Annotated in this window: 58 protein-coding genes, 1 tRNA gene and 1 pseudogene (1 of these 60 only partly in view); 38 read left to right on the forward strand and 22 right to left on the reverse strand. The window is 63.9% G+C overall.

The window, feature by feature from the left end:
- Window positions 1-470 precede the first annotated feature (470 nt).
- From AC0L23_RS00160 to AC0L23_RS00170, 3 genes are all read left to right on the forward strand, one after another.
- Entirely contained in the window at window positions 471-1,418 is a 948-nt protein-coding gene (locus AC0L23_RS00160) for a hypothetical protein (RefSeq protein WP_085384083.1), read from the forward strand.
- A 155-nt stretch (window positions 1,419-1,573) separates the two neighbouring features.
- Window positions 1,574-2,005: a MerR family transcriptional regulator gene (locus AC0L23_RS00165; protein WP_085353092.1), complete on the forward strand. Its 432-nt coding sequence runs from the start codon at window positions 1,574-1,576 to the stop codon at window positions 2,003-2,005.
- Window positions 1,938-2,357, forward strand: coding sequence for a carboxymuconolactone decarboxylase family protein (locus AC0L23_RS00170; RefSeq protein ID WP_026233462.1), 420 nt, complete (start codon window positions 1,938-1,940; stop codon window positions 2,355-2,357). The genes AC0L23_RS00165 and AC0L23_RS00170 overlap by 68 nt, the downstream gene beginning before the upstream one ends.
- 90 nt (window positions 2,358-2,447) lie before the next feature.
- On the opposite strand, the gene rimO is transcribed toward AC0L23_RS00170, so the two are convergent.
- Complete coding sequence (gene rimO, locus AC0L23_RS00175) at window positions 2,448-3,773, reverse strand: 30S ribosomal protein S12 methylthiotransferase RimO (protein ID WP_018457917.1); 1,326 nt, start codon at window positions 3,771-3,773, stop codon at window positions 2,448-2,450.
- 111 nt (window positions 3,774-3,884) lie between these two features.
- Between rimO and AC0L23_RS00180 the strand changes: the two genes are divergently transcribed.
- The 5 genes from AC0L23_RS00180 to AC0L23_RS00200 all read left to right on the forward strand — a co-directional run bounded on the left by AC0L23_RS00180 (window position 3,885) and on the right by AC0L23_RS00200 (window position 9,705).
- Window positions 3,885-4,475, forward strand: a complete 591-nt coding sequence (locus tag AC0L23_RS00180; protein ID WP_007590901.1) for an ANTAR domain-containing response regulator — start codon at window positions 3,885-3,887, stop codon at window positions 4,473-4,475.
- Window positions 4,472-5,635, forward strand: coding sequence for a CmpA/NrtA family ABC transporter substrate-binding protein (locus AC0L23_RS00185; protein WP_085384084.1), 1,164 nt, complete (start codon window positions 4,472-4,474; stop codon window positions 5,633-5,635). The genes AC0L23_RS00180 and AC0L23_RS00185 overlap by 4 nt, the downstream gene beginning before the upstream one ends.
- Window positions 5,636-5,966: 331 nt before the next feature.
- Window positions 5,967-7,748 (forward strand): NirA family protein, encoded by a 1,782-nt coding sequence (locus AC0L23_RS00190; RefSeq protein WP_018457915.1) that lies wholly within the window; start codon window positions 5,967-5,969, stop codon window positions 7,746-7,748.
- Window positions 7,745-9,352 carry a sulfite reductase subunit alpha gene (locus AC0L23_RS00195; protein ID WP_018457914.1) on the forward strand — a complete coding sequence of 536 codons (1,608 nt, stop codon included), beginning with the start codon at window positions 7,745-7,747 and terminating at the stop codon, window positions 9,350-9,352. The genes AC0L23_RS00190 and AC0L23_RS00195 overlap by 4 nt, the downstream gene beginning before the upstream one ends.
- A 200-nt stretch (window positions 9,353-9,552) precedes the next feature.
- Complete coding sequence (locus AC0L23_RS00200) at window positions 9,553-9,705, forward strand: hypothetical protein (protein WP_007590908.1); 153 nt, start codon at window positions 9,553-9,555, stop codon at window positions 9,703-9,705.
- Here the strand turns inward: AC0L23_RS00200 and AC0L23_RS00205 are convergent, their stop codons facing one another.
- From AC0L23_RS00205 to pxpB, 3 genes are read right to left on the reverse strand one after another with little or no spacing between them, the layout of a single operon-like run.
- A complete protein-coding gene (locus AC0L23_RS00205; protein ID WP_018457913.1) occupies window positions 9,706-10,476 on the reverse strand; it encodes a LamB/YcsF family protein in 771 nt (256 codons plus the stop codon).
- Window positions 10,477-10,508: 32 nt separating this feature from the next.
- Window positions 10,509-11,546, reverse strand: coding sequence for a 5-oxoprolinase subunit C family protein (locus AC0L23_RS00210; protein WP_018457912.1), 1,038 nt, complete (start codon window positions 11,544-11,546; stop codon window positions 10,509-10,511).
- Window positions 11,543-12,274, reverse strand: a complete 732-nt coding sequence (pxpB, locus tag AC0L23_RS00215; RefSeq protein WP_085353084.1) for a 5-oxoprolinase subunit PxpB — start codon at window positions 12,272-12,274, stop codon at window positions 11,543-11,545. The genes AC0L23_RS00210 and pxpB overlap by 4 nt, the downstream gene beginning before the upstream one ends.
- Before the next feature lie 247 nt (window positions 12,275-12,521).
- On the opposite strand from pxpB, the gene AC0L23_RS00220 reads away from it, so the two are divergent.
- Window positions 12,522-13,220 (forward strand): ribonuclease activity regulator RraA, encoded by a 699-nt coding sequence (locus tag AC0L23_RS00220; RefSeq protein WP_018457910.1) that lies wholly within the window; start codon window positions 12,522-12,524, stop codon window positions 13,218-13,220.
- 25 nt (window positions 13,221-13,245) lie between these two features.
- The gene (locus AC0L23_RS00225) at window positions 13,246-13,650 is read left to right on the forward strand and encodes a (R)-mandelonitrile lyase (RefSeq protein WP_018457909.1); all 405 of its coding nucleotides are present in this window, start codon (window positions 13,246-13,248) and stop codon (window positions 13,648-13,650) included.
- 143 nt (window positions 13,651-13,793) lie between these two features.
- Here AC0L23_RS00225 and AC0L23_RS00230 read toward each other — a convergent pair whose 3' ends face one another.
- The 3 genes from AC0L23_RS00230 to AC0L23_RS00240 form a co-directional block, all read right to left on the reverse strand.
- A complete protein-coding gene (locus tag AC0L23_RS00230) occupies window positions 13,794-14,144 on the reverse strand; it encodes a hypothetical protein (protein ID WP_007590916.1) in 351 nt (116 codons plus the stop codon).
- A 177-nt stretch (window positions 14,145-14,321) separates the two neighbouring features.
- On the reverse strand, window positions 14,322-15,230 hold the full coding sequence (locus tag AC0L23_RS00235; RefSeq protein WP_473356746.1) for a DUF2147 domain-containing protein: 909 nt from the start codon (window positions 15,228-15,230) through the stop codon (window positions 14,322-14,324).
- Window positions 15,231-15,402: 172 nt separating this feature from the next.
- Window positions 15,403-16,185 (reverse strand): transporter substrate-binding domain-containing protein, encoded by a 783-nt coding sequence (locus AC0L23_RS00240; RefSeq protein ID WP_018457907.1) that lies wholly within the window; start codon window positions 16,183-16,185, stop codon window positions 15,403-15,405.
- Window positions 16,186-16,323: 138 nt separating this feature from the next.
- Here AC0L23_RS00240 and AC0L23_RS00245 point away from each other — a divergent pair, with 138 nt between their 5' ends.
- Complete coding sequence (locus AC0L23_RS00245) at window positions 16,324-16,821, forward strand: DUF1993 domain-containing protein (RefSeq protein WP_018457906.1); 498 nt, start codon at window positions 16,324-16,326, stop codon at window positions 16,819-16,821.
- Between the two features lie 33 nt (window positions 16,822-16,854).
- Here the strand turns inward: AC0L23_RS00245 and AC0L23_RS00250 are convergent, their stop codons facing one another.
- From AC0L23_RS00250 to AC0L23_RS00275, 6 genes are all read right to left on the reverse strand, one after another.
- Window positions 16,855-17,352 (reverse strand): hypothetical protein, encoded by a 498-nt coding sequence (locus AC0L23_RS00250; RefSeq protein WP_085385225.1) that lies wholly within the window; start codon window positions 17,350-17,352, stop codon window positions 16,855-16,857.
- A gap of 187 nt (window positions 17,353-17,539) precedes the next feature.
- The gene (locus tag AC0L23_RS00255; RefSeq protein WP_085353081.1) at window positions 17,540-18,529 is read right to left on the reverse strand and encodes a hydroxyacid dehydrogenase; all 990 of its coding nucleotides are present in this window, start codon (window positions 18,527-18,529) and stop codon (window positions 17,540-17,542) included.
- Window positions 18,530-18,562: 33 nt separating this feature from the next.
- Window positions 18,563-19,663 carry an ABC transporter ATP-binding protein gene (locus tag AC0L23_RS00260; RefSeq protein WP_018457903.1) on the reverse strand — a complete coding sequence of 367 codons (1,101 nt, stop codon included), beginning with the start codon at window positions 19,661-19,663 and terminating at the stop codon, window positions 18,563-18,565.
- 6 nt (window positions 19,664-19,669) lie between these two features.
- Complete coding sequence (locus tag AC0L23_RS00265) at window positions 19,670-20,581, reverse strand: carbohydrate ABC transporter permease (RefSeq protein WP_018457902.1); 912 nt, start codon at window positions 20,579-20,581, stop codon at window positions 19,670-19,672.
- Window positions 20,581-21,519, reverse strand: a complete 939-nt coding sequence (locus AC0L23_RS00270) for a carbohydrate ABC transporter permease (protein ID WP_085385226.1) — start codon at window positions 21,517-21,519, stop codon at window positions 20,581-20,583. Before AC0L23_RS00270 ends, AC0L23_RS00265 begins: the two co-directional genes overlap by 1 nt.
- Before the next feature lie 147 nt (window positions 21,520-21,666).
- Window positions 21,667-23,007 carry an ABC transporter substrate-binding protein gene (locus AC0L23_RS00275; protein WP_026233460.1) on the reverse strand — a complete coding sequence of 447 codons (1,341 nt, stop codon included), beginning with the start codon at window positions 23,005-23,007 and terminating at the stop codon, window positions 21,667-21,669.
- 483 nt (window positions 23,008-23,490) lie between these two features.
- Between AC0L23_RS00275 and AC0L23_RS00280 the strand changes: the two genes are divergently transcribed.
- Window positions 23,491-24,282 (forward strand): Spy/CpxP family protein refolding chaperone, encoded by a 792-nt coding sequence (locus AC0L23_RS00280; RefSeq protein WP_018457899.1) that lies wholly within the window; start codon window positions 23,491-23,493, stop codon window positions 24,280-24,282.
- 111 nt (window positions 24,283-24,393) lie between these two features.
- A complete protein-coding gene (locus tag AC0L23_RS00285) occupies window positions 24,394-24,771 on the forward strand; it encodes a response regulator (protein WP_026233459.1) in 378 nt (125 codons plus the stop codon).
- Window positions 24,772-24,833: 62 nt separating this feature from the next.
- Here the strand turns inward: AC0L23_RS00285 and AC0L23_RS00290 are convergent, their stop codons facing one another.
- The 3 genes from AC0L23_RS00290 to glk all read right to left on the reverse strand — a co-directional run bounded on the left by AC0L23_RS00290 (window position 24,834) and on the right by glk (window position 26,459).
- A complete protein-coding gene (locus AC0L23_RS00290) occupies window positions 24,834-24,998 on the reverse strand; it encodes a hypothetical protein (protein ID WP_162847220.1) in 165 nt (54 codons plus the stop codon).
- Between the two features lie 142 nt (window positions 24,999-25,140).
- Entirely contained in the window at window positions 25,141-25,344 is a 204-nt protein-coding gene (locus AC0L23_RS00295) for a hypothetical protein (RefSeq protein WP_018457896.1), read from the reverse strand.
- A gap of 143 nt (window positions 25,345-25,487) precedes the next feature.
- Window positions 25,488-26,459: a glucokinase gene (gene glk, locus AC0L23_RS00300; RefSeq protein WP_018457895.1), complete on the reverse strand. Its 972-nt coding sequence runs from the start codon at window positions 26,457-26,459 to the stop codon at window positions 25,488-25,490.
- Between the two features lie 254 nt (window positions 26,460-26,713).
- On the opposite strand from glk, the gene pncA reads away from it, so the two are divergent.
- The 9 genes and pseudogenes from pncA (at window position 26,714) to AC0L23_RS00345 (ending at window position 35,878) form a co-directional block, all read left to right on the forward strand.
- Entirely contained in the window at window positions 26,714-27,352 is a 639-nt protein-coding gene (pncA, locus tag AC0L23_RS00305; RefSeq protein WP_085353076.1) for a bifunctional nicotinamidase/pyrazinamidase, read from the forward strand.
- A gap of 16 nt (window positions 27,353-27,368) precedes the next feature.
- A complete protein-coding gene (locus tag AC0L23_RS00310; protein ID WP_473356747.1) occupies window positions 27,369-28,532 on the forward strand; it encodes an alpha/beta fold hydrolase in 1,164 nt (387 codons plus the stop codon).
- Window positions 28,533-28,619: 87 nt separating this feature from the next.
- Window positions 28,620-30,653, forward strand: a complete 2,034-nt coding sequence (locus AC0L23_RS00315; protein ID WP_085353075.1) for an NAD(+) synthase — start codon at window positions 28,620-28,622, stop codon at window positions 30,651-30,653.
- 14 nt (window positions 30,654-30,667) lie between these two features.
- Complete coding sequence (locus AC0L23_RS00320) at window positions 30,668-31,054, forward strand: GrlR family regulatory protein (protein WP_018457891.1); 387 nt, start codon at window positions 30,668-30,670, stop codon at window positions 31,052-31,054.
- A 92-nt stretch (window positions 31,055-31,146) separates the two neighbouring features.
- Window positions 31,147-32,400 carry a DUF1236 domain-containing protein gene (locus AC0L23_RS00325; protein ID WP_018457890.1) on the forward strand — a complete coding sequence of 418 codons (1,254 nt, stop codon included), beginning with the start codon at window positions 31,147-31,149 and terminating at the stop codon, window positions 32,398-32,400.
- 362 nt (window positions 32,401-32,762) lie between these two features.
- Window positions 32,763-32,849, forward strand: a pseudogene (locus tag AC0L23_RS00330) (ABC transporter permease); the annotation flags it as partial.
- 244 nt (window positions 32,850-33,093) lie between these two features.
- Entirely contained in the window at window positions 33,094-34,944 is a 1,851-nt protein-coding gene (gene ilvD, locus AC0L23_RS00335; protein ID WP_085385227.1) for a dihydroxy-acid dehydratase, read from the forward strand.
- A gap of 238 nt (window positions 34,945-35,182) precedes the next feature.
- A complete protein-coding gene (locus AC0L23_RS00340) occupies window positions 35,183-35,506 on the forward strand; it encodes a hypothetical protein (protein ID WP_085385228.1) in 324 nt (107 codons plus the stop codon).
- Between the two features lie 282 nt (window positions 35,507-35,788).
- A tRNA-Ser gene (locus AC0L23_RS00345) sits at window positions 35,789-35,878 on the forward strand.
- 740 nt (window positions 35,879-36,618) lie between these two features.
- Here AC0L23_RS00345 and AC0L23_RS00350 read toward each other — a convergent pair.
- Window positions 36,619-37,155, reverse strand: coding sequence for a hypothetical protein (locus tag AC0L23_RS00350; RefSeq protein ID WP_085358631.1), 537 nt, complete (start codon window positions 37,153-37,155; stop codon window positions 36,619-36,621).
- A gap of 629 nt (window positions 37,156-37,784) precedes the next feature.
- Here AC0L23_RS00350 and AC0L23_RS00355 point away from each other — a divergent pair.
- Both AC0L23_RS00355 and AC0L23_RS00360 read left to right on the forward strand, forming a co-directional pair.
- Window positions 37,785-38,120 carry a hypothetical protein gene (locus tag AC0L23_RS00355; RefSeq protein ID WP_018457874.1) on the forward strand — a complete coding sequence of 112 codons (336 nt, stop codon included), beginning with the start codon at window positions 37,785-37,787 and terminating at the stop codon, window positions 38,118-38,120.
- Window positions 38,121-38,450: 330 nt separating this feature from the next.
- The gene (locus AC0L23_RS00360) at window positions 38,451-38,615 is read left to right on the forward strand and encodes a hypothetical protein (RefSeq protein ID WP_198957648.1); all 165 of its coding nucleotides are present in this window, start codon (window positions 38,451-38,453) and stop codon (window positions 38,613-38,615) included.
- Between the two features lie 201 nt (window positions 38,616-38,816).
- On the opposite strand, the gene AC0L23_RS00365 is transcribed toward AC0L23_RS00360, so the two are convergent.
- Window positions 38,817-39,065 (reverse strand): hypothetical protein, encoded by a 249-nt coding sequence (locus AC0L23_RS00365; RefSeq protein WP_018457872.1) that lies wholly within the window; start codon window positions 39,063-39,065, stop codon window positions 38,817-38,819.
- Between the two features lie 14 nt (window positions 39,066-39,079).
- On the reverse strand, window positions 39,080-39,259 hold the full coding sequence (locus AC0L23_RS00370; RefSeq protein ID WP_085385231.1) for a hypothetical protein: 180 nt from the start codon (window positions 39,257-39,259) through the stop codon (window positions 39,080-39,082).
- 517 nt (window positions 39,260-39,776) lie between these two features.
- Here AC0L23_RS00370 and AC0L23_RS00375 point away from each other — a divergent pair.
- Window positions 39,777-40,520, forward strand: coding sequence for a DUF7168 domain-containing protein (locus AC0L23_RS00375; RefSeq protein WP_473356748.1), 744 nt, complete (start codon window positions 39,777-39,779; stop codon window positions 40,518-40,520).
- A 40-nt stretch (window positions 40,521-40,560) separates the two neighbouring features.
- On the opposite strand, the gene AC0L23_RS00380 is transcribed toward AC0L23_RS00375, so the two are convergent.
- Complete coding sequence (locus tag AC0L23_RS00380; RefSeq protein WP_007591053.1) at window positions 40,561-40,767, reverse strand: hypothetical protein; 207 nt, start codon at window positions 40,765-40,767, stop codon at window positions 40,561-40,563.
- 307 nt (window positions 40,768-41,074) lie between these two features.
- Here AC0L23_RS00380 and AC0L23_RS00385 point away from each other — a divergent pair, with 307 nt between their 5' ends.
- The 4 genes from AC0L23_RS00385 to AC0L23_RS00400 all read left to right on the forward strand — a co-directional run bounded on the left by AC0L23_RS00385 (window position 41,075) and on the right by AC0L23_RS00400 (window position 44,601).
- Window positions 41,075-41,371, forward strand: a complete 297-nt coding sequence (locus AC0L23_RS00385; protein WP_018457868.1) for a hypothetical protein — start codon at window positions 41,075-41,077, stop codon at window positions 41,369-41,371.
- A gap of 187 nt (window positions 41,372-41,558) precedes the next feature.
- Window positions 41,559-43,586, forward strand: coding sequence for a VTT domain-containing protein (locus AC0L23_RS00390; protein ID WP_085385285.1), 2,028 nt, complete (start codon window positions 41,559-41,561; stop codon window positions 43,584-43,586).
- On the forward strand, window positions 43,586-44,281 hold the full coding sequence (locus AC0L23_RS00395) for an endonuclease/exonuclease/phosphatase family protein (protein ID WP_039800285.1): 696 nt from the start codon (window positions 43,586-43,588) through the stop codon (window positions 44,279-44,281). The genes AC0L23_RS00390 and AC0L23_RS00395 overlap by 1 nt, the downstream gene beginning before the upstream one ends.
- Before the next feature lie 128 nt (window positions 44,282-44,409).
- Window positions 44,410-44,601: a hypothetical protein gene (locus tag AC0L23_RS00400; RefSeq protein WP_018457865.1), complete on the forward strand. Its 192-nt coding sequence runs from the start codon at window positions 44,410-44,412 to the stop codon at window positions 44,599-44,601.
- A gap of 49 nt (window positions 44,602-44,650) precedes the next feature.
- Here the strand turns inward: AC0L23_RS00400 and AC0L23_RS00405 are convergent, their stop codons facing one another.
- A complete protein-coding gene (locus AC0L23_RS00405; protein ID WP_018457864.1) occupies window positions 44,651-44,875 on the reverse strand; it encodes a hypothetical protein in 225 nt (74 codons plus the stop codon).
- Window positions 44,876-45,110: 235 nt separating this feature from the next.
- Here AC0L23_RS00405 and AC0L23_RS00410 point away from each other — a divergent pair, with 235 nt between their 5' ends.
- The 3 genes from AC0L23_RS00410 to AC0L23_RS00420 all read left to right on the forward strand — a co-directional run bounded on the left by AC0L23_RS00410 (window position 45,111) and on the right by AC0L23_RS00420 (window position 47,392).
- Window positions 45,111-45,428: a DUF1476 domain-containing protein gene (locus tag AC0L23_RS00410; RefSeq protein WP_198957647.1), complete on the forward strand. Its 318-nt coding sequence runs from the start codon at window positions 45,111-45,113 to the stop codon at window positions 45,426-45,428.
- A gap of 41 nt (window positions 45,429-45,469) precedes the next feature.
- Window positions 45,470-45,784 carry a hypothetical protein gene (locus AC0L23_RS00415; protein WP_085349855.1) on the forward strand — a complete coding sequence of 105 codons (315 nt, stop codon included), beginning with the start codon at window positions 45,470-45,472 and terminating at the stop codon, window positions 45,782-45,784.
- A gap of 672 nt (window positions 45,785-46,456) precedes the next feature.
- The gene (locus tag AC0L23_RS00420; protein ID WP_083926497.1) at window positions 46,457-47,392 is read left to right on the forward strand and encodes a septal ring lytic transglycosylase RlpA family protein; all 936 of its coding nucleotides are present in this window, start codon (window positions 46,457-46,459) and stop codon (window positions 47,390-47,392) included.
- Here the strand turns inward: AC0L23_RS00420 and AC0L23_RS00425 are convergent.
- Complete coding sequence (locus AC0L23_RS00425) at window positions 47,386-48,342, reverse strand: alpha/beta fold hydrolase (protein WP_085349804.1); 957 nt, start codon at window positions 48,340-48,342, stop codon at window positions 47,386-47,388. The genes AC0L23_RS00420 and AC0L23_RS00425 overlap by 7 nt on opposite strands.
- A gap of 151 nt (window positions 48,343-48,493) precedes the next feature.
- On the opposite strand from AC0L23_RS00425, the gene AC0L23_RS00430 reads away from it, so the two are divergent.
- The 6 genes from AC0L23_RS00430 to AC0L23_RS00455 form a co-directional block, all read left to right on the forward strand.
- On the forward strand, window positions 48,494-49,756 hold the full coding sequence (locus tag AC0L23_RS00430) for a D-alanyl-D-alanine carboxypeptidase family protein (RefSeq protein ID WP_085385234.1): 1,263 nt from the start codon (window positions 48,494-48,496) through the stop codon (window positions 49,754-49,756).
- A gap of 2 nt (window positions 49,757-49,758) precedes the next feature.
- Entirely contained in the window at window positions 49,759-50,445 is a 687-nt protein-coding gene (tmk, locus tag AC0L23_RS00435; RefSeq protein WP_018457857.1) for a dTMP kinase, read from the forward strand.
- On the forward strand, window positions 50,442-51,488 hold the full coding sequence (locus AC0L23_RS00440) for a DNA polymerase III subunit delta' (RefSeq protein WP_085385235.1): 1,047 nt from the start codon (window positions 50,442-50,444) through the stop codon (window positions 51,486-51,488). The genes tmk and AC0L23_RS00440 overlap by 4 nt, the downstream gene beginning before the upstream one ends.
- 109 nt (window positions 51,489-51,597) lie before the next feature.
- A complete protein-coding gene (gene metG, locus AC0L23_RS00445; RefSeq protein ID WP_018457855.1) occupies window positions 51,598-53,619 on the forward strand; it encodes a methionine--tRNA ligase in 2,022 nt (673 codons plus the stop codon).
- Window positions 53,620-53,632: 13 nt separating this feature from the next.
- The gene (locus AC0L23_RS00450) at window positions 53,633-54,409 is read left to right on the forward strand and encodes a TatD family hydrolase (RefSeq protein WP_018457854.1); all 777 of its coding nucleotides are present in this window, start codon (window positions 53,633-53,635) and stop codon (window positions 54,407-54,409) included.
- Between the two features lie 13 nt (window positions 54,410-54,422).
- Window positions 54,423-54,669, forward strand: partial view of an MBL fold metallo-hydrolase gene (locus AC0L23_RS00455; RefSeq protein WP_018457853.1) — the 5' portion only. 551 nt of this gene lie beyond the right edge of the window; only the first 247 of its 798 coding nucleotides appear in the window; its start codon is at window positions 54,423-54,425; its stop codon lies beyond the right edge, outside the window.

Consider the following 54,669-nt stretch of genomic DNA (forward strand, 5'->3'; position numbering starts at 1 on the left):
CCCCCCGGGGGGGGGGGGGTGGTTTTATGACCATAACGGTTTATTTGGGGGGGGGGGGTGTTTTCTTTTCTACCTCTTGGGGGGGGGGTTTTAATGGGGGCCCAAAAAACAATCCCGCCCCCCCTTGGGGGGGGCGCCCTTCTCGAAAACCTACGCTGAATTCAGTGCTTCAGCGGCGTCGTCGGACATGGCGCACCCTCTCATCGTCGCGGAAGCGACGGCGGAGCATTTCGGTGCGCTGATGGGTCCGAGCGTTGATCATGGGGCGCGGCAATACATGCGAATGGCCGGGCTTGTCAAGCGCCGCCTTGCAGACCACACGCCCAGCGTGCATGGGGCAGGAGAGAGATGCGCGCCGGGAAACCATTACGTTTCTAGCGCGTTTGTGATCAGCGAACGCGAATTGGCTCGAACCGAACGCCTGACGGTTCGGACCAAGAGGGGCGGGACCAACCAGATAGTTTTAAGCCTTGTCCGACACGCCTTATTCGATCGACCTCGACAGCATTCGCGGCGCGTTTCCGCCAGGCATGGAGGCGCCGCCGCTGTTACTGGATTTTGCCGGCTGGCTGAAGGGACGGCCCTGGGGCAGTGTCGGGTGTTTCTCGCTGCAGGGCCAGTTTTCGGATCAGGCGCCTATTGTTGACGGCAGTCCCTTGCGCGACAGGTTTTCGCTGTTCATGCGGCTGCCGGATGGCTCGGCTGTTGGCGGCTGGTACGGCGCGGGTCTTGACCGCGACAATCCGCCGATCGTGGGGCTTGGCTCCGAGGGCGATTACGAGCTGCTGGCGCCGAGCCTCGATGGCCTGCTCGCGAAACTGACGTCGCAACAATTCGACAACGCTTGGAGCGATCTGAAGCCGCACGACGAAGTCGAATGTCAGACGGTCGAGCTCGCGCAATGGCTCACCGGACGGCTGGGCAGGGATATGGCGGCGTCCGATGACGATCCGTCGGAGCTGCCCGACTTTCGCGGCTTCATGGAAAGATGGAGCCGGGGTCGCGAAGACTATTGGGCCAATCATCGCCTGATGGCCGAGCTCGGCTGGCGCCTGGCCGCGCATCTCCCCAAGGGCAAGAACGCCTGGGACAAGACGCATTTCGAGGTCGCGATCGTCGGCAAGCAGTACGAGGCGCGCGTCCTCTCGCGCGGGCCGCAGCCGTTCGAGGAAGCCGCCTCGATCGAATCCCTGCTGCGCGATCTGCGTGAGGAGATGCGCCGCGCACAGCCCGAGCTCGGGCTGTGGTACGCCATGAAATTCGATCTCTATGCCGACGGCCGCGTCATGCCGAACTTCGAATATGATGTGCGCCCGACCATCGAGGGCGAGCCCGCGAAGCTGTCGGAGGCGCAAGCCGATCTTGCCCGCGCCCCGCGCCCGGAGCGCTGGGTGCCGAAATGGCTGGCGGAATCTTGAAGCTGGGCATCCAGCGATGCCGCCGCCCAGCCGGCGCCGAAATCTTCCGCTGTCGCGTCATCATGACCTCGCCGGAACGGCACCTTCGATCCCCCTTGACTTAGAGCGCGCTCGAAGGGGTATCTGTACGTGCGTCAGTACGAGAACGGGCACACATGAAGATCGGCGACCTCGCAAAACGGACCGGCCTGTCGACACACACGCTGCGCTACTATGAGCGCATCGGGCTGCTGCCATACGCCGACCGGGATCGCTCCGGCCAGCGCGACTTTGACGCATCGATCCTCACATGGATCGAATTTCTCGGTCGGCTCAAGACCACGGGAATGCCGATCCGGGGCATGTTGCGTTATGCGGCGCTTCGGGATGAAGGCGAAGCCACCGGGCCAGCCCGGCGGCAGATGCTGGAAGTCCACCGGGAACAGGTGCGCACGCAAATTGCCGAACTCCAGGAATGCCTGCTCGTCCTTGATACCAAGATCGCCGGCTATGCCAGCGACGAACAGAGGACGAAGGAAAATGACGCACGCCCAAACACAAGACGAAAGCCGCTTCGATCGCGGCCAGCGGGCCCTGTCGCGCATTGACGGCAGTGCCGGCGAAAAGGTCGTCGCCTCACTCGCCGACATAGCTCCGGATTTCGCACGATACGTGATCGAGTTTCCGTTCGGCGACATTTACTGCCGCCCGGACCTCGGCCTGCGCGATCGAGAGATCGCCACGATCGCCGCGCTGACGGCGCTCGGAAATGCCGCGCCTCAGCTCAAAGTGCATCTCGAGGCGGGTCTGAACGTCGGCCTGTCTCGCGACGAGATCGTGGAGATCATGATGCAGATGGCCGTCTATGCGGGCTTCCCGGCGGCGCTGAACGGGCTGTTCGCAGCCAAGGAAGTGTTCGCCGCACGCGACGAACAGCAGGCGTCGGGAGAAGCGACATGACCTCGTAGTTCGGGCACGCCCAGCCTGAACGCCGGCTGGTGGAAAATGCCTAAGGCGCGCCGGTCTTGCCGGCGTGCCGCGACCGGAATCTCAGAATCCCGCGACGCTGCCGTGGAGGTCGTACTGGTCCGCGCGCTCGATCTTGGCGGTGACGATCTCGCCGACGCGCAAGGGGCGGCGGCTCGACAGGTAGACGGCGCCGTCGATCTCGGGCGCATCGGCCTTGGAGCGGCCCCTTGCGACGGTCGGGCCGACCTCGTCGATGATGATCTGCTGGCGCGTGCCGACCTTGCGCTTCAGCCTGCGCGCAGAGATTTTCTGCTGGCGCGCCATCAGTGCATTGTAGCGCTCCTGCTTGATCTCTTCCGGCACGGGGTTCTCGATCGCATTCGCCGTGGCGCCGGCGACCGGCTCGTACTTGAAGCAGCCGAGCCGATCGATCTCGGCTTCGTCCAGCCAGTCGAGGAGATAGGCAAAGTCCGCATCGGTCTCGCCGGGGAAGCCGACGATGAAGGTCGAGCGCAAAGCGAGATCAGGACATTGCTCGCGCCAGCGCTTGATGCGCGCCAGCGTCTTGTCCTGCGCCGCCGGGCGCTTCATGGCCTTCAGTACTTCGGGGCTCGCATGCTGGAACGGGATGTCGAGATAGGGCAGCACCTTGCCCTCGTTCATCAGCGCGATGACCTCGTCGACATGCGGGTAGGGGTAGACATATTGCAGCCGGACCCAGGCGCCGAGCTCGCCGAGCTCGCGCGCGAGGTCGATGAATTTGGCGCGGACCTGGCGATCCTTCCACGGGCTCTCGGCGTATTTCAGATCGACGCCATAGGCCGAAGTGTCCTGCGAGATCACCAGCAGCTCTTTCACGCCGGCGTCGACCAGGCGCTCGGCCTCGCGCAGCACGTCGTTGGCCGGTCGCGAGACCAGGTCGCCGCGCAGCTTCGGGATGATGCAGAAGGTGCAGCGGTTGTTGCAGCCCTCGGAGATTTTCAGATAGGCGTAGTGCCGCGGCGTCAGCTTGATGCCTTGCGGCGGCACCAGATCGAGATGCGGATTGTGGGCGGGCGGCAGCGCGCGATGCACGGCGTCCAGCACGCTCTCATATTGCTGCGGGCCGGTGATGGAGAGCACGCCGGGATAGGCCTGCTCGATCTGCTCGGGTTCCGCCCCCATGCAACCGGTCACGATCACCTTGCCGTTCTCGGCCATGGCCTCGCCGATCGCCGAGAGCGATTCCTGCTTGGCGCTGTCGAGGAAGCCGCAGGTGTTGACGATGACGATGTCGGCCCCGTCATGCTTGCGGGCGAGCTCGTAGCCCTCGGCGCGCAGACGCGTGATGATGCGCTCGGAATCCACCAAAGCCTTGGGGCACCCGAGCGACACGAAGCTGACCTTCGGCGCAGCCGTCTGATCCATATCCAAATCTGCCTGATTGACAGGGTTGAGCTAGTCCCAATTGCCCATAATTACAACCCTTTGCATGGCTCGCGGGCATGCTATGGATGAATCACTGGTGGTGAGTGAGCAATGAGCGCCGAACAGTCGCCCAAAATCGTGATCGTCGACGAAAGCCCGATCCGGGCTGCGATCCTCGAAGAAGGGTTGCGGGAGGCCGGATTTACGCAGATCGTCCATATCCGCGAGATGCAGAGCCTGCTCGCCCGTATTTATGCGGTCGATCCCGACATCATCCTGATCGATCTGGAAAACCCCAGCCGCGACGTGCTGGAAGCGATGTTCCAGGTCAGCCGCGCCGTGAAGCGGCCGATCGCGATGTTCGTCGACCAGAGCGATTCATCCTCGATCCAGGCCTCGGTCGAGGCGGGGGTCTCCGCCTATATCGTCGACGGGCTGAGGAAGGAGCGCATCAAGCCGATCCTCGACCTCTGCGTGTCGCGCTTCAATGCCTTCGCAAAACTCCAGGAGGAACTGGAGCGTACCAAGTCGCAGCTCGAGGATCGCAAGGTCATCGAGAAGGCCAAGGGCATCCTGATGAAGGTGAAAGGCCTCACCGAGGACGAGGCCTATGTGCTGCTGCGCTCCACTGCGATGCGCGAGAAGAAGAAAATCGGCGAGATCGCCCAGTCGATCATCACCGCGTCGGAGATGCTGAAATGACCGCTCCCCTCCGCATCGGGTTCATTCCGCTGGTCGATGCCGCAGCGCTGATCGTTGCCGTCGACAAGGGATTTGCCGCGGCTGAAGGGCTCCAGGTCGAACTGGTCCGCGAGGTCTCCTGGTCCAACGTCCGCGACAAGCTCAATATCGGCTTGTTCGACGCCGCGCATCTGCTCGCTCCCGTCGCGATTGCGTCCTCGCTCGGGCTCGGCCACGTCAAGGTGCCGATCGCGGCGCCCTTCAATCTCGGCATCAACGGCAACGCGATCACGGTCTCGCCGGCGCTTCATACCGCGCTGATGGAGGAGATCGACGGCGACCGCTTCGATCCGCTCGCCACGGCAAAAGCGTTGGCGCGCGTGGTCACCAAGCGGCGCAAGGCTGGGGCCGATCCGTTGACCTTCGGCATGACCTTCCCGTTCTCGACCCACAATTATCAATTGCGGTTCTGGATGGCGGCGGCCGGCGTCGATCCCGACGAGGACGTGCGGCTGGTCGTGCTGCCGCCGCCCTATATGGTCGACAGTCTTGCCAATGGGCATGTCGATGCGTTCTGCGTCGGTGCGCCCTGGAATTCGATCGCGGTCGATCTCGGGATCGGCTACATCCTGCATTTCGTCTCCGACATCCTGGCCCATGCGGCGGAGAAGGTGCTGGCGCTCCGCCAGGTCTGGGCCGACAAGAATCCCGACGTGGTAGCCAGCCTGGTGCGCGCGGCGGTGAAAGCCGCCGAGTTCATCGAGCATCCCGAAAACCGGACCGAAGCGGCGCAGATCCTGGCGCAGCCGGAGCGGATCGGCGTCGATGCCGAAGTCATCCAGCGCACCCTCACGGGGCGCCTCAAGATTTCGCCGGAGGGCACCTTTCGCGAGAGCGGCAGCTACCTCCTGGTGGGACGCGAGGAAGCAGGGCGCCCCGATCCGGTCCAGGCCGCCTGGCTCTATGCGCAGATGGTGCGCTGGGGGCAGACGACGCTGACGCCCGACGGCGTCAAGACGGCGATGGCCGTGTTCAGGCCCGATCTCTACGACGGCGCCCTCGGGCGCCGGCCGCCCGCCCAAGCCCCCGCGGCATTCGGCGCATTCGCCGGCCCCGCCTTCGATCCCGCCAATATTCGGGGGCATCTCGAGGCCTTCGAGGTGGGCCGCTGGAAGGTGTGATTCGGGTCTGCATCGTTTTTGAGCGCTGGAGATCCGAGTCTAAATTTTAGGCCGACTGCTCGAATTTCATAAGAGTTCCGGAGCCCAGAGTTCCCCGGCGCGCTCTTAATTACCTGATACCTCACACATTTTCATTTCATCGAAGCTGGCACGCAACTTGAATGTTGCAGTGCGGCCAGCCTGTCACAGATGCCTGCTGCGCCAGTCCCCAGCAACGAAGCTGTTCGGACCGCTGGGTGCGCAGCCGGCTCTCGAGCCAGCCGAGCTCCTCGCGGGTCGTGCACTTTCCGTCGATACCACCCAGGTGGCCGCAGGAGCTTCGTTACTGACCATGAAACTCGACACCGTCTCAGTCGACTTTACCGACGACCAGAAACGCTACCTTGAAGGCTTCACGACCGGTCTGCAGATCAGTCGCGTCGGTCGCGGTCTCGGCGGCGGCGCCGGCAAGGCGAACGCCGAGCCGACCGGTCCCGATGCCGTGCACATCAAGGCGCAGGACAAGGTGATCGCCGCGGGCAAGAAGCTCGCCGACCAGGAGAAGGTCAAGCGCGACGAGCATCCCTTCGATGCCTATCCGCGTCTCCGCCAGCAGGCGCTCGATAATACGCCGCCAAGCCCGGCGGACAATTTCCGCTGGCGCTATTACGGCATCTTCTACGTCGCGCCGACGCAGGACTCCTACATGTGCCGTCTGCGCATTCCGAACGGCATCATGAAGCACTGGCAACTGTCCGGCCTTGCCGACCTCGCCGATGAAACCTGCGGGCCCTACAGCCACGTCACGACGCGTGCCAATCTCCAGCTTCGCGAGATCCCGCCGAAGAACGCCGTGAAGCTGATCGAGGGCATACAGGATCTCGGCCTGTGCTCGCGCGGCTCCGGCGCCGACAACATCCGCAACGTGACGGGAACGCCGACGGCGGGCATCGATCCGCAGGAGCTGATCGACACGCGGCCTTATGCGCGCGAGTGGCACTACCACATCCTGAACGATCGCTCGTTGTATGGCTTGCCGCGCAAGTTCAACGTCGCCTTCGACGGGGCCGGCAAGATCGCGGTGCTCGAGGAGACCAACGACATCGCCTTCACGGCGTATGAGGTGAAGGATGGGTTCGGCGTCGAACCCGGGATCTGGTTCCGCCTCGGCCTCGGCGGCATCACCGGCCACAAGGACTTTGCGAAATATTCCGGCATCGTCGTCAAGCCTGAAGACGCTACCGCCGTTGCCGACGCCATCGTGCGCGTCTTCATCGAGCACGGCGACCGCACCAACCGCAACAAGGCGCGGTTGAAATACGTGCTCGACGCCATGGGCCATGACGGCTTTCTCAAGCTGGTCGAAGAGCGGCTGAAGACGCCGTTCACGCGCGTGACGGAAGAGGCGTTTGCGCCGCGGCCGGCCGCGGACCGCATGGCGCATATCGGCGTGCACAAGCAGAAGCAGGACGGCTTGAACTGGATCGGCGTGTCGCTGACGCTCGGCAAGATCAGCTGCGATCAGATGCGGGGTCTCGCCAAGGTGGCGCTGGACCTCGGTGACGGCGAGATCCGTCTGACCGTCTGGCAGAACCTGCTGATATCAGGGGTGCGTGACGAGAATGTCGAGCTTGCCGTTGCGGCGATCAAGCAGATCGGGCTCGCGGCCGAGGCCTCGCACATCCGCGCCGGCCTGATCGCCTGCACCGGCAATGCCGGTTGCCGCTTTGCCGCCTCCAACACCAAGCGTCACGCCGCCGAGATCGGCGAATGGTGCGAGCCGCGCGTCGAGATGGACAAGCCGGTCAACATCCACGTCACCGGCTGCCACCATTCCTGTGCCCAGCACTACATCAGCGACATCGGTCTGATCGGGGCGCGCGTGCCTGTCAACGAGGAGGACACGGTGGAGGGCTATCATCTCTTCACCGGCGGCGGGTTCGGTCCTGACGCCGACGTCGGTCAGGAGGTCTATCACGACCTCAAGGCCGAGGACGCGCCGAAGACGGTCGAAGGGCTGCTCAAGGCCTATATCGCCCATCGCTCGTCTCCTGACGAAACCTTCCTGTCCTTTGCGCGCCGCCACGACGGCGAGACGCTGCGCAAGCTTGCCGATGCCGAGGTGTCCTCATGAACCAGATCAGCCCTCCACCCAAACTCGACATTATTCCCACGAGCGCCCCGTTCTCCGACGCGCAACGCTCCTGGCTGAACGGCTTCTTTGCCGGGCTGCTGTCGCCTGAGGCGGCCACGCCGCTGTCGGCGGAGCAGGGCGCCGCGGTCATGCAGGCTGGTGACGGTGATGACGGTGAAGCGCCGTGGCACGACCAGACCATGCCGATCGCCGATCGGATGAAGCTCGCCGAAGGCCGTCCCGTGCGGCGCAAGATGATGGCGGCGATGGCGCAGCAGGATTGCGGGCAGTGCGGCTACAATTGCCACGACTATTCGGAGGCGATCGCGAGCCGCAGTGAAGCGCGCCTCAACCTCTGCGTCCCCGGTGGCAAGGAAACCGCACGGATGCTGAAGTCGTTGCACGAAGAGCTGGACAAGGCGCCGGCGGCAAAGCCGGCTGACAAGCAAGACGCGGTGGCGGCCCCCGCCGTGACCGTGACGATCGCCGAGCCCGGCCGCTCGCGGGACAACCCCGTTGCGGCGACCTTCCTGTCGCGCCGTCTTCTCAACAAGGGAAAGTCCGAGAAGGAAACCTATCACGTCGAGTTCGATCTCTCCGAGAGCAAACTCGACTACGTCGTCGGTGACAGTTTTGGCGTGTTCGCGCGGAACGAGCTCGGCCTCGTCGACCAGGTCATCGCGTTGCTCGGTGCCTCCCACACCACGAAGGTCAACGGCAAGACGCTGCGCGAGGTGCTGATCGACGACGTCTCGTTGTCGCCGGCGCCCGACACGCTATTCGAGCTGCTCTCCTTCATCACCGGCGGCGCGCAGCGCGAGAAGGCGCGGGCGCTGGCACAGGGCGAGGATCCCGATGGCGATGCCGCAACGCTCGACGTCATGGCGGCGCTGCAGAAGTTCTCGGGCACGCGGCCGCATCCCGAAGCCTTCGTGGAGGCGCTCGAGCCGCTGCAGCCGCGGCTCTATTCGATCTCGTCCTCGCACAATGCGACACCTGGAAAGCTGTCGCTGACGGTCGATTCCGTGCGCTACGTGATCGGCAAACGCAAGCGCATCGGCGTTGCCTCGACCTTCCTCGGCGAGCGCATCGCTGAGGGCGAGAAGCTCAAGGTCTATGTGCAGAAGGCGCACAATTTCGGCCTGCCGCAGGATCCGAAGACGCCGATCATCATGATCGGCCCCGGCACCGGCATTGCGCCGTTCCGCGCCTTCCTGTTCGACCGCAAGGCGACCGGTGCGCCTGGCAAGAACTGGCTGTTCTTCGGCCATCAGCGCAGCGATTGCGACTTCTTCTACCAGGAGGAGCTCAACGCGATGAAGACCTCGGGCCTGCTCACGCGTATGTCGCTGGCCTGGTCGCGCGACGGCGAGAAGAAGTTCTATGTGCAGGACCGCATGCGCGAGGTCGGCCGCGAGGTGTGGACGTGGCTCGCCGAGGGGGCGCATTTCTACATCTGCGGCGATGCCAAACGCATGGCCAAGGACGTCGAGCGTGCACTGGTCGATATCGTCGCCCAATTCGGGGCGCGTTCGACCGACGAAGCCGTCAGTTTTGTCGCAGAACTCAAGAAGACGGGCCGCTTCCAGGCTGACGTCTACTAGATGTCATCCTACGGTCATCCGAGCCGGTTCCAACTGGCTCGGATTTGAGCGAATAAGATTCTCGGAAGTGGCGGGCGAGGAGAATTTGCTCCTGCGATGCGGGGTTTTCAGAGAACCCGCATCGCTATTTCCGCCGGTCTCTTGCCCGCCACCCCGGTTGATCCTTCATAATCGTCCGAATGGGGCGTTGGAGATCGACCATGCGCGAACTATCGGCGGAAGCCAGGCTGCACTTCTACGCGCGCTCGCTCTCGCGGCGGACCGGTGCGAGCGTGCATCATGCCGCAATGTACAGCGCCTTCGCCGTCATCGCCGCGATCGTGTTCGGCACGCTGTCGGTACACCCGTTCTGATCACGCTCCGCGCTTGAACGGCGCGACCTCGATCCCTGCATCCTTCAAAGCCTGCCGCAGACCGCGCGCGATGTCGACGGCGCCCGGCGTATCGCCGTGGATGCAGACCGTGTCGGTGCGCATCTTGATGACCTTGCCGGTGACCGAGACCACCGCGCCGTCCTGCACCATGCGCACCACGCGGTCGGCGATGGCCTTGGCGTCATGCAGCACTGCGCCGGGCTTCTTGCGCGAGACGAGATTGCCGTCGTCCTCATAGGCGCGGTCGGCGAACACCTCGTGCACCATCGGCAGATTGGCGGCTTCGCCGGCCTTCACCAGCTTGGAATTGGCGAGCACGACGAAAATCAGGCTCGGGTCGACCGCCTTGATGCCGGCGGCGATCGCCTTCGCCGTCATGTCGTCCTCGCAGGCGACGTTGGAGAGCGCGCCATGCGCCTTCACATGCGTTACCTTGTGGCCGGCCGCGGTCGCGATCGCCTGCAGCGCGCCGATCTGGTAGGCGACGAGGTTCTCGATCTCGGAGGCCTTCAGGCCCGCGATCGGATGGCGGCCGAAGCCGTGCAGGTCGCGATAGCCAGGATGCGCGCCGACCGAGACGCCGCGCGCCTTCGCCAGCTCGACCGTTCGGCGCATGATGTCGGGGTCGCCCGCGTGGAAGCCGCAGGCGACGTTGACCGAGCTCGCCAGCTCGATCATGGCGGCATCATTGCCCATCTCCCAAGCGCCAAAACCTTCGCCGAGATCGCAATTCAGATCGATCGTCTTCATGGGTTGCTCTCCGTCTCTGGTCGTCTTGTCGTTTACGGCTCGGCCGCGACCTGCCAGGTCCCGGCGTCGACGGCACTGACAGCATAGCCCGCGACGTTGGCATCGCTGAGCGCTTCGATGTTGAGCGCCACGGTGTCGGCAGAACGCAGGCGATCGGGCAGGTTGCGGATCAGCTGCGCAAATTTCTTCGCCTCGTCCTGCGCCTCGGCCATGCTGACCGCCTTGAAGCGGAACGCCGTTCCCGCTGAGGTCTGCGCGAGACGGCCGACGTCGGCCGTGATCACGGTCGCGATCTTCGGGTAGCCGCCGGAGGTGCCGCGATCCATCATCAGCGCGATCGGCGCGCCGTTGCCGGGCACCTGGATGCTGCCGTTGACCGTGCCGTCGGAGACGATGTTGTGGCCGTGCAGATGCTTGATCGCGGGACCTTCCAGCCGGTAGCCCATGCGATCGGAGGTCGCCGAGATCTTCCACTCGCTGTCGAGGAACAGCGCCTTGTTGGCGTCGTCGAACTCGTCGTCCTGCGGACCCAGCAGGACGCGGATCGGACCGCTCGACGGCTTCGGCAGTTCGATGCGCTGTTCCGGTGCACCGCTTGCGGCATCGACGCTGAATTCGTCGTCGGCCTGCAGCGGGCGCGGGTAGGGGCTGCCGAGACCGGCACGGGCGTTGACTGCGAGACTGCCGAACACCGGCTCGCCCTTGATCCCGCCTTCGATCGCCAGATAGGTGAACGCACCGCCGCGAGCAAAACCCAGCGTCAGCGTCTCGCCGTCTTTCAGCGTCACCGATGTGTCCGTGGCGACCGGACTGCCGGCGATGTCCGCATTGCGCGGCGCGCCTGAGATCGCGACGCGCACGGCACCGTCGCGCGCGGTGAACGCGGCGCCGAACGGGCCGACCTCGACAGCGGCTGCGAACGGTTCGTTGCCGACAAGCGTGTTCGCCGCCGCGAGCGACAGGCGGTCCATCGCTCCGCTGACCGTCAGGCCATAGCGTTGCGCGCCATGGCGTCCGCCGTCCTGGACCGAGCTTGCGGGCCCGATGCTGGCGATCACGAGCCGGCTCATGCCACCACCTGCTCGGCAATGATCTCGCCGGCCTCGGCAGCGCGGTCCTGTTCCTCGAATGTCTTGTGGTCGATCGCGAAAAACGTCACGCGATCGCCGGGTTCGGTGAGGAAGGTCGGATTGCGGTGGAGCTGATAGGTCCGCACCGGCGTGCGGCCGAGCAGGTGCCAGCCGCTCGGGGCCGCCAGGCACTGGATTCCGGCCTGGATGCCGCCGATCGAGATCGTGCCGGCAGGCGTCAGCAGCCGTGGATTCTGCCGCCGCGACATCTGCAGGGATTTGTCGAGGCCGCTGAGATAGGACCAGCCCGGCGTGAAGCCGATCATGGCAACCTTGTAGTCGCCGGCGACGTGGCGCGCGACGATGTCGTCGGGTGTGGTGTTCAGCGCCTTCGCGACGTCCTCGAGGTCGATGCCGTGCTCGCCGCCATAGGCGACGGGAATTCGCCATCGGCGGGCCTTGGTGGCCGGCGGCAGCGGCTGGCTGGCGAGCGCGAGCAGCTTTTCGCCAAGTTCATCAAAGCCGATCTTGCCGGGATCGTAATGCACCAGCAGCGAGCGATAGGTCGGCACGGACTCGGTGATGCCATCGATCGGACTCGCTGCGAGCGCCTTGTCGAGCGCCAGCACGCGCTGGTTGGCGTCGTCGTCGATGGTACGGCTGAACTCGACCGTGACGGCGCTGTCGCCACTGGGCAGCAGGCGGGGCGGGGGAAGCGTCGCGGACATGGGCTGTCGAAATCGGGCTTCTGGAGATACGCGGGCTCGGCCTTGAGCTCCGCTTGTCCCTGCTTCGCGTAAATGCGCCCGCAAGTCCAATAAATTAATGCAGGGGGAGGCGATAAACCCTTGTTATCGCGACGCATAACTGCGCTGCGGCCCTGCATGATTGGTATCCTATTGGCCCTTGACGCAAGGCCCGCACCCCGCAAGATGCGCGCGTTCTTTCCCGCCCATCCGGAGCTCGTCTGTTTCCATGTCGCTGTCCCCCGAAGCCCGCAAGACCCTCGCCGGCATCACCACTGCCACCATCACCACGGTCCTGCTGAAGAAGGGCCTGCGCAACATCTGGATGCGCGGCGCGCGTCCGCTGCGTCCGGGTCTGCCGCGCCTGGTGGGACCGGCCTTCACGCTGCGCTTCGTGCCGGCGCGGGAGGATCTGGCGACGCCGGAGTCATGGTCGTCGCCGATCTCGACCCGCACCGCGATCGAGGCAATGCCGGAGGGCTGCATCGCCGTGGTCGACGCCATGGGCATCACCGACGCCGGCATCTTTGGCGACATCCTATGCGCGCGCATGATGAAGCGCGGCGTCACCGCACTCGTCACCGACGGTGTCGTGCGTGACGTCGAGGGCGTGCTCGGCACCAACCTGCCGGTCTGGTGCGACGGCTATGCCGCGCCGCCGTCAGTCGCCGGTCTGACCTTCGTCGGCTGGGGCGAGCCGATCGGCTGCGGCGGCGTTGCGGTGTTCCCGAACGACATCGTTGTTGCCGACCAGGACGGCTGCGTGCTGATCCCGCAGGCGATGCTCGAACAAGTGCTCAACGAGGGTGTCGAGCAGGAGCGGATGGAAGCCTGGATCGTCAACGAGGTGAACAATGGCGCGGTGCTCCCGGGCCTCTATCCCATGAACGCCGAGACCAAGGCGCGCTACGCAGCAAGCAAGAAGTAATCGGGAAAGAAGCGAGGTAATCCCAATGGAGATCACTGTTGCAGGCACGCGGCTGACCCGCCGCGCGCCCAAGGAAAATTTCACCGGCACCGTCTGGCAGGACCCGGTGATCATGGCGCCCGCGCCGGCACGGCTGAACTGCTCGCGTGTCTCGTTCGAGCCTGGCGCACGCACCAACTGGCATCATCATCCGCTCGGGCAGACCCTCTACGTCATCTCCGGTGTCGGCCGCGTTCAGACCAAAGGCGGGCCCGTCAGGGAGATCCGTCCCGGCGACACCGTCTGGATTCCGCCGGGTGAGGTGCACTGGCACGGCGGATCGCCGACCAACGGCATGTGCCATATCGCCATGCAAGAAGCGCTCGACGGCGTCTACTCGACGTGGCTGGAGCCGGTGAGCGACGCGGAGTATGGGGCCGCGTTGGGCTAGCTCTCGTGCCCCGGACAAGACGCATCGCCCCGCGGCGATGCGTCGCCGATCCGGGGCCCAAAACTTTTGACGGCATCAGGACTGCTGAGTCCCGGCTCTGCGCAGCAACGCTTCTCGTCGCTGCTTGTCCGGGGCACGACACCTTACATCCGCTCGGCGGTCCACGTTCCCGTGCACATGCTGCCGCGCCACGTGCCGGAGCCGGAGGTGCCGCTGAGGCGGCCGAAGCCGACGGCGCGCTTGATGCCGGTGCTCAAGGTGACATTGATGCTGCCGGCATCCGCGACGCGGCCCGACGCCGTCACCATTGCGCTGCTCGAGGCGATCTGACCGTTGTTGATGCCGATGGCGACGGTCGAGCCGTTGCCGCAGGTCTCGCTCGATGACGAGATGCGGACATTCCATGCGCCGTCGAATGTGCTGGCGCTGGCCTGCGCGGCCGGCAACGCGATGACTATGATTGTGGCGAAGAGAGCCTTGCGAAATCCGTTCATGACACGCCCCTAGGGTTGATCATGCGGGGATCGTGTCACGGACGCGGAACCGGCGATGTGAGGGCTGTCACGCGCGCGACGGGCTCTGTGATGTCGCGCACATCCCGGAAAGCGAGGGGCAAAAGCAAAAGGGCCCGCATTGCGGGCCCTTTGTCTCGGTCAGAGTGTCGCGGGAAGTCAGTTCACCCGCGTCCAGGTCTGGCCGCCGCAGAACATGCCGCCGAAGGCGCAGCCCTGCACGCGCAGGCGATCGGTGCCCTTCAGCGCGATGGTTGAATCGTAGGTCGAGCCGGAGTTCGGATCGAGGATCCGGCCGGACCATTTTGGGTCCTTGTTCTGGTCCTTGCCGGGCTTCATGTTGATCAGAACCTGCTCGCCGTTCTGGTTCGATTTCGAATCGACCGAGTAGCCGCAGAGATTGCTGCCGCATTGCTCGATGCGGACCTTGCCTTCCTTCTCCTCGGTGAGCCAGACGCCGAGCGGTGAATTGAGGTCGCGCGTGGCCGCGGTTGCGGGAGCCGGCGGCGCGACGGCGGCCGACTGAACGGGAGCAGGCGCCGGGACGGGAGGCGGAGATGGCGCCGGCGGCGCGACTGCGACCATCGGGGCGGGCCGTGGAGGGGGGGCGGGCGGTACTGCGGCCACCGTCGGGGCAGCACTTGGGGCCGGCTGAGGCGGCGGCACAAGCGCCTCTTCGGCCGGAGCCTTGTTAGCCGTGGTGGCCGGAGGCGCTGGCGGGGCAGGAGGCGCCACGGCCACGGGGGCTTGGACGGGAGCTTGGACAGGGGCCTGCTCGGCCGCCGGCGGCGCCGTGACAGGTGTTGGGGCCGGCGCCGGATTGGCAGGCGGCTGCGGATCAGCCTTGGCCTGTTGCGGTGCCTGCGGGTCCGCTTTGGGAGCCCCCTTGGCATCGTTCTTGGCTTTCTTCGCCTTGCCCTGGCCGGTGTTGTCGTAGACGCCGGGGATTTGCACCGTGCCGCGGTCGGGATCAATGCGGATGGTGCGCCCGCCATAGTCGAAGGTGTACTGCGCCTGCGCAGCGGTGCTCGCCAAAAGGAATGCGGCCGTGGCCAACAGCTTCCTCATTTCGCATCTCCTGAAACAGGTGGTCCCCGCACCGACGCTTACGCCCCGGTTCGATCGCAAAAAGTGATCTAGATCACTGTCACCGTATGAGTCGTGGCTTCTGCGTTTCGGGTTCAATAACACCGGAGCCGGTCCAAAGTTTGGCCGGCACAAGCGACAGGAGGACGCGGCCCTAATCGAACCAGGCGGCGTAGATCTTCTTGTAGCTGCCGTCCTGCATCGAAATATGCAGCCATTGATCGACGAAGGCCTTCAGCGCCATGTCGCGCTGGAGCCAATAGGCCTTCTCGGAAAAATCGAACGGCTTGTCGGGATGCACCGCGCAGAGCACGCCTTGATGCTGCTTCTGCTGGTAGCGCGTCTCCGAGGCGTCGGTCATCATCAGGTCGGCATTGCCCTTGGCGATCTCGTCGAAGATCACGGTATTGTCCGGGAAGACGGTGATGTCGGCGTCCTTGATGTTGGCACGCGCGAAGCGCTCGTTGGTGCCGCCGGGATTGACGATCACGCGGGTGCCCTTCTTGTCGATGTCGGTGATGCTCTGGTATTTGCCGACATCGGCACAGCGCGCGATCGGCGTCTTGCCCTCGCGCATGATCGGCGTGGAGAAGAAGCCCTTCTTCTGCCGGTCGAGCGTGACCGAGACGCCGCCCATGGCGATGTCGAACTGATCGGCCTCGAAATCCTTCATCAGCTTCGGCCAGGCCGTCGGCACGAATTCGACCTTGACGCCGAGCGCCTTGCCGAGTGCCTCCGCCATGTCGACATCGAAGCCACTGAATTGCTGCGTCGTCTTGTCGAGATAGGTGAAGGGCTTGTAGTCGCCGGTCATGCCGACGCGCAAAGTGCCGCGCTTGACTATCTCGTCGAGGCGGGACGGCGCCGTCTGCTGTGCGTGGGCCGAAAGGTTTGCCAGCAGGACCACGGCCAAAGTCGCCAGAATTCGAATGGTCATTCGAACGATCATCTCTTTTCCACCCATGTCCAAGCTGTCATTGTGCAGCTCTCGAGGCCTGTCTTGAGGCCTGGATTTAGACCAGATGCCCGTCTCTGGCGAGGCGGAATTGAAGGGAATTTTGAAGTGACGATCTCAATGTATGACGCCTCGGTCGGACTCTTCGTGCCGTATCTGCGCAACCTCTCCGCATTGCTCGACAAGGGCGTTGCCTATGCCGAGGCCCGGAAGTTCAACCCGGCCGTCCTGCTCGGCATGCGCATGGCGCCCGACATGTACGATCTGGCGCAACAGATCGGCGAGGCCTGTCGCCACGCCACGGTCGCCGCGGCCTTGCTCGCCGACCGCGAGCCGGTGGCGCTGCCGGTGCTGGAGCACGACATGGCCGGGCTCCAGGCCCGCATCGCGACGTCAATCGAGTTCATCGAAAGCCTGCCGCGCGCAGAGATCAATGCTGCGGCGGAGCGGAATGTCTTCTTCAGGCTGAAGAACGGGACCGAGTTGCCCTTCACCGGGCGGACGCTGCTGCTGACCTTCAGCGTTCCGCAGTTCTTCTTTCACGTCACGACCGCCTACGACCTGTTGCGGCACGCAGGCGTCGAGCTCGTGAAGAAGGATTATCTCGGACGACGATAAGCCGAACCGGCATCCACTTCGCGCGAGAGCGCGCTAGGCTTCGCCCTTGCGCTCGTAATCGGCGAGCGAGCTGCGGCCGGCGATCTCGCTGCGCAGCTCTTCGAAGCGCCGATGCGCCTCGTCCTCATGCGCGTCGACGAAATGCACCGCGGCTTCGCCGGTCATCGGGCCGCTGACCACGGGCACGGACTGCTCGCCGATGGTCTCGTGGACGTAGAACTGGCCGTCATCGCCGCGATGGACCGTCCATTTCAGACGGATCGCCACCATCGGCCCGGGGCCGACCTTGCTGTAGCCGTCGGCGTCGGCGTGCTCCGGCACCAGCGGCTGCTCCTCGACCACCGGATGCTCGTCGACCATCGGGTGCTCGTCCGCGACCCCATGCTCACCAGCAACCACCATTTCAGTCACGGTGACAGTCTCGGTCTCGCGCACAGTCTCGGTCTCGCGCACGACGAGGACGGGTTCAGGATGCTCCAGGATGCTGGCGATGGTCGCCAACGCGTGGTCGGTCGGGTCGATCTCTGACAAGGGTCCATCCTCCAGCTCGACGCGGCCGGCAAGTCTGTCCCACTGCCGCCGCGGCCGGACCTATTACGCGGGTTTGATTAAGGCTGAGTGAGGGCTCGATCTGCACCAAAATGGGACTCATTCTGGCGTTCCGAAGGCGGCGGGTTGATCGCCCCGCCCAAGAGAACCGCCTAGCCCGGAGATGCGCTCAGCCCAGGACATCCTGATTGATGATGTTCTGCCGGATAGGATCGCCGTCCAGCACACTCAGGATGTTGCGCGCGGTCTGCTCGCTCATCCGGCTCACCGCCTCGACCGTCACGCCGGCGACGTGCGGCGCCATGATGACGTTGGGCAGCGCGAACAGCGCGTTGCTGACCGGTGGCGGCTCCGCCTCGAACACGTCGATGCCGGCACCGGCGAGCTTGCCCGAGACCAGCGCGTCGTACAGCGCCGCCTCCTTCACGATGCCGCCGCGTGCGGTGTTGATGAGGTAGGATTTCGGCTTCATCCGGCCGATCCGCGCCGCGTCGAACAGACCGACGGTCTCCGGCGTCTTCGGGCAGTGGATGGTGACGAAATCGGCGTGAGGCAGCGCGGCATCGAGGTCGGCGACCGGCTCGCAGCCTGCTGCCTTGATCTCTGCGGCTGCCTTGTAGGGATCATAGACCTGCACATTCATGTCCATCGCCAGGCAGCGCTTGGCGGTGCGGGTGCCGATGCGGCCGAAGCCGATGATGAGGACGGTCTTGCCGTAGAGATCGAACGGCAGCATGCCGAGACGGTCCGCCCATTTGCCGTCTTTCACGCAGGCGTGCATCTCCTGCGCGCGTTTTGCCAGTGTCAGCATCATGAACAGCGCCTGTTCGGCGACCGAGGGCGAGTTCGCGCTGCCGGCGACCATCAGCGGCACCTTGCGGCGGGAGAGGGCGGGGACGTCGACGGCGTCGTAACCGACGCCGATCCGGGTCACCACCTTCATGTCCTTCGAGGCTTCGAGCTCGGTCTCGCCGAAAGCGGTGGCGCCGAGCGCCACGCCATGGACCGGCGCGTGGCTCTTCAGCAAGGCCTCGAAATCCCTGGCGGAGATCAGGTTCGGAAACTCGATGAGCTCGATATCATCTCGCTGGGTGAGGAGGGCGCGCGCCCCTTGCGACAAAGTTTGCGTGACAAAGATTTTCTTCTTGTTGGTCGACATCGTCCCTACCTGCGCGAGTTTCTTGGCCGGCCGTCACAAGACGGCGCCGGTCGCCTCGTTTAGCAGGTGCATATTGTTGAGGTCCATCGCCAAACGTATGGGTGCTCCGTCCTTGGCGCCCGCATTGGGATCGACACGGCCGCAGACGGGCGTGCCTTCCAGTCCGAAATAGACCAGCGTCTCCATTCCCATCGGCTCGGTGACATCAAGCACGGTGTCGAAGGTCTCGACACCCGGCTCGAGATGCGCATGCGATTCCGTGAGATGTTCGGGACGGATGCCGAGCAACAGGTTTTCAGATCGGGGCAGCGCGCTGTAACGGGCGGCGCGGGCCGGCGGCAACGGGAATGAGATGCGATCCGTCAGGCGGACGTTGAGCTTGCCGCCGACGTCCTCGAGACGGCACGGAATGAAGTTCATCGCCGGCGAGCCAATGAAGCCCGCGACGAAGCGCGTCGCCGGCTTGTGGTAGAGCTCGTTCGGGGTGCCGATCTGCTCGATCCGACCCTTGTTCATCACCACGACGCGATCAGCCAGCGTCATCGCCTCGACCTGGTCGTGGGTGACGTAGACCGTCGTGGTGCGCACTTTCTGGTGCACCTTCTTGATCTCGATCCGCATCTGCACGCGCAGCTTGGCGTCGAGATTGGACAGCGGTTCGTCGAACAGGAAGACCTTTGGGTTGCGCACGATGGCCCGCCCCATGGCGACGCGCTGGCGCTGGCCGCCGGAGAGCTGCTTCGGCTTGCGGTCGATCAGGTCGGTGATGTCGAGGAGGCGGGCGGCTTCCGTCACCCGCGCCTTGATCTCGGCCTTGGGATAGTGCTTGAGCCGCAGCCCGAACGACATGTTCTCCGCGACCGTCATGTGCGGGTAGAGCGCGTAGTTCTGAAACACCATCGCGATGTCGCGGTCCTTCGGCGGCACGTCGTTGACGACGTCCCCGCCGATCATGATGTCGCCGTCGGTGATGTCCTCGAGTCCCGCGATCATCCGCAAGGTCGTCGACTTGCCGCAGCCGGAGGGGCCGACGAGCACGATGAACTCATGGTCAGAGATGTCGAGATCGATGCCGCGCACCGCCTCGACGTCGTCGTAACGCTTGACCACCTTCCGCAACGCAACCTCAGCCATAAGACATCAACCCTTTGTGGCGCCGGCGGTCAGGCCGGCAATGTAATAGTCCATCAGGAAGGCGTAGATGACCAGCGGCGGGGCAGCGCCAAGCAGCGCGCCGGTCATGATCTGCCCCCAGTTGAAGACGTCGCCCTTGATCAGCGTGGTGGTGATGCCGACCGGCAGCACGAGCTGGTCGATGGATGTCGTGAACACCAGCGGATAGAGGAACTGCGCCCAGGACACGGTGAAGGCGAAGATGGTCGCTGCGATCAGGCCAGGGAGGGCAACCGGAATGAAAATCCGCGTCAGGGTCTGGAGCCAGGAGGCGCCGTCGATGAGAGCCGCCTCGTCCAGCTCCTTCGGGATCGAGGCGAAATAACCGATCATGATCCAGGTGCAGAACGGCACGGTCAGCGTCGGATAGATGAACACCAGCACGTACCAGCGGTTGAGAAGGGTGATGCCGGTGACGTCCTGGACCACCGCGAGCATCTTGAACAAGGGAATGAACAGGAGGCTGTCCGGGATCAGATAGGTGAGAAAGACCCCGGTCGCGAGCGTCGCCGAGCCCCAGAACTTCATCCGCGCCAATGCAAACGCCGCCGGAATGCTGATCAGCATCGTCACGATCACGACCACGATCGAGATCATCGACGAATTCCAGAAGAATCGCAGGAACTGGTTCGAGGTCAATAGCTCCACATAGTTCGACAGCGTCGGATGAAATACCCACCACGGATTGGTGGCGGCCGAGATCTCCGCGCTGCTCTTGAGCGAGGTGATCAGCATGTAGATCGGCGGGATCAGGAAGAAGATCGCAAACAGCACCAGGAAAAAGTAGGACCAGCGCAGCGCCCAGGTGCGGTCGCGGCTCATGCTTCGAAGCTTGACCTTGCGTGTCGGTCCGGCCTTGTCGATTGCGAGCGTGCTCATCAGGCTTCGTTCCCACGTTTGTTGACATCGCGCAGGATGAAGACCGCTGCGACGGCGAGGATCGGCACCATGAACAGCGAGACGCAGGCGCCGAGCGGAATGTCGCTGCTCTGGATGCCGACCTGGAACGCCCAGGTGGCGAACAAATGCGTCCGGTCCAGCGGACCGCCGGAGGTGAGGATGCGCACGATGTCGAAATTGGCGAAAGTGACGATCAGCGAGAACAGCGTGGTGATGGCGATGATGTTGCGCATCATCGGCAGGGTGATGTGCCAGATCTTCTGCCACCAATTGGCGCCGTCGATCGCTGCGGCTTCGTAGAGCTGGTCGGGTACGGATTTCAAGGCGGCCAGGTACATGATCAGGAAGAACGGCGCGCCGTACCAGACGTTGACGAGGATGACGGAGAAACGCGCCCAGAAGGTGTCACCGAGCCACGGGATCGGACCGATGACGAAGAACGACAGCGTATAGTTGAAGGCGCTGTAGGAGGGATCGAACAGCCACAGCCATGCCAGCGTGCTCATCGCCGGTGGGATCACCCAAGGCACCAGCAGCATGCCGCGCCATTTACGTTGCTTCTTGCCGGGAATGTTGTGGACGAAATGCGCGACGATGAAGCCGATCAGCGCCTTGAAGACCACGGCGGTAATCGCAAAAATGCAGGACTGTCTCACCACCATCCAGAACGTTTCGCGCTTGAACAGGAAGGTGAAGTTGCTGAGACCGACGAACTTCGTCATCGCCTTGTTCAGCGTCGCCAGGTAGACCGAATAGAAGGCGGGATAGAGCACGAGCAGGGCGATCAGGAGGATCAGCGGCAGCGTCAGGAAGAACGCGACGGTCGATTTCCGTCCCATTGCATTGCGCAGGCTCGCCCGTTTGCGCGGGCTCGCAGTTCGAGCGGGACGGCCTTGCTCAACGACGACATCGGCCATGACGTTAGCCTCTTTTGCAGGACACGTAGCAGGACATGTAGGACGGCGAAGCCGGCGCAGCCGTCGGCTTCATTCGGCAAGCGGATCGAGCGAGTGTGCCTCGGCGGCTCACGCGCGAAGCGTGAACCGCCATGGCACATACCCGGCTCAGGTTCGCATGAAGCCTTCGCACTCGCCTTCGGCCCAGGCGAGCGCGGTTTCCAACTTCTCTCCTTGCGCAAAGCGCAGCGCCATCTTGGTCAGCGTCGCCTGGAAGTAGATCTGCTGGGCGATCTTCGGCGGCGCCGGAGACGCGGCGATCGACATCGTCTGCTGCTTGTAGGGATCCGGATAGTGGAAGAGCGTGCCCTTCGGCGGCCCTTCCTCGGCCCAGGTCTTGAACTTCGTCATGTTCGCGTAGGCCGGCAGATCGTACCCGCCGCTCGCCGCGACGAACTTCTCGATCGCCGCCGGCGAGGACAGGTGAACAAGCAAGCTCTTGGCCGCTTCCTTGTTTTTGCCAAAGGCCCAGACGCCCCAGAAGTACGGCAGGAAGGGCGCAAAACGTCCCTTCGGACCGGACGGGAAGCCGTGCGTCCAGCACTGTTCGGCGACTTGCGGTGCGTCGCGCTTGGCGACCGCCCAGGCACTCGGCGGATTCAGGATCATCGCCCCGCGGCCCGAGATCAGCCATTTGTTGTTGGAGGCATCGTCCCAGGACGGCGCGTCGGTGGGCAGGACGGCGATCAGCTTCTTGTAGAATTCGAGCGCCTGCCGCACTGCATCGGTCTTGACGGTGATATCGCCCTTGGCGTTGACGAGCTCGGCGCCGAACGACTGGAAGATCGCGCCGGCGGTGTCGACGCTGTCGGTGGTCTCGCCGAGACCGATGCCGAAGGGGAAGCCGGCCTTGTGGCAGGCCTCGGCCGCCTTCAGGAACGTCTCCATGGTCCAGTTGTCTGCTTTCGGCGGAGCGCCGACTGGATACATCTCCTGCACGTCGATGCCGGCGTGTTTCTTCATGAGATCTATGCGGGAGCAGGGGCCCTTGATCTGGCTTCCCGGCGTCGCGGGCACTGCGAGCCATTTGCCGCCCGACCGCCCGAGATATTTGACGGTGTCGTTCACCTCGCCGTTCTGCTTGATGAGCGGCTCCATGACGTCGTTGAGCGGTTCGAGATTCTCGGAATAGGCGTGCGGCCACCAGCTCGGCATCTGGAGAATGTCGTGACCGGACTTGGCCTGGGCTTCGGCCGCTGCCGTCAGCTCGATCTTCTTGTTGTTGCTGGTGATGTAGTCGATCGAGACTTCGACCTTCTCCTTCTCGCCCCATTCCTTGACGAGCGCGGTGGAGGCATCGTTGGCGCCGGGCACCCAGTGGTCCCAGAAGCCGATCGAGAGCTTGCCGGCGGCGTAAGCGCCTCGGACATAGGGCGCCGTGATCAGCGCCGCGGAGGACATTGCAGTGGCAGCCACAAATTGACGTCGCGTCAGTGTCTTGCGTGACATCTCGTTTCCTCGCTTGGGTGTTTTATTGTTCTGGCGTTCCTCTGAACTCTTCCGAGTTCTGCTTTTGATTTTCTTTTCGAAAGTTTCTTGTTCGACGTTTCTTGTTGATGCCGTCGGCTTCGAAGGCAAATTGGTAGCGCGATCAGATCATGATTGATTGCGTCTGTCGAGAAAACCGAACGGCTTGCGCCTAGAACTAACGTTGTGTCCGGGAACGCGGCAGCGCCCTCGACCTCATGCGCGGACCATGAACCACGGCCGGTTGTTTTGCGACGCACACTTGGCGCTGGCGCGCCCGACCGACATGTGCGCAATTACGCCGCAGTTTCCAAGGAGCCTGCATAAGCACCTCGCGGCAAACACTTTTCGGGCGTGGATAGCATTTGTCGGCGCCTAGACCTCGAAGCGGTGAAAACGATAGAGTTGCAGCTGGCGGGTGGTTCTCATCCCCAAGAGCCTAATCAGATCGAGATGGAGACCAGAATGATCAACCCGGCGCCGCCCGCGCGGCTTTACCTGCGACGATGGTTCGCGCTGGGGTCCGTTTTCGTGTTGCTGCTCGGCGCAGCCGCGGTGGCGAACGCTCAAGGCCTGGTCAAAGGGGTTCAGGAAGGAGCGGCGGCCGGGAACAAGGCGGCGGGTCCGGTCGGCGGCGTGCTTGGCGGCGCGATCGGCGGCGTGGTCGGTGTTTTCACCGGCGTGCTCGGCGTTGGCAATAATGGCAATCAGGCGCCTGCCGCCAGAGATCCGAGCAAGGATGCAAGCAAGGATGCGGCCAAGGACGCCAAGCAGGGCGCCGGCAAGGACAAAGATGCCAAGAGCGCCAAGGCGGGCAAGGGCGCCAAGGCGAGCAAGGAGGCGAAGAACGCGCCGCAGGACAAGGATGTCACGGTCCTCACCCAGACCGGCGCGCCGCAATTGACCGCCGACCAGATCGTCACCAACAGCGACTCCTATATCGAGCGGATCAAGACCGAGCTGAACCTCACGCCCGAGCAGGAGAAGCACTGGTACGGTTTCTCGAGCGCCATGCACTACCTCGGGCATAACGGTGCCGAGCGGCTCAACCTGCGGGTTGCGCGCGCCAAGCGGGATCCTCCCGACGACATCGTCGAGCAGATGCGCAACGAGGCCCAATTCCTGATCGACCGCGCTGCCGACCAGCGCAATGTCGCCGACGCCGCCGAGCCCCTCTATTCGAGCCTCGATGACAAACAAAAGCAGGTGTTCGTGCAGGAGATGGTGCGGCTCAGCCACGAACGAGGATTGGATTGATCAAGTGGAATCGGATCGGGCGGGTCGAATTAACGGACCCCGCCACGAATTCGTGAATCCTCTTCGCGATTCGGTTATGATTAGCTTGGGAAGCTGATGGGCGGGGTTGATATGGCGGACGGACTCTCCGTTTTCCTGGTCGAAGACGAGACGTTGATCCGGATGATGATGACGGACATGGTGGAGGAACTCGGCCACCACGTCATCGCGGAAGCGGATAATGTTCGGGACGCCAGCGCTTTCGCCATGACCGCGCAGTACGATCTTGCGATCCTCGACATCAATCTCAAGGGCCTCTACGTCGATCCGGTCGCCGATCTGATCGAGCGTCGCGGGAAGCCGTTTTTGTTCGCCACGGGCTACGGTCCGGAGCTGCTGCCGTCCTTGCTCAGGCGCCGGCCGATCCTGCGCAAGCCGATTTCGATCGATCAGCTCAAGGCGATGATCGATTCGATGTTTCCGGAAGCGGCAGCGAAGACGCCGAACTGAGACCAAAATGAAAATGGCCGCCCATCAGGGGCGGCCATTTCGCGACGGAATTCGTCGCGGCTTCACATCAGGCCGGCGCCGAGATCGATGCCGCGCGCCATCAGGCCGAACGAGGCGACCAGGCCCGTGCAGCAAAACAGCAAGATGGTCTTGAACGAAGAAAACGAAGAATCGGCCAAACGCGTTTCGCTGGTGGCCGGCATCGCGGCGATCGAAATCATGCTCATGTTCATTCCCCCCTTTGTTGCCCCTGAATTGGATCAGGTGGGGAACTCCTAGAGCAAAAAGTTTGACGCGAGCTTTCGAGGGATCGTTAACGAAATCGCAATCGATACCGCATTTTCGGGCACTGGAGTGCGATCACGCGTTTCAGTGGCGCCCGTTCTTCAGCACCGTGGCGATGGTGTGGGCCGTCATGGCGGCGCGGTCCGAAGCGCGCTGGGCTGCGAGACGGTCACGCGCCTTTTCCTCGATCAAGAGCTCGATCAGGGCCAGCCGCTTGCCCTCGTCGTCCGCCTCGAGCAGCAGGCGGTGATAGCGGTGATAGTCGAAACCCAGATCCTGCTTACGCATGTCACGCCCCCGCAACTACGCCACGCACAAGCTAGGATTGTTTCTCATCCGGGACGTGCGCGCAAGCACGATCCCGCGTCGCGCGCGCGTGCCGCGCAATCAGCTGTGCATGACTGGAACCCGCGGACGGAGGCGCGCGCCGTTTAAGGCTGGTTGTGCTCCGCGAACATCGTCAGGCCGAGGAAACTCGCATCAGGTTTCGTGACCAGTCTGGTCGGGATGTCGCGCAGATAGTCCTGGAAGCGTCCCTTGGCTTCGAAGCGCGCCCGGAATGCGGAGGCTGCGAGGAAGTCAGGAAAGCGCGGCACGATTCCGCCGGCGATATAAACGCCGCCGCGTGCGCCGAAGGTCACCGCGAGATTGCCCGCGACCGAGCCGAGGATGGCGCAAAACATCTCCAGCGTCTTGCGGCTGAGCTCGCAACTGCCTTCCAGGGCGGCCTTCGTGATGGCGGCAGCATCGCGATGCGGCACCTGAGCGCCTTCCACCTCGGCCAGCGCCTCGTACAGGCTTTGCAGGCCCGAACCGGACAACGCGCCACGCTCGATGGAGACATGGCCGAGGCGTCGGCGCATGCACGCGATCACGCGTTCCTCGCGCTCGTCCTCCGCCGGCAGGGTCGCGTGGCCTGCCTCGGTGACGACGGCCAGCCGTGAGCCGTGGCGCTCGACCAGGCAGGACACGCCAAAGCCGGTTCCAGGGCCAACCACCAGCAACGGCTCTCCGGGAAGGCCATCCTGTCCGCCGAGCGGGATCAGGTCGGCGGGCTGCAGGGCGGGCAGGGACCAGGCCACCACCTCGAAATCGTTAAGAACATGGACGCTGTCGAAGCCGAGGGCCGGCTGAAGCTCGTTGCCGTCGATGACCCATGGGCTGTTGGTCATGACGCAGCGGTTGTTGGTCACCGGTCCTGCGACGGCCAGCACGGCCCTTGGGGGCGGTTGGCCGTGGCAGCGACGCGCGAGAACATCGGCAATGGCTTCCCGGACGGTCGGGAAGTCTGCCACTTTGACGTAGTCGATCGGTCCGGTCTGATCGCCCTGACTGAGCGCGAAGCGCGCATTGGTGCCGCCGATATCGGCGAGAAGAATCTGTCCTGTCTTGCCGATGGTCATGTGCGTATGGCTGCCGCAGCCTTTCCGGCTGCGGGAACCGCTTCCTCCGCTCTATCCGATCGCAAGACGCGAACGGCTGTCAGAATCCGTCCCCGGGTGGATCTAGTCAACACGCATCAGCCCAAACCGTTGCATCCCGGGACCGACGGGGCGCATTCGCGCAGATCGCCGCACCTTCTCGTTGGTTGCGAAGCAGCCCGGGAAGATCGACACTGCAGACGTGCCTTCGGCGCCGCTCGCGCGGATGGCCTGGAATGGACCTTGCGATGAAGATTTCCGACCGCGACGTGCTGCTGGTCATCGACGTGCAGAACGATTTTTGCACGGGCGGGGCGCTCGCCGTGCCCGGCGGCGAGAAGGTCGTCCCCGCCATCAATCGGATCGCCCAAAAATTCGCCAATGTGGTGCTGACCCAGGACTGGCATCCCCGCGATCATGTCTCCTTTGCGCCGAACCATGCGGGCAAACAGCCGTTCCAGACCATCGTGCTCGACTACGGCGTCCAGGTGCTGTGGCCGAGCCATTGCGTGCAGGGCACCGCAGGCGCCGAATTTCATCGCGATCTCGACGTCACCCGCGCAAATCTGGTGGTGCGGAAGGGATTTCGGCGCGGCATCGATTCCTATTCGGCGCTGTTCGAGAACGACAGGACAACGCCGACCGGCCTGCTCGGATATTTGCGCGAACGCGAGTTGAACACCGTCTTCGTCGCCGGCCTCGCGTTCGACTTCTGCGTTCGCTTCTCGGCGGACGATGCCGGCAAGGCCGGGTTCGAGGTCGCCGTCATCGAGGACGCCTGCCGCGGCATCGATCTCGACGGCTCGGTGGCCGCGACCCATCAGAGTTTTCGCGAGCGCGGTATTTCGCTCGTCAGCTTCGAGGCCTTCCTGTGAGGACCGTGGGATAGCCATGGCGGAGAAGACCGGCAAACAGCTGCGCGCACCGGAGCCGGTCCCGGATGACCCGCTGCTGTGGCCGTTCGCTGCGGCGCGGATTGCCATGGACGCCTGCTTTGGATGGCTCGAGCGCGGCCCGTCGGAGCTGGCCGACAGCAGCCTGCCTTGGACCACGCCCAACTCCGTCGCGCTGGAGCTTGCGACCATGCGCCTGCGTAATTGCGCGCGGACGGGGGCCGGCCAGCCGGCACTGGTCTGCGCGCCCTATGCGCTGCACCGGGCCCTGATCGCCGACTTCGCGCCCGGCCACAGCGTTGTGCAGTCCCTGCAAAATGGCGGCATCGACCGGGTCTATCTCACCGACTGGCGCTCGGCCGCACCCGACATGCGCTATCTCTCGATCGACAGCTATCTCGGTGATCTCAACGTCGCCATCGACGAAATCGGCGCGCCGGTCGATCTCGTCGGCCTGTGCCAGGGTGGCTGGCTCTCGCTGCTCTATGCGGCGCGCTTTCCCGCCAAGGTGCGGCGGCTGGTACTGGCTGGCGCGCCCGTCGACCTCTCCATTGACTCCAGGCTGTCGCAGCTCGCCCGCAACGCGCCGGAGATGGTCTACGACCAGCTCGTCGCCCGCGGCGGCGGCAATGTCAGCGGCGAAGAGATGCTGCGGCTCTGGTCGAAGGCACCGAGCCGCGACGACATCGCGACGGCGCTGCAGAGCGACCTCTCCGGCGAGGACGGTGCGGCGCTGCTGGCACGCTTCGAGCGCTGGAATGCCGAGCCCCTCAATCTGCCCGGCACCTATTATCTCGAGATCGTCAACTGGATTTTCCGGGAGAACCGGATCGCGCGCGGCCAGTTCACGGCACTCGGCCGCGGGATTGATCTGAAGGACGTCAAGGCGCCGGTCTTCCTTTTGGCCGGACTCGATGACGACGTCGTGCCGGCTGCGCAGGCGCTCGCCACCGCCGGCTTGCTCGGCACACCGCCGGCGTTCATTGCGGCGGCCTCCCAGCCCAGCAACCATCTTGGCCTGTTCATGGGCGCGCGGACCCACGCCCATGCCTGGCCCCGGATCGCCGAGTGGCTGCGCGACGATGCTGGCGCGCAGAGCCTGAGACTGCCTCAAGAGCACGGCCGGGCAGCGAAGCTGCAAATCCGTTATGCATGCCGTTGAATGGCCTGCACGGGGCCATGTCGATGGGTTAAATGGAGTCCAGAGCCGGCGGAGGCCGGTCGCGACGAGACAAAGGGACTGTACTCGATGAGTTTCCACTCGATCTATGCCCACGGATTTGCGCGCGTGGCGGCCTGCGTCACCACCTCTCATGTGGCTGATCCCACGGCCAACGCAGCTGCGGTTCTGGCGGCGGCGAAGGACTGCCACGCGCAGTCGGTGGCGGTTGCCGTGTTCCCCGAGCTCTGCCTGTCCGGCTATGCAATCGAAGATCTCGTGAAGCAGGATCCGCTGCTCGATGCGGTCGAGCGCGGGCTTGTGGCCATCGTCGAGGCATCCTCGTCCCTGATGACCGTCCTGATCGTTGGCGCGCCGCTGCGCTTTGGCAATCGGATCTACAATTGCGCGGTCGTCATCCATCGCGGCAAGATCCTCGGCGTGGTGCCCAAGAGCTACCTGCCGACCTATCGCGAATTCTACGAGGGGCGGCATTTCGCCTCCGGCGCCGGCATCGTCGGAGAGATGGTCGCCTTTGGCGGGCTGCATGCCCCGTTCGGCGTCGACCTCCTGTTCGCAGCCGAGGACGTTCCGGGCCTGACCATCGGCGTCGAGATCTGCGAGGACATGTGGATCCCGGTAACGCCGGCCTCCGAGCTCGCGCTTGCGGGCGCGAGCGTGCTGATCAATCTCTCGGGCAGCCCGATCACGATCGGCCGCGCCCGCTCGCGCGCGCTCTTGTGCCAATCGACGTCGGCCCGCTGCCTCGCGGCTTACGTCTATTCCGCGGCCGGGGCAGGGGAATCGACCACGGATTTGGCCTGGGACGGCCAGACCTCGATCTACGAGAACGGCGTGCTGCTGGCCGAGGGCGAGCGGTTCCGCCAGGGCGGCCAGATCACGCTGGCCGACGTCGATCTCGACCTGCTCAGGCAGGAACGCGCGCTGATGGGTACGTTCGACGACAATCGCCGGCAGCGCGAAGCCTTCTTCCGAAAAGTCGGCTTCGCCCTGAAGGCGCCGGCCGCCGATATCGGCTTCCTGCGCAAGGTCGAGCGCTTTCCGTTCGTGCCGAGCGACGAGAGCCTGCTCGAGCAGGACTGCTATGAGGCCTACAACATTCAGGTCGCGGGCCTCGTCCAGCGCATGCGTGCGACCGGTACCAAGCGCGTCGTTATCGGCGTCTCGGGCGGACTCGATTCCACCCATGCTTTGATCGTCGCCGCCAAGGCCGTCGACCTTCTTGGCCTGCCGCGAGAGAACATTCTCGCCTACACCATGCCGGGCTTTGCCACCGGCAGCGACAGCAAGACCAATGCGCTGGCGCTGATGAAGGCGTTGCAGACGAGTTGGCAGGAGCTCGACATTCGCACCACGGCGACGCAGATGTTGAAGGACATCGGCCATCCCTTCGGCAAGGGCGAGAAGGTCTATGACGTCACATTCGAGAATGTGCAGGCGGGTCTGCGCACGGACTATCTGTTCCGGCTCGCCAACCATCATGGCGGCCTCGTGATTGGCACCGGCGATCTCTCCGAACTCGCGCTGGGCTGGTGCACCTATGGCGTCGGCGATCAGATGGCGCACTATAACGTCAACGCCGGGGTGCCGAAGACGCTGATCCAGCATCTGATCCGCTGGGTGATTGCCTCCAAGCAGTTCACCGACGACGTCAACCAAACGCTTGGATCGATCCTGTCGGCCGAAATCTCGCCGGAGCTGGTTCCGGCTGAGCCCGGCGAGAAGCCGCAGAGCACGGAAGCTTCGGTCGGCCCCTACGAGCTCCAGGATTTCAACCTGTTCTACACGCTGCGGTTCGGCATGCGGCCGTCCAAGATCGCCTTTATGGCGCTGCAGGCCTGGAAAGACGTTGCCCAGGGCGAGTGGCCGCCGGCATTTCCGACCGACAAGCGCAAGGCCTACGATCTCAAGGAAATACGCCGCTGGCTGGAGGTGTTCTTGCGCCGCTTCTTCGCTTTCAGCCAGTTCAAGCGCTCGGCGATGCCGAACGGACCCAAGGTTTCGGCCGGCGGCTCGTTGTCGCCGCGCGGCGACTGGCGTGCGCCGTCGGATTCGAGCGCTGCGGCGTGGCTTGAAGATCTCGAGCGGAATGTGCCGGTTTGAACGGGAGATGAGCGATGTCGGCCGGCGATGGGCTCGAGCAGGGCGGCAACCCACAGAAGGTCCTCAACGGCCTCTACATCTTTGAGATCGAGATGCGCGACGGCAAGCGCGGCCAGGCCAAAGGCGTCGTCGTGCTCTGCGATGGCCGCATCATGGGCGGCGACAGCTATTTCTACTACACCGGCAGCTACACCTTCCGGAACGGGAAATGGCGTGGCGACATGACCGTCAATCAGCACACCGAGGCCGTCGGCAAGCCGCTCGCGTTCGGCGGCAGGGAAGTGACCTGCGGCTTTTCCGGCGACTATTCCGCCGACGGCGCCGAAGTCGAAGGCATGGCGCTGGTTGGCAAGACCAGCGTGACATTCACGGCGCGGCTCACGCTGAAGGACCCGATGTGAGACCCGCGTGATCAGCCCTCGTTCCTGATCAGGAACCTTCGCACCCACAGAACGTTCGCGTCTGTTGTTGCGAATTTTCCAGGAGAGGGACCATGCGCAAGCACTTGATGTTATCGACCGCGGCTATCGGACTGATGCTTGCTTCCGGCTTCGCCTACGCCCAGGCGCCCGGTGAGCGAAGGGACGAGCCGAGACGGACCGAGGAGCCGGCGAAAGGTGCCGGGCCGCAACGCGGCGGCGCCCAAGAACGGGTTCAAGAGCGCGCGCAGGGCGCCCAGGAGCGATTGCAGGGTGCGGGCCGCGAGGAGAAGGGCGGCGCTGCCAAGCAGGACGCGAGTGACGACAAGCGCCAGCCGGCCAGTTCTGCCGAGCGCAACCAGCCGAAGTCGAAGGATCAGGCCCAGGAATCTCGTGAGCCTTCGCGCGATCGCAACCGTGAGGCGGAGAGCCCGAAACCGGGACGCGACGGCAAGAACAGCGCCGAGACGAAGCAGGACAAGTCCGCGCCGCAGAAATCAACGGCCGAGTCCGAGAAGTCCAAGTCCGGCACGTCTGGCCAGCAGAACGAGCGCACGGGAGCTGCGGCCAACCAGAACGAGCGCAACCAGACCCAGCCGCCGCGCAACGCGGCCGAGCAGCAGCAGCCGGCGCAACAGAACAACCGACCGGCCACAGCGACCGACACGAACCGGACGGCCCCGACCAACAATGCGCAGACCGCGCCTGCCACTTCAGGCACGCAGACCAATCAAGCCAATCAGACGCCCCAGACCAACACGCAGGCCAATCAGCAGACCCAGGTGACGTCCGAGAAGCAGGTGCGGATCTCCGAAACGGTGAGCCGCGCACGCCTGGCGGAGCCGGAGCGTAATCTGAACATCTCGATCCGGGTCGGTGAAACCATTCCCTCGCGCGTGCGCCTCCACAGGCTTCCGCCCGAGATCGTCGCGATCGAGCCCGAGTATCGGGACTACGAATATTTTTCGACGGGCGACGACGTCGTCATTGTGGAGCCGCGGACGCATCGCATCGTCAGCCAGGTGCCCCGCGATCCCTCACGAGCCCGCGCCCAGATGAGCGGCGGCACCTCATCGAGCATGGCGGCCGCCGGGGGCAGCAATGTGAACTGCCAGATCATGCGGCGTGACGCCTCGGGTAATGTGGCCCAGGCAGAACCCTCGACCGTGGGCTCGACCGCGCGAACGGACTCCCTGAGCGTGACTGTCCAGATGCCCGGCGGCGGCTCGTCCGCGCCGATCGCCCTCGGCGCTCCCGCGGGCAACATCGTGGTCGCGACGCAAGGGCAGGGCGATTGCACGGTGACCATCGAGCCGCAGACGCGCTAGCGCCCGTGTCGGCATAACGACGCCAAAACGACTTCGCGCCGCACGGCTGATCAAGCCGGCGGCGCGAAATCACGTTCAATCTAGAAAGTCCCGAGGTCCGGAGTGCCTAGGAGTCCGGACCTCGTAACCTTGCCCCAGCCTTTGATCCCCCGCCCCATGTGGTCCCCCAACCCCGTGGTGCGCGATCAGAGGGTGATGCCCTTGGAAGGCCGCCGATCGATGTCCCGCGATGTACGCGACATCGGAATAGGATTCCATTCCGGATCACTACGGATTTCATCGCGCTTGAATTTTCGCGGTGCATGCGCCTGCACGCGCGGTTGCCTGAAACCAATGCAAGCGCGCGAGCGCATGTGGCCCTGATCATGCCGGCACCGGCGACCACCATCGTCGTGACCACGCTGCCGGTCTCCGTGATCGGCGACTGGCTCGATCCCGAGCTGCAATAATTCCGTCATGGCCGGGCTTGTCCCGGCCATCCACGACCTTTCCGCATCAAGAACGTGGATGCCCGGGACAAGCCCGGCATGACGGCTGAGACCGCCGGTGCCCACGCGTCGGGAGCAGGGGAGCCCTGTCCGGCCCAAGTTCCCGTTGCGCGCGTTCCCCCCGTGCGCTATCCGGCCGGAAAGGCCTGAGGCGGCTTCGAAAATTTGCCCCGCCCTGCCAGCCAAACCGAGGACGGAAACCGCCATGCCAGCCTATCGCTCCCGCACCACCACCCACGGCCGCAACATGGCGGGCGCCCGCGGCCTCTGGCGCGCGACCGGCATGAAGGACGGCGATTTCGGCAAGCCGATCATCGCGGTCGTCAACTCCTTCACCCAGTTCGTGCCCGGCCACGTCCATCTCAAGGACCTCGGCCAGCTCGTCGCCCGCGAGATCGAGCAGGCCGGCGGCGTGGCGAAGGAGTTCAACACCATCGCGGTCGACGACGGCATCGCCATGGGCCATGACGGCATGCTCTACAGCCTGCCGTCGCGCGAGCTGATCGCCGACAGCGTCGAGTACATGGTCAATGCCCATTGCGCCGACGGCATGGTCTGCATCTCCAACTGCGACAAGATCACCCCCGGCATGCTGATGGCGGCGCTGCGGCTCAACATCCCTGCCGTGTTCGTCTCGGGCGGACCGATGGAGGCCGGCAAGGTCACCCTGCAGGGCAAGACCAAGGCGGTCGACCTGATCGATGCCATGGTCGCAGCCGCCGATTCCAAGGTCAGCGACGAGGACGTCAAGGTGATCGAGCGCTCGGCGTGCCCGACCTGCGGCTCGTGCTCAGGCATGTTCACGGCCAATTCGATGAACTGCCTCACGGAAGCCCTTGGCCTTGCGCTCCCCGGCAACGGCACGGTGGTCGCAACCCACGCCGATCGCAAACGCTTGTTCGTCGAGGCCGGCCACACCATCGTCGATATCGTGCGCCGCCACTACGAGCAGGACGACGCTAGCGTGCTGCCGCGCAATGTCGCGAACTTCAAGGCGTTCGAGAACGCGATGACGCTCGACATCGCGATGGGCGGTTCGACCAACACGGTGCTGCATCTGCTCGCCGCCGCCCATGAAGGCGAGGTCAAGTTCACCATGCAGGATATCGACCGGCTGTCGCGCCGCGTGCCTGTCCTTTGCAAGGTCGCGCCGTCGGTTGCCGACGTGCATGTCGAGGACGTGCATCGTGCCGGCGGCATCATGGGCATCCTGGGCGAGCTCGACCGCGCCGGCCTGATTGACACGTCGGTCTCGACCGTGCACGCGCCGACCATGGGCGACGCGCTGGAGCGCTGGGACATCAAGCGCTCCAGGAGCGAGTCTGTCCGCACCTTCTTCCGGGCGTCGCCCGGCGGCATCCCGACCCAGGTCGCCTTCAGCCAGGAGCGCCGCTACGACGAGCTCGATACCGACCGCGAGAAGGGCGTGGTCCGCAACCTCGAGCACGCCTTCAGCAAGGACGGCGGCCTCGCCGTGCTCTACGGCAATCTCGCGCAGGACGGCTGCATTGTGAAGACCGCCGGCGTCGACGCCTCGATCCTGAAATTCTCCGGCCCCGCCCGCGTATTCGAAAGCCAGGACGCCGCCGTGGAAGGCATTCTGGGCGGCAAGGTCGCTGCCGGCGAGGTCGTGGTCATCATCTATGAAGGCCCGCGCGGCGGCCCCGGCATGCAGGAGATGCTGTATCCGACCAGCTACCTGAAATCGATGGGCCTCGGCAAAGCCTGCGCGCTGGTCACCGACGGACGCTTCTCGGGCGGCTCGTCGGGCCTGTCGATCGGCCATCTGTCGCCGGAAGCGGCCGAAGGCGGCAACATCGGTCTGGTCAGGACCGGCGATCGCATCGCCATCGACATCCCGAACCGCAGCATCACGCTGGAGGTCTCCGACGAGGAGCTGGCCAAGCGCCGCGCCGCGGAAGAGGCGAAGGGCGATGCCGCCTGGCAGGCGATCGGGCGCAAGCGCAACGTCTCGACCGCGCTTCAGGCCTACGCCGCGCTCACCACCAGCGCCGCGCGCGGCGCGGTGCGCGAGGTGAAGCGGCGCCCGAAGTAAGTGCGTCACGTGCGGGTGTGATCGCAAGCATCACGCATCGCGCATGGTCAACAAGTTCTGAACGGCGGGCGCGAGCCGGCCGTTTGCATTAAGGATGCCCCGATGAACTTCGGCAGCTCAGAATTTTGCGGCGTATACTGCCATCGATCTTCGCAAATCCGTTTCGGGCAATTGGGGCACCACAATAATGTCTCGCACTCTCGCTGTCGTTTTCTCAACAGTCGTCGCTGCGATTTCAATGACCGGCGCGGCTTCCGCCGGCTGCTACAATTGCTACACGCCGCCGCCGTGCACGACCTGCTACCAGCAGCAATACGTGCAGCCGCAATACCGCACCGTCGACGAGACCGTGATGGTGTCGCCCGGCTCCGTCGTGGCGCACCGCGCACCGGCGCAGTACCGCACCGTGATGGTGCCGCAGACCGTGATGGTGGCGCCGCCGAGCGTCCAGTACGAGCGCATCCCGCCGCAATACGCCACGCGCCAGCGCGTCGAGATGGTCCAGCCGGGCTATTCCTATTACGCCCCGGTGCAGATGAACTGTGCCTCCTGCGGGTACTGAGCCAAGCCAGCTTACGAAGAATTCAAGCGGCGCTCCCAACGGGGGCGCCGCTTTTCTTTGCAGCCAGCAAACGAGGCCCGGAAACGGAGGCGACTCCAAACCGGGCCTCGCAACCGGCGACGCCCTGGGAGATGTCGCCAGTGTCCGGGATCGCCGAGAGGGCATAGGGTAAGGGAACAGGCTGACGCTCGCCTGACAGATCCGATGTCGGGGAAGGGGCGGGCGCCAACTTCGCGTTGCCATGCGCCGTCGACTGCGTTAAGCGACAGCAATTCCGAACTTGGAAGGGTGGCCGAGTGGTTTAAGGCACCGGTCTTGAAAACCGGCGTGCCCGCAAGGGTACCGTGGGTTCGAATCCCACCCCTTCCGCCAAAACACCAGCAAAATCAGCTACTTAGACTTGTAGATTGGCTCCAGCGCACAATCGAACGTACAATCAGCGCGCGCTATCGCGAGCCCGACATTGAGTCAATCTGCCGCACGTTGGCGGCCCAGACTGACGATCCGGTAGAGCGCGCGGCGCTGCTGGAGATCGCCGGCAACTACAGGAAAGCCCCGCCATGTTGAGGCGGCGCGAAGGGCCGCCAGGTGAGGCAACAGGGGTCCTCTGAAGGGCCGAGAACCTACGGCGAATTGACTATCTATTCTTGCGGAACCGGCGCCTAGTAATTCCATCACCGGCCCATCACGGCATATATCGGTGACTGAGAGCCACGTGCTCCCGCCAAATACGCGGAGCCATCTATGGTCAAGCTCATCCCTTCTCTCACTGAACGCCTAACTCAAATGGCGAGCGCCGCTCGAACCCGGGCCGAAGCAACGCCTCCGGGGCCAAAGCGGGAAGCTCTTTTGAAGGCCGCGCAGCTCAGTGAGAACGCGCTGCATATTCAGCAATGGCTGAGCTCCACGAGCTTGCGAAAGCCAACGTAACGATGGGTTCGCAAAGGCCCGCCAGCGTGAACCGGCGCATACGGCCGCCAACTAAGGCAACGTACTTCTACGTGTTCCGCTTATAAATACACGCGCAAGGAACAAACGAAGATTTATTATTAGCGCAATCTGTTCTCGCCCGGAGAACAACGGGCCCGCCGTGAACCGGCGGGCCTGGAGGCTCAGGCTTCGCCCTTCGTCGGGGCAGCCATTGCGGCCAGATCCATCGCGACGGAAACTGAAATCACCGGATCGACATGGCGTAGGTGCGGCTGCCTGACGTCCTCAAAGACATAGATCATGCAAGCTTTGAGGCACAATTCGGCAAGGTCGCGGACCTTGACGTTCGCCAAGGCAAGTTGTGCGGCCTTGAAGGCGTCGCGCGCCTTCTGATGCGCATCGAAGACCGCATCATAGTTGATCTCGTCCATGTGCTTATCGTAGCGCCGGCAATACTTCTTGTGAGCGCGGTGGGCGCCCGGCTGCGGATTGGCTTTTTGCCATTCGCCGCAAGCCTTCCATACCCTTTGGAAGTCCGCAGCCGTCAGCTTCAAGGCCTCGTTCGCTTCATCGAGCTTGTAATAGGCCTCGCGCATTGCGTCGCCGCATTGGGAGCCATCGAAGGCAAGCTTTGGCACGCTGGCTGGAAGCGGCGAGGCCAGCGCTTCTAGAGGCATGCTGGCTACGGAGGCTGCTGCTGCGCCGACGAATACGTTCATGATTGATCGCCCGCATGGGGCGAGATCAGCACGACACCGACGAACTCCCGGCAATGGAGCGACTGTGCCGCGACCTGGTGGAGGAGAGCAGGGTGACAGGCGAGGCCGGCGCGCTGCTTAAGATGGCCGAAAACTTCGGCCGTGAGGTTGCGAGACTAACCGTGGATAGGACCGTAGATTGTTCTCGGCGCAGGTGGAAAAGACGAGCGATTCAGCGAGGTTGAGCGGGCACCCCTTCCGCCACCTCCTAGTCCAATAGTGCCCAATCCGTCTTTCTGTTTCGAAGAAGCGCTTGATCTAAAACGGTTGGGTTCGTTGCTTGGGTTTGGTGGCAGCGCGGGCTCCAGCAGCGTGCCCACGTGGTCTGGTGCCGCTCTCGGCGCCGGAGCGGGCGGCCTCTCCATTCCCATGTTCGCAAGCGGCACCAGTTCGGCCCCGGGTGTACTCGCCATGGTGGGCGAGAAAGGTCCCGAGCTGGTCAACCTGCCGCGCGGCGCGCAGGTTTTCAAGCCGTCAAGCGCGGAGAATGCTGGAGGATCAGAGCGGCCCTGCTGTGGTCATGCAGGAGGGTGTGCTGGGAGTAGCTGCCGAACTTGTGGACTGGCCGCTCCGCCGCTACGATTTGCGGCATGGGACAGACCAAAAAGCTGATCGATTGCCACGACTGTGACCACCCGGTTTCACCGAGTGCGTCGGCCTGTCCAAATTGCGGCTCGAAGGTGCCGTTCGGTCCTCCCGTTCTTCACCGCAAAAGGCCCCCGGTCTATAACATCGAGGCGCGCAACGACCGCAACATGGTCGTCTTTGCCGTGACGCTGGGAGGCTTAGGCGCAGCTTACGGATTTGCGACAAGCGCAGGGCCGCTTAGCGCTGCGCTGCTGGTCACATCGTACGGCATGCTGGGTGTGTTGGTAGGCGTCCCGCTTGCGGCGTTGTTCAACGTCACGCGCCGGCTGTGGCGGTAGCGACCTCCGGAATCTGGGAAGTCTACGTACCAGCCCAGCGTCGCTCCCGGCGCTCTCATCCGCAATGAGCATGGGCCCTAGTAAGGAAGCGGTGCCATTTCCAAACCCGAGTGACAATCCGGGCCACCCCGAATTCCGGTAGTCTTACGGAATCCTTTTTCGGAACACGGTGTTCTACTGTGAGAACACCGGCGAGATTTAAGTACCAGTTTCTAATTTGCCCGGGATGGCCGCAGTGGGGGCTGGAACCACCCTGCGGCCTTTCGCTTTAGCGAAACCCATTTCTAAGTTGAGCCGTACCGTCTCGGAGGCGAAGTCGGCGGAGAATTCGTGAGCATTCAAATCATTATAGCCGCCATGTTGGAGCGCGAGCTAGCGGCGCGCGGCGTGCAATCGTTGGGACCTTCCGATTGCATGGAGATCGTCGAGAACCTGCTTGAGCGCTTGAAAGATCTGGATCGGGAGTTAGCTGCGCGAGGCGCAACGCGGCGGTAGGCTGATGGACAGACGGCCCCGGGGTCGGAAGGGCCGGGGACTGGTTAGACCGAGGCCGCTACGCGGGAGCTTTGGCATTCTCTTGTTCACGATGCAGGTCCGCAGGAGTCGCAATCGATCGCGGATCGACATTTGCGATTGCGGTCTGGCAGGCGAGCAATCCGGTCATCGGGACGCGTCGCGCCGTGAGCACGATGAGTTTTAGATCGTCTTCCGGTGTCCAATGGTCAGTGCGTATTTGTCCGCTCCAGGCTCAAGATGCTGAGGCCAGTCAATTGCCGTGCAGAACAAGCCGCGTCGCTCGATTTCCCGTGCAAGAGCTTCCGCGCGCAGCCTCGCTGGCAATCCGACAAAACGCGCGCCGGCTAGCCTATCTGCTTGAACCTCTTGGCGAATGAACTCGTGCATCCGCAGAATGAAGTGGTCAGAGAGGCCTTCGAATTCGCTCATGCCAGCCAATCGCGTCAGTCAAAGATATAGGCAACCAGAAAGGTGGATGGCTGCCAAGCGATGAACCCAATCGCCTCCAGCGAAACAGCTGTGGCCAGGAGGGCTACAGCGCTGAAGGTGAGGGGAATGACGAGATCAAAAAAGTTGTGGGGCTCGTCTGCATCTGCAGTTTGAAATGCGGTTCTATTGGACATTCGAATATTCCTCTATTCGAGGTCATATCGAGTTCGACGCTCTCAGCCAAACGTTCGCTGGGGTTAACCTGACCGCTAAACCTTAACAGCGGGTCCAGTCCCTATGTGTCGCGGCACAAAACCGATCGACGGCCTTGATCAGTGCGTCCTTCAATCCACCACTCTGCTGCGGCTAACCTCAACAAGCGCAGGGATCAAAGCCGGCTGGCTGCAAGCTCGAAATACTGTGAACACGACGCCGCCGCCAAAGCCAAGGCGCTCACGCAACCCCGTTCGGCTTGTGGTGGTCTGCTCCCGACAGTGATTTGTCAGTTGCGGTGGAAATCGAGCGAGAGCGCGATTGTAGTGAAGCCTCGTCTCTGCATTCTATGGTCAGTGCCGCGAGGTCGTGCACCGCACGTAGAAGGAGTGAGGTCCGTTCGAAAAAAGTCGAAGATCAATACAGTTGACAAGAGACCCCTTCCGCCGGTCTATCCGACCGGGTTCTATCCGTCGGGTTTACCCGGACAGGTGATCGGTGAATCAGACATCCAATCCAGCTGCACTCGACAAGCTGAAGCTCCGCATTCAGGCGTTGCGTTCCAAGACCATCGCCAATGGCTGCACCGAGGACGAGGCGCTGTCTGCGGCCGCCAAGGTCGCCGAACTGCTGGATCGCCACGATTTGTCGCTGTCCGACGTCGAACTGCGGGCGTCGCCGTGCGAGCGGAAGGTCTACGAGACTTTTCGCAAGAAGCGAATTCCCCTGGACGACTGCATCGGGGCGATCGCTCGTTTCTGCGATTGTCGGGTCTCGCGCGAGAAGAACACGGCCGGCGAGAGCAGCTATGTGTTCTTCGGCCTCGGCGCGGACATCGAGGTCGCGCATTATCTGGCCGAATTGATCGACGGCGCCGTCCGCGCCGAGCTCGGCCGCTTCAAGACCTCGGTCGACTACAGCAGGTTCCGGCACCAGGAGCGGCATCTGGCCAATGCCTCCTTCGCGCTCGGGATGGTGGGGTCCATCGCGGACAGGCTGGTGGCGATCAAGGCCAGTCGCGATCAGATCAACGAAAGCACCGGCCGCGGGCTGGTGGTTCTCAAGACGTCGGTGGTCGATGCGGAGTTCGACAAGCTCGACCTGAAGATGCGGACCCAGCGCAGCAGCAGCCGGATGGTGTCGATGACGGCCTATGAAGCCGGCGGCGCCGCCGGCGCGTCGCTGGCCATCAATCCCGGGCTTGCAGGGTCGCAGTCAAGGACCGCTCCCAAAGGGAGCTGAGCGCGTCGGGGAGGGCGTGCAGCGTCACCGTCATTGCAGTTCAGTCGATCGACTTCTCGAGCTTCTGGGCTGCCCGGAAGTCGTCCATGTGCTGCAGGTTGGGCCCATACGCAGCCTCCTTGGTCAGCAGGTGGTAGATCCGGGCCACGACGGTTTGCAGATGTTTCATTCGTCCGCGCGGCATCGCCCGGGCCTTGCAAAGGGCTCGGACCGCGTGCGCTCGGAAATAATCAAAAGCGTCTGACATCGCGGACTCAACGTCCCGCGAAACGATTGGTTCTTGGATTGGTCCTCGTTCGCGCGCCCCAAAGCGCCTCCAGGAACGCTGTCGAATGGGAGAACTTAGCTCGTCACGAAGCTATGGGATGGGCGAGGTATGTTCTTCTTTTTCTCGAACCGGCTGGGATGTCTCGGCTCGCTGCTGGTCTCCGGGTTGATCACTCTCGCGCTGCTTGTTCTGTTCGGGATCGTTCGGTTCTAACCGCCCGCGGGTTCAGGAACCTGGCCCTCGCTGACCCGTTGTTGGCACTCTCGTCCAGCCATGGAGGGCGCCCTTGGAAAGTACGATCATCGGAGAATTCGACACGCGCCGCGGCGCCGAGCTTGCGGTTGAGCATGTCGTGCAGGAATGCGGCGTGCCGCGAAGCGACGTCTTCGTCCAGCCCGTCGGTGGCGCGAACACGTCGGGGACACGCCCGGCCGGTCCTGACGCCAAGGCCGCGCCTGCGCCGGAGGGACACCAGAAGCTGGAAGGCCGGATCGAGGTCTCCGTGGATTTTCACGGCGATGCGCCTGAGAAGATCGCGGACGCCTTGAAAGGCGCAGGTGCGAAGACTGTCCGAACCAAGTAGCGGCAATGGGCGACTGTGGCGCCGGAATCCGCGCACGCTGGAACGGCCACTCTGGTTCTGAGTCGGGGAACCCCTTGCGCGGTCAGTGCGTTTCAACGCGAACGCAGATTGCGAGGTCTCCCTGCTTCAGAGCTCATCGACCCTGATCCCCGGCGACACCGTCTGGCGGCGGTGCGAGGCGCGGCGTGTGGCGGTTCTGAACGATGCTGCCGCTTATTTCGCGGCCCTGCGGCAGACCCTGCTGCAGGCGCAGGACCTCGTCTATATCGTCGGGTGGGATATCCATAGTGAGACCAGGCTGGTCGGCGAGTCCGGGCGAGCGGATGATGGCTTGCCGGAGCAACTCGGCCCATTCTTGCGCGCGCTGGTCCACCGCCGTCCCACCTTGCACATCAACATTCTCGTCTGGGACTTCGTCTCGTTCTACGCCTCCGAGAGGGAATGGAATTCCGCGGCCAAATTTACCGCCGACACAGATGGCCGCGTTCGGTTTCACCTGGATGCCACGCTTCCCTTTGGGTCGGCCCAACACCAGAAGATCGTCTGTGTCGATGGTTCACTGGCGTTCGTCGGCGGGCTCGATCTGACGATCAGGCGTTGGGACACCAGTGATCATCGCGCCGATCACGCATCGCGCTGTGATCCCCAGGGCAAGCCATACCTGCCGTTTCATGATGTTCAATGCGTGGTCGATGGGGATGCGGCGGCGCAGTTGTTCGACCTCGTGGAGCAACGCTGGCGCGCGGCGGGCCAACAAATTGATGATCGGCGCCCGCTGAAAAGCTTGCGCTGGCCGGCGATTGTGCCGGTCGAGGCTGAACATATTCCGGTGGGTATCGCCAGGACCGAGGTGGTTTGTCCGGCAGGTTCGACGCTCCGGGAGGTCGAACGCTCGCTGATTGCAGCGATGCGGTCCGCGACGAAATTCGTGTACATCGAGAACCAGTTCACCAGCGCCACCAAGATCGCGCGCGAATTGGCGGAGCAGATGCTGCGCGTGCCTTCGCTTCGGGTTCTGATCGTCACCCCAAAACTGCACTCCTCATGGCTGGAATCCCAAGCGATGCAGAACGGCCGGGGCGCTTTCATCGATTGCTTCAGTTCGGCCGGCGTCGCCGATCGCATCCGCTTCGTCTACCCGGTCTCGGGGGACGGGGATACGGAAGCGGCCGTGATGGTGCACAGCAAGCTCATGATCGTCGACGATCGGATCTTGAGGATCGGTTCGGCCAATTTGAACAATCGATCGATGGGTGCCGATAGCGAATGTGACCTGATCTTCGAAGCCGCATCAGACGAGCATCGGGAGTTCATCGCCTCGGTCCGCCGTCGCCTGATCGCCCATTTCTGCGGTCTCGATGAACAGACCGTCGCGCAAAACGAAGATCGTCTTTTTGCGCTCCTGGACGACGTCGCAAGCGGGACGAAGGCGCTGCGGGACGTTGAATCCTCGGTCCTGACCAGCGCTCTGGCCACGATGGTTCAGCCGGTGGCGGACCCTGAGGCGCCTCTTCATCTGGAGCGGGCGGCATCGCGGATGTGGAGCACGAAGACGATCATCGGGATGGTCTCGATCGCCGTGGCGCTTTTTGGACTGGCGATGGCCTGGTCCTACACGTCGTTGAGCGATTTCGCCGACGCGGGCCGGATGTCGACGCTTCTGTCTGCCTATTCGCAGTCCGTTTGGGGTCCGCCATTCGCGATTGCAGCTTTCGTCGTCGGCGGGTTGGTCGTGTTTCCGGTTCTCGTGCTCATTGCGGCGACTGCTGCCGCACTGGGACCATGGCTAGGCTTCGTCACCGCCATGACGGGGGTCGTGCTCAGCGCCTTTATCCTGTTTGCGATCGGACGGGCACTCGGGCGCGAACGCCTCCAGCGTTTGCTCGGACGACGTACCGCGCGCATCCAGGAACGTGTTGTCGGCAAGGGGATTCTGGCTGTCGTCGTCATCCGGATGATCCCGATCGCGCCGTTCTCAGTGGTGAATGTCGTGGCTGGCGCGAGCACGCTGCCTCTGCGTGACTTCCTGGTCGGAACGCTGCTCGGCATGACGCCCGGCATTCTCGCCATGGCAGTTTTGGGGGCTCAGATCGCTGATCTCGCCAGGAACGCGTCCTGGGTCAACATGTTGCTGCTCGCACTGGCGTTCCTGGGCTGGCTCGCGATCTGCGCCGGCGCGCAATTCGTCGCGACGTGGCTCGCCGGGAGGCGCTGATGCGCTTCATGACGTGGAATGTGCATGGCACCTTCAATCTCAATCCGAAGTTCGATCTGGAAGGGATCTGTTCCATCATTCGCAAATGGGCTCCCGATGTCGTCGCGCTTCAGGAGGTGGATTCGCGATCGCGATCGGACGATCCGTTTGCGAAGCTGGCGAGCGTCGTCGGCGATCACGGTGTTCACGCCAAGTCGATCGTCACGGCCGATGGCGACTACGGCCAGACGCTCCTGAGCCGCTTTCCATTCTCCGGCCCGCCCGAGATCGTCGACGTGTCGTATCGTGAGCGGGAGCCGCGCCGAGCGATCGCCGCGGGACTGCTGACACCGGTTGGCGATGTTCGCGTGGTGGCCACGCATCTCGGCCTGAGCATCCACGAGCGCCACGCGCAGGCTCAGGCGCTGGTGAGCCTGGTGAAACCTGGAAGGACCGTCGTCCTCGGGGATTTCAACGACTGGTTCTGGATCAAATCGGTGCGGCGCGTGCTCGCGCAGGTCTGCCCAAACCGTACGCGGCTGCGAACTTTCCCGTCGCATTTGCCCCTGCTGCGGCTTGACCGGATCTATGCGACGTCCGACAGCCCGATCGGGAAGGTTTGGACCGACGAAGGCGCGAGGGCCTATTCAGACCATTTGCCTGTTATTGCAGACATCGAGATCCCTGCGGGGTCAAACGCATCGAAAGTGCGATAAAAAAGTGCTGTCTGCAGAAGGACTTGGCTACTGTGCATGGGGTTGTTTTCGCACATTATGCAGTCGGCCCGCAGTGCCGCTCAGCGGGACCACGAGGAACTCTTTCCTCACCTCAGCATTATCTGGCCATGACGGAAGACATTTCCTACCGGCGCAAGCCCTTGACTCCCGAGCAGCGGCAGGCGCGCGATGCGACACGCCGTGTCGAAGCCGAAAAAGCCATGCGCGATCATGAAGCTGCGCAGAAGGCGTTTTATGCCAACAAGGAACGGCTAAGGGCCGAACGGTTGGCACGTGAACAGACGGAGGCGAAGGGCTGACCGTACGCGGTCGCCCCGTCAAGGATGTCCTTGCCCGCGAGCGCCGGTCTCAGTGCCGGTGAGGGATGCGGGTCACGCTCAACGCCTGCTTCAGCGCCTGAACGGCACTTGCGAAAGGTCTGCGAGGCGATTGCGCCTCGATCGCTTCGGCTGCGACGCGACAATCGTCAGCGACCTTGAGCAACCCGCCTCGCGCGAGGTCCATGGTGGAGAGGGCTGCCTGCTCCAGGCAGACCCGTTCAAGCCGTCGAAACTCCCGCAGTTCTTTGTTCATGCGTCAGCTCTCGATGTCCCCGGCCATGCGGCGCTGAGTCTGCTTAATGAACAGTAAACATCTCTGCCTAGCCGGGTTGGCTGGCGTAGAGCTGGTGGGTGCCTTGGGCACGCCCAGCGGGCTTGACGGCGTTTGGCTTCCGCCGGAAGCTTCCAACGACCCTGATTTGAACCACGGAGACGTTCGCTTCCAGCCAGTCCGATCCCGATCAGCGAAAAACGAAATGGAGCTGACCATGACCACGTTCGACAAGCGCGAGCAGGGCTTTGAGGCCAAATTCGTCCACGACGAGGAGCTCATGTTCAAGGCCACGGCCCGGTCCAACAAGCTGCTCGGGCTCTGGGCCGCAACCCAGCTCGGCCTCAGCGGCGATGCCGCGGCCGGCTATGCGACGGCGTTGGTGACGGACCATCTGGAGAACCACTCGATGGACGAGATCCTCGACAAGGTGGCAGGCGATCTTGCCGCCAAAGGCGTCGCGCGCGAACAGGTCGCAGCCAGGCTTCAGGAATGCATGCACCAGGCGTTGCAGCAACTCGAAGCGGACCAGTGAAAGCAGGCCGGCCCTCGACGGCTGGGATCGGGAGGCGGGTGGTGTCTTGCGGAATATCTTGCGGAGTATCTTGGAGCAGCTTCCGCAAATGGGCCGGCGCGATCGCACTCGCTGCTACGATCCTGGTCGGCTGCTGCGGCGCTGAGGTATCGGCCACGCCGCTGACGCCATTTCGCTACGAGGCGCAGGCGCAGCGTCACTGCCCGCACGACCGGGTTGTCTGGCTCGATTTCAGCAAAGGTGTCTATTACGGCAAAGGCCAGAAGCGGTACGGCCAGGGTTTTGACGGCAGCTTCGTCTGCCTGAGCGAAGCCCGTGACAGTCTCTATCGGCGTTCGCTGCTTGGACTGCGGTAAGCGTATTGTTCGGGAAGTGCTGGGTGCTCAGGCGAAGGCCAATGCCACGAGGCTGGAGCACAGCAGGACCAGACCACCGGCGGTCAATGCCAGGAAGCCATCGGATACGAGGTCATGGTTGCGCATGGGACACCTGCCGCTCTCGTCTGCGATGCTCGATCGGATCGATTAAAAATGTCCGAACGCGCCGTCTTGAAAGGGTGATGCTTGCCGTCCGCGCGAGTGCCTCAGGCCCTCGTGCGGTAACCTTCAAACGCATGGGCCAGGAAGATCCCCGCGCTTACCAAACCCATCAGTGCCGAAACCGTCTCGATCATCGTCTCATTCCATTCCGCCCTGCACGCGAGAAAACGCGGGCGGCCTTGCACAGTCAAAAGAATTCCAGTGAGGGGCGCGACAATGGGGGTGGAGTGAGGATTTGGCGCAACAGAATGTCCAGGCGTGGCACAGAGCAGGGCACCGGCGCCCCGTAGTTCAACGGGGCGAGCGCATACGCCCTGTTTACCATCCCGGCGTGAACGCCGTGCGCTCCCCATTTCCGCCGTGTTCGGGTTGCGTTATCGTTACCACTTCCGACGCGGTGGTGGGCCGCCTCGGAGCAAAGGACCGGACAGCGCTACCCGTAGCCAAAGCGGGTTAGGTACGCCTCCGGCAAAGTGGTATTTGGGGCGAATGGGGATCCGACGGTCAGATTCGGTTTTGCGGGCCGCGCGCGCTGCTGCGATGGCCGCGACCTGCCTTGCGCTCGCCAATTGCGCCTCCTCCAACAAATTCGCCAGCCGGGTCGATCCGAAATACGGCGTGTCCTCGAGCCCCCGGGTCGTGGCTTTGGGCGATCCGGTCCCGAAGGGCGGCGGCGCCTATCGCGTCGGCAAGCCCTATGTGGTGGGTGGCCGGACCTATGTGCCCGAAGAGGACGTCAACTACCGCGCCGAGGGCATGGCGTCCTGGTACGGCGACGATTTCCATGGCCGCCTGACCGCCAATGGCGAAGTGTTCGACATGGGCTCGCTGACCGCGGCGCATCCGACCCTGCCGATGCCGTCCTATGCGCGGGTGACCAACGTCTCGAACGGCAAGTCGCTGATCGTCCGCGTCAATGACCGCGGGCCCTATCACGGCAACCGGCTCATCGACGTCTCGAACAAGGCCGCCGAACTGCTTGAATTCAAAGGCAATGGGATCGCCAAGGTCCGTGTCGAGTATGTTGGCCGGGCGCCGCTGGAAGGCTCCGACGACCGCCAGCTGATGGCCACCTTGCGCACCGGGACCCCGGCGCCATCGCCGTCGATGGTCCGGGTCGCCTCCGCGAGACCCTTCGTGCCGGAGCTGCCATCGTCGAACCGCGGCGCCATGCGCGGCGAAGTTCCGACGCCGGAGGGACGGCCCTACAATCTCGGCAACACCTCCGCCGACATGGCTTCACTCAGTGCGACCTCGGAAATGTCGGCCTCGAGCCGCAACCGGGGCCGGGCGCTCCAGAACGCGCGCGCCGTGTCCTATGACGGGGACGGCCGCTATGCGACCGAGAGCGCTCCGTCCGGCGCCTACGCCTCGGACGGCGCTGCCGAGGCCCGCGGCATCCTGAGCGGCCGCGGCCTCTACTGAGCCGCGCTTTCCTTCAGGAAACTCATCAGCGCCGCATTCACCTCGTCGGGCCGCTCCTGCTGGACCCAATGGCCGGCGCCCTCGATGATCAGCTTTCGCTTCAGATTGGGCAGCACGCGCTCGAGTTCGTTGACGCGCTTGGCTCCGATCAGGCCGGTGATGACGGCGTCGTTCGAACCGGCAATGAAGAGCGACGGCTGATGGATTTGCGCGTCCTGCCAGGGCGCCGTCAGCTCCCAATTGCGATCGAGGTTGCGATACCAGTTCAGCCCGCCGCGGAAGCCGGACTTGCGGAAGGTTTCGGTGAAATAGGCAAGGTCAGTCTCGGTGAGCCAGGCCGGCAGAGGCTCCTCCGGGTTGCCGTGGCCGAGGAATCCCTTGCCCTCCAGCACGAACATGGCTGCGGAGGGATCGGCAAGGCCGCGCCCGCCGAGCACGATGCGCATGGTGCGCGCGACGTCGCGCTCGAACTCGGCTTCGGCAACGCCGGGCGCCTGGAAGTACTGCCAATAGAAATTGGTGATGCCGCCGTGGCGCAGGAGTTCGAGCGGCTTGCCGCGGCCGCGGAACGGCGGTGGCACGCTCAGGCCGGCGACCGCCGTGAAGATGTCGGGCCGGAACAGCGCCGCGTGCCAAGCCACCGGTGCACCCCAGTCGTGGCCGACCACCATGGCCTTGGTCTCGCCAAGCGCCTGCACGAGGCCGACGATATCGCCGACCGTGTCGAAGATCGAATAGGCCGTCGCCTCGGGCGGCGCTGAGCTCTGGCCATAGCCGCGCATGTCGGGGGCGACGACGCGAAACCCGGCCTGCGCCAGCGCCGGGATCTGGTGGCGCCAGGAGTAGGAGAGTTCCGGCCAGCCGTGGCACAGCACCACCAGCGGCCCCTGACCGGCTTCGCGGATGAACAGGTCGATCCCGTTGGCCTTGATCACGCGGGTGGATGACATCGCTTTTCCGCCTTGTTTCAGGGGTTTGGTCAGAAAATCTGAGGTGCCACGATAGGGGCGGGACGAGAATCGTGCAATCTCGGGACAAGCGGCCACCCCGTGTTGTTTGCACCGGCTCCAACTGTTAGAACGCCGCTCTCAGGGCTTGGCCATGGAATTTCGTCTTTCCTCGTTTAGGCGCACCCGGTTTACCGCCGGAGCGCTGGCGCGCGGGCTGATCGCGACGGCTCTGGTGGCGGCCATTGGCTGGAGCGGGGCGCTCTACGCCGCCAACCAGAGCGTCCAGGGCGCCAAGAAAACAGATGATTCCGGCTTCGACGGCGACGCCCCGACCGCGATCCTGATCGAGGCCTCCAGCGGCAGTGTGCTGTTCGAGAAGAACGCCGACGAGCTCCGCGCGCCCTCGAGCATGATGAAGCTGATGACCGCCGAGGTCGTCTTCAACGCCATCAAGAAGGGCGACATCAAGCTGACCGACGAATACCGGATCAGCGAGAACGCCTGGCGCAAGGGCGGCGCACCCTCCGGCGGCTCGACCATGTTCGCCGCCATCAACAGCAAGGTCACGGTCGACGATCTCCTGCACGGGGCGATCATCCAGAGCGGCAACGACGCCTGCATTGCGCTGGCCGAGGCCATGGCGGGCAGCGAGCGGATTTTCGCCGCCGACTTCATGACCAAGCGAGCTCGCGAGCTTGGCCTCACGAAATCGACCTTCGGCAATTCCAACGGCCTGCCGGACCCCGCCAACAAGATGACGGTGCGCGAGCTCGGCATTCTCGCCCGGCACATCATTCTCGACTTTCCCGAATTCTACAAACTGTTCGGCGAGAAGGAATACACCTGGAACAAGATCCGCCAGCCCAACCGCAATCCGCTGCTCAATTCGATGGAAGGCGCCGACGGTCTGAAGACCGGCTACACCAAGGAAGGCGGCTACGGCATGGTCGGCTCGGCGGTGCAGAACGGCACGCGGCTGATCGTTGTCATTAACGGGCTGGAAGACCCCGACGATCGCGCGACCGAAGCCAAGAAGATGCTTGAATGGGGTTTTCGCAATTTCGAGACCCGCACCCTGATCGCGGCCGATCAGCCGGTCGGCTACGCCAAGGTGTTCGGCGGCGAGAGCCGCTCGGTCAAACTGGTCGCCAAGACGCCCGTGAAGGTGATGGTGCACAAGAACGGCAGCGACAAGCTGATCGCGCGCGTCATCTATAACGGCCCGGTGCGCGCGCCGGTCGAGGCCGGGCAGAAGGTCGGGCTGGTCAGGGTCTGGCGCAGCGGCAACATCGCAGTGGAGACGCCGGTCTATGCCGCTGACGCGATCGGCACCGGCTCGACGGTGCGCCGCGCGATCGACGGCGCCAGCGAGCTGGTGATCGGCATGTTCCGTGCGGGCGCCGAGAAGCTCTGATCATGAGTGAAAGCGCGGTAAAGTGGCCGTCCGGACGCGGGCGTTTCGTCACCTTTGAAGGCGGCGAGGGGACAGGCAAGTCGACCCAGATCAAGAAGCTCGCCGACCGTCTCAAGGCCGCCAGGATGCGTATCCTCGTCACGCGCGAGCCGGGCGGCTCGCCGGGCGCCGAGATCATGCGCCATCTGGTGCTGTCAGGCATGGGCAAGCTGCTCGGACCCGAAGCCGAGACGCTGCTGTTCGCGGCCGCCCGCGACGATCATGTCCACACCGTGATCCAGCCAGCGCTCAACCAGGGCACGTGGGTGCTGTGCGACCGCTTCGCCGACTCGACGCGGGCCTATCAGGGCAGCCTCGGCCGCGTGCCGGCCGCGCTGATCAACGCGATGGAGCGGGTCACGATCGGCGATCTCAAGCCGGACCTCACCATCATCCTCGACCTGCCGGTCGAGATCGGCCTGCAGCGCGCGGCCGCGCGCCGCGGCAGCGGCACGCCGGACAGGTTCGAGGCCGAGAAGCTTGGTTTCCATCAGGGCCTGCGCGAAGCCTATCGCAAGATCGCGGCGGACGATCCCGCGCGCTGCGTGCTGATCGACGCCAATTCCGATCCCGACACGGTTGCCGGACGCATCTGGATCGCGATGCGTGATCGCCTGCTCCCGACGCCGGCAACGGTGGTGTCCATATGAGCCCGCGTCAGACCGAGCGCGAAACTGCCATGTCTCATCCGCGCGAGACGAGCGTTCTGTTCGGCCATCGCGAGGCCGAGACCGCGCTGCTCGCCGCCTATCGCAGCGGGCGTATCCCGCACGCCTGGTTGATTGGCGGACCGCAAGGCATCGGCAAGGCGACGCTGGCATATCGGATGGCGCGCTTCGTGCTCGCTCACGGCCAGCCGCTGGCGCTTTCGGTGGAGCGCGCCGAAGATCTCGCCATCAATCCTGATCACGCCGTGGCGCGGCAGGTTGCGGCGAGCTCGCATGGGGGTCTGCTGACGCTGGAGCGCACCGCCAACGATCGCGGCGTGATGCGCACGGTGATCACCGTGGACGAGACGCGCGAGACGATCGGATTCTTCGGCTCGACCGCGGCGGCCGAAGGCTGGCGCGTCTGCATCGTCGATACCGTCGACGAGCTCAATCCAAATGCCGCCAACGCGCTGCTGAAAATTCTCGAGGAGCCGCCGCAGCAATCGCTGTTCCTGCTGGTGAGCCACGCGCCGGCGCGCGTGCTCGCCACAATTCAGTCGCGCTGCCGCAAGCTGCGCCTGCGCGCGCTCGCAACCGACGACGTGATTGGAGCAGCCGCAACCGCTGCCGATCTCGACCCGAACGATCCGGCATTGCGCGAGGCGGCGGAGGCGTCCGAGGGCAGCGTCGCGCGGGCGCTGACGCTGCTCGGCGGCGACGCCCTGAAGCTCCAGCAACGCACGGCCGCATTGTTGGCGCGACTGCCGCAGGTCGATCCGCGCGAATTGCACACGGTCGGCGAATCGCTCGGCACAAGCGACCGCGTTGCGCTTGCCGCCTTCATTGACGGCATCGATCGCTGGATCGCGGAACGCCTGCACGCCGACGAGGCCAATGCCAACCAAAATCTGCCGCGCCTTGCGCGTCTAGCTGAGGTATGGGAAAAGATCGTCCGCGCCGCGCGCGACACCGAAACCTACAATCTGGAGCGAAAGCCCTTGGTTTTCTCGGTGTTCGGCTGGCTGGCGGACGCAACGCGCTAGAGCATGATCCGGAAAAGTGTCCAGCGGTTTTCCGGTTGGATCATGCTCAAGACAATAAACTAACGCAGATTCGTTTCCCAATTTCGAGAAGCCGGTAAAGGAATTCGTCGTGGCAACGCGAGCTAAGAAAACCGCTAAGGGCAAGAGCAGCAAGAAGAAGGCTGCCACGAAGGCCGTCAAGAAAGCCGCGAAGAAGGCTGTGAAGGCGCGCGCGCGCAAAGCTGCCAAGAACGTCAAGAAAGCCACGAAGACCAAAGAGGCGGCCGCCAAAAAAACCGGGAAGAAGAGCGCCGCGAAGACGGCAAAGAAGGCAGCGAAGAAGCAGGTCGTCGCCAAGAAGACGGTGAAGACAGGAACCAAAAAGCCAGCCAAGGCTTCGGCGAAGAACAAGGCCTCGGCGAAAAACAAGGCCCCGGCGAAGAAGATAGCCAAGACGGCGAGGGTGGCTGCGCCCGCAGTGACCGCCGCACCAGCTCCTGTCGCGACGCCGCCGAAGACTGCGAAGCCCGATGTATCGAAACCCAAGGCCCCGCGCGCGCCGAAGTCCATCGCAGCGCCGCACGCCAACACGCCCGTGGCCGTCCCCGCGCGCGACAACGTCTTCTACATCACGACTGCGATCGCCTATCCCAATGGCAGCCCGCATATCGGCCACGCCTATGAGGCGATCGCGACCGATACGTTGGCGCGCTTCGCGCGACTCGACGGCAAGGATGTGTTCTTCCTGACCGGCACCGACGAGCACGGCCAGAAGATGGTTCAGACCGCGGCCGGCGAAAAAATGTCCGTCTCGGAGCTCGCCGCCCGCAATGCCGGCCGTTTCAAGCAAATGGACGAGCGCCTGAACGTGTCGTTCGACCGCTTCATCCGCACCACCGAGGAGCAGCATCACCGCTCCAGCCAGGAGATCTGGCGGCGCATGGAAGCGAACGGGGATATCTATGCCGACATCTATGCCGGCTGGTATTCCGTGCGCGACGAAGCCTATTACGCGGAGGACGAGACGCGCCTGAACGAGGACGGCGTGAGGCTCGGGCCGCAGGGCACGCCGGTCGAATGGGTCGAGGAGAAGAGCTACTTTTTCCGCCTGTCGGCCTATCAGGACAAGCTGCTCAAGCTGTACGAGACGCAGCCCAATTTCATTGGGCCCGACTCCCGCAAGAACGAGGTGGTGAGCTTCGTCAAGGGTGGCCTGCGCGACCTCTCGATCTCGCGCACGACGTTCGACTGGGGTGTCAAGGTGCCCGGCGACGAAGATCACGTGATGTATGTCTGGGTCGACGCGCTCACCAACTACATCACCGGCGTCGGCTTCCCCGACGAGAGCGACAACAACTGGCGTTATTGGCCTGCCGACGTGCACATCATCGGCAAGGACATCATCCGCTTCCATGCGGTGTACTGGCCGGCTTTCCTGCTGTCGGCCGGGATCCCCCTCCCGAAGCGGGTCTATGCCCATGGCTTCCTGTTCAGCAGGGGCGAGAAGATGTCGAAGTCGGTCGGCAACGTGGTCGATCCCTTTAACCTCGCCGACCAGTACGGCGTCGACCAGATGCGCTATTTCTTTCTGCGCGAGGTGCCGTTCGGCCAGGACGGCAACTACAATCACGAGGCCATCGTCGCGCGCATCAATGCCGATCTCGCCAACGATCTCGGCAACCTCGCGCAGCGCTCGCTGTCGATGATCGCGAAGCAGCTCGGCGGCGTGCTCCCGGAGCCCGGCGAATTCAGCGACAACGACAAGGCGATCCTGTCACAAGCAGACGGCATGCTCGCGGCGTCCCGCGAAGCGATGGCGACGCAGCAAATCCATCACTGGCTCAATGCCGTGTGGGCCGTGGTCGCGGAAGCCAACCGCTATTTCGCGGGCGAAGCGCCGTGGGCACTCGCCAAGACCGATCCTGTCAGGCAGAGGACGGTGCTCTACGTCACCGCCGAAGTCGTGCGCCAGATCGCAATCCTGGCCCAGCCGGCGATGCCGACGGCCTCGGGATTGCTGCTGAACAGCCTCGGTATCCCCGAAGCGGAGCGCAACTTCGCCGCGCTTGGTGGCGCAACGCGCATCGCGCCCGGTACGACGCTGCCCGCGCCGACGCCGGCCTTCCCCCGCTATATCGAGCCGGCAGCCTAAAGGCGTTCGCACCATGCTGGTCGACAGCCACTGCCATTTGGATTTTCCGGATTTTGCGGAGGATCTCGACGGGATCGTGTCGCGGGCGCGAGCGGCCGGCATCGGCCGCATGGTCACGATCTCGACGCGGGTGAGGAAACTGAACCAGCTTTTGGCCATCTCCGAGCGCTATGACGACGTCTATTGCTCGGTCGGCACCCATCCGCATAACGCTGATGAAGAAGACGGCATCGCGCCGGACGAGCTGATCGCTTTGACGCAGCATCCCAAGGTCGTCGCGCTCGGCGAAGCCGGGCTCGACTATTTCTACGACAACGGCTCGCCGGAGGCGCAGGCGAGGGGCTTTCGTGCCCACATCGCCGCCGCCCGCGCCACCGGCCTGCCGCTGGTGATCCACACCCGCGAGGCTGACCAGGATTGCGGCCGTATCCTTGAAGAGGAGACGGCAAAGGGATCGTTTCGCGCGGTGTTGCATTGTTACACCGGCGGGCGCGAGTTGGCGCTGAAGGCGGTCTCGCTCGGGCTCTATATCGGCTTCACGGGCATCCTGACCTTCAAGAAGTCCGAGGCCTTGCGCGCGCTTGCGGCCGAACTGCCGTCCGACCGTATTCTGGTTGAAACAGACTCGCCCTACCTTGCGCCGGGCAAGTACCGGGGCAAGCGCAACGAACCGGCCTATGTGGTCGAGGTCGCAAAAGTGCTCGCCGAAACACGCGGCGTGTCGTTTGACGAGATCTCGCGCCAGACAAGCGAAAACTTCTTTCGCCTGTTCTCCAGGGTGAAACCTTAGAACTGGGAGCCGCATGACGCTGACGCTGACGATCCTGGGCTGCGGCTCCTCCGCCGGCGTGCCGCGTCCGGCACTCGGCTGGGGTGCCTGCGATCCCAACAATCCCAAGAACCGCCGTCGCCGCTGTTCGCTGCTGGTCGAGCAGACATCGGGCGAGGGCACCACGCGTATCGTGATCGACACCTCGCCGGACCTGCGCGAGCAATTGCTCTCGACCAATGTCGACCACATCGATGCCGTGTTCCTGACCCACGAGCACG

Source organism: Bradyrhizobium sp. MI1.4, from assembly GCF_055811315.1.

Bases quoted from the DNA above. Each gene is read 5' to 3' on its own strand.
- AC0L23_RS00165 (WP_085353092.1), top strand. From the start codon at position 1,574: ATGAAGATCGGCGACCTCGCAAAACGGACCGGCCTGTCGACACACACG.
- AC0L23_RS00170 (WP_026233462.1), top strand. From the start codon at position 1,938: ATGACGCACGCCCAAACACAAGACGAAAGCCGCTTCGATCGCGGCCAG.
- rimO (WP_018457917.1), bottom strand. From the start codon at position 3,773: ATGGATCAGACGGCTGCGCCGAAGGTCAGCTTCGTGTCGCTCGGGTGC.
- AC0L23_RS00180 (WP_007590901.1), top strand. From the start codon at position 3,885: ATGAGCGCCGAACAGTCGCCCAAAATCGTGATCGTCGACGAAAGCCCG.
- AC0L23_RS00185 (WP_085384084.1), top strand. From the start codon at position 4,472: ATGACCGCTCCCCTCCGCATCGGGTTCATTCCGCTGGTCGATGCCGCA.
- AC0L23_RS00190 (WP_018457915.1), top strand. From the start codon at position 5,967: ATGAAACTCGACACCGTCTCAGTCGACTTTACCGACGACCAGAAACGC.
- AC0L23_RS00195 (WP_018457914.1), top strand. From the start codon at position 7,745: ATGAACCAGATCAGCCCTCCACCCAAACTCGACATTATTCCCACGAGC.
- AC0L23_RS00200 (WP_007590908.1), top strand. From the start codon at position 9,553: ATGCGCGAACTATCGGCGGAAGCCAGGCTGCACTTCTACGCGCGCTCG.
- AC0L23_RS00205 (WP_018457913.1), bottom strand. From the start codon at position 10,476: ATGAAGACGATCGATCTGAATTGCGATCTCGGCGAAGGTTTTGGCGCT.
- AC0L23_RS00210 (WP_018457912.1), bottom strand. From the start codon at position 11,546: ATGAGCCGGCTCGTGATCGCCAGCATCGGGCCCGCAAGCTCGGTCCAG.
- pxpB (WP_085353084.1), bottom strand. From the start codon at position 12,274: ATGTCCGCGACGCTTCCCCCGCCCCGCCTGCTGCCCAGTGGCGACAGC.
- AC0L23_RS00220 (WP_018457910.1), top strand. From the start codon at position 12,522: ATGTCGCTGTCCCCCGAAGCCCGCAAGACCCTCGCCGGCATCACCACT.
- AC0L23_RS00225 (WP_018457909.1), top strand. From the start codon at position 13,246: ATGGAGATCACTGTTGCAGGCACGCGGCTGACCCGCCGCGCGCCCAAG.
- AC0L23_RS00230 (WP_007590916.1), bottom strand. From the start codon at position 14,144: ATGAACGGATTTCGCAAGGCTCTCTTCGCCACAATCATAGTCATCGCG.
- AC0L23_RS00235 (WP_473356746.1), bottom strand. From the start codon at position 15,230: ATGAGGAAGCTGTTGGCCACGGCCGCATTCCTTTTGGCGAGCACCGCT.
- AC0L23_RS00240 (WP_018457907.1), bottom strand. From the start codon at position 16,185: ATGACCATTCGAATTCTGGCGACTTTGGCCGTGGTCCTGCTGGCAAAC.
- AC0L23_RS00245 (WP_018457906.1), top strand. From the start codon at position 16,324: ATGTATGACGCCTCGGTCGGACTCTTCGTGCCGTATCTGCGCAACCTC.
- AC0L23_RS00255 (WP_085353081.1), bottom strand. From the start codon at position 18,529: ATGTCGACCAACAAGAAGAAAATCTTTGTCACGCAAACTTTGTCGCAA.
- AC0L23_RS00260 (WP_018457903.1), bottom strand. From the start codon at position 19,663: ATGGCTGAGGTTGCGTTGCGGAAGGTGGTCAAGCGTTACGACGACGTC.
- AC0L23_RS00265 (WP_018457902.1), bottom strand. From the start codon at position 20,581: ATGAGCACGCTCGCAATCGACAAGGCCGGACCGACACGCAAGGTCAAG.
- AC0L23_RS00270 (WP_085385226.1), bottom strand. From the start codon at position 21,519: ATGGCCGATGTCGTCGTTGAGCAAGGCCGTCCCGCTCGAACTGCGAGC.
- AC0L23_RS00275 (WP_026233460.1), bottom strand. From the start codon at position 23,007: ATGTCACGCAAGACACTGACGCGACGTCAATTTGTGGCTGCCACTGCA.
- AC0L23_RS00280 (WP_018457899.1), top strand. From the start codon at position 23,491: ATGATCAACCCGGCGCCGCCCGCGCGGCTTTACCTGCGACGATGGTTC.
- AC0L23_RS00285 (WP_026233459.1), top strand. From the start codon at position 24,394: ATGGCGGACGGACTCTCCGTTTTCCTGGTCGAAGACGAGACGTTGATC.
- AC0L23_RS00290 (WP_162847220.1), bottom strand. From the start codon at position 24,998: ATGAGCATGATTTCGATCGCCGCGATGCCGGCCACCAGCGAAACGCGT.
- AC0L23_RS00295 (WP_018457896.1), bottom strand. From the start codon at position 25,344: ATGCGTAAGCAGGATCTGGGTTTCGACTATCACCGCTATCACCGCCTG.
- glk (WP_018457895.1), bottom strand. From the start codon at position 26,459: ATGACCATCGGCAAGACAGGACAGATTCTTCTCGCCGATATCGGCGGC.
- pncA (WP_085353076.1), top strand. From the start codon at position 26,714: ATGGACCTTGCGATGAAGATTTCCGACCGCGACGTGCTGCTGGTCATC.
- AC0L23_RS00310 (WP_473356747.1), top strand. From the start codon at position 27,369: ATGGCGGAGAAGACCGGCAAACAGCTGCGCGCACCGGAGCCGGTCCCG.
- AC0L23_RS00315 (WP_085353075.1), top strand. From the start codon at position 28,620: ATGAGTTTCCACTCGATCTATGCCCACGGATTTGCGCGCGTGGCGGCC.
- AC0L23_RS00320 (WP_018457891.1), top strand. From the start codon at position 30,668: ATGTCGGCCGGCGATGGGCTCGAGCAGGGCGGCAACCCACAGAAGGTC.
- AC0L23_RS00325 (WP_018457890.1), top strand. From the start codon at position 31,147: ATGCGCAAGCACTTGATGTTATCGACCGCGGCTATCGGACTGATGCTT.
- ilvD (WP_085385227.1), top strand. From the start codon at position 33,094: ATGCCAGCCTATCGCTCCCGCACCACCACCCACGGCCGCAACATGGCG.
- AC0L23_RS00340 (WP_085385228.1), top strand. From the start codon at position 35,183: ATGACCGGCGCGGCTTCCGCCGGCTGCTACAATTGCTACACGCCGCCG.
- AC0L23_RS00350 (WP_085358631.1), bottom strand. From the start codon at position 37,155: ATGAACGTATTCGTCGGCGCAGCAGCAGCCTCCGTAGCCAGCATGCCT.
- AC0L23_RS00355 (WP_018457874.1), top strand. From the start codon at position 37,785: ATGGGACAGACCAAAAAGCTGATCGATTGCCACGACTGTGACCACCCG.
- AC0L23_RS00365 (WP_018457872.1), bottom strand. From the start codon at position 39,065: ATGAGCGAATTCGAAGGCCTCTCTGACCACTTCATTCTGCGGATGCAC.
- AC0L23_RS00370 (WP_085385231.1), bottom strand. From the start codon at position 39,259: ATGTCCAATAGAACCGCATTTCAAACTGCAGATGCAGACGAGCCCCAC.
- AC0L23_RS00380 (WP_007591053.1), bottom strand. From the start codon at position 40,767: ATGTCAGACGCTTTTGATTATTTCCGAGCGCACGCGGTCCGAGCCCTT.
- AC0L23_RS00395 (WP_039800285.1), top strand. From the start codon at position 43,586: ATGCGCTTCATGACGTGGAATGTGCATGGCACCTTCAATCTCAATCCG.
- AC0L23_RS00400 (WP_018457865.1), top strand. From the start codon at position 44,410: ATGACGGAAGACATTTCCTACCGGCGCAAGCCCTTGACTCCCGAGCAG.
- AC0L23_RS00405 (WP_018457864.1), bottom strand. From the start codon at position 44,875: ATGAACAAAGAACTGCGGGAGTTTCGACGGCTTGAACGGGTCTGCCTG.
- AC0L23_RS00410 (WP_198957647.1), top strand. From the start codon at position 45,111: ATGACCACGTTCGACAAGCGCGAGCAGGGCTTTGAGGCCAAATTCGTC.
- AC0L23_RS00420 (WP_083926497.1), top strand. From the start codon at position 46,457: ATGGGGATCCGACGGTCAGATTCGGTTTTGCGGGCCGCGCGCGCTGCT.
- AC0L23_RS00425 (WP_085349804.1), bottom strand. From the start codon at position 48,342: ATGTCATCCACCCGCGTGATCAAGGCCAACGGGATCGACCTGTTCATC.
- AC0L23_RS00430 (WP_085385234.1), top strand. From the start codon at position 48,494: ATGGAATTTCGTCTTTCCTCGTTTAGGCGCACCCGGTTTACCGCCGGA.
- tmk (WP_018457857.1), top strand. From the start codon at position 49,759: ATGAGTGAAAGCGCGGTAAAGTGGCCGTCCGGACGCGGGCGTTTCGTC.
- AC0L23_RS00440 (WP_085385235.1), top strand. From the start codon at position 50,442: ATGAGCCCGCGTCAGACCGAGCGCGAAACTGCCATGTCTCATCCGCGC.
- AC0L23_RS00450 (WP_018457854.1), top strand. From the start codon at position 53,633: ATGCTGGTCGACAGCCACTGCCATTTGGATTTTCCGGATTTTGCGGAG.